The sequence below is a fragment of the Streptosporangium sp. G12 genome (assembly GCF_052983175.1).
Genome location: NZ_JBRIQO010000001.1, coordinates 1 through 57,671, shown reverse-complemented (window position 1 = coordinate 57,671; position 57,671 = coordinate 1). Strand labels below are relative to the sequence as shown.

Below are 57,671 nucleotides of genomic sequence, written 5' to 3'. Positions count from 1 at the left end.
TTCGGCATCGTGCTGACCGAGGCGATGTCGGCCGGCGCGGCGGTCCTGGCGAGCGACATCCCCGCCTTCCGCAAGGTGCTCGACGACGGCCGGGCGGGGGCCCTGTTCGAGACGGGCGACGCCAGGTCGCTCGCCCGCGAGGCCGCCGCGCTGCTCGACGACCCCGGGCGCCGGGCCGGACTGTCGGAGAAGGCACGCCTCGCCGTGCGCAAGTACGACTGGTCGACGGTCGCCCGCGACGTCCTGCGGGTCTACGAGACCGTGGCGAGCACGGCCGGGGTCGAGGAGGACTCCGTGGCGGACTCTGCGGCGGACCCTGCGGCGGACTCCGTGACGGACTCTGCGGCGAGCACGGTGCCGGACGCGGCGGGGGCCGTCGTCGGGACCGGGAGGGACGGGGAGGGCGCGGCCGTGAGGGGCGACAGGCTGTGACGACCACGCTGATCCTGGTGGTGGGCGCGATCGTGGTGCTCCTCGCCGTCTACATCTCCTGGCGGGCGGGGCGGCTCGACCGGATGCACATCCGGCTGGAGCTGGCCCGCGAGTCCCTGGACGCCGCCCTGGTGCGGCGGACCGCCGTCAGCCTGGAGCTGGCGGCCTCCCGGCTGCTGGACCCGGCGACGAGCCTGGTGCTGGCCGCGGCCGCCCACGAGGCCCGTACCGCGGGTCCCGAGGAGCGCGAGCACGCCGAGAGCGACCTGTCGCGCGCCCTGCGCGCCGTCGTGGACCAGGAGCGCTTCCGCGACCGGCTGGCCGACACCCCCGCGGGGGCCGACCTGCTGGAGGAACTGGACGCGGCCGTGGCCAAAGTCCTCTACTCCCGCAGGTTCTACAACAACGCGGTGGGCGTCACCCGGACGGCGCAGCGCCGCTGGCTGGCCCGCACGCTGCGGCTGGCCGGGCACACCGAGTATCCGGGCTTCTTCGAGATCGACGACGCGCCCCCGAAGGCCCTGGCCGCTGAATAAGGATGATTAAGGCGTATATGAACCGGAGTATCTGACAAGTCGGACACCGGTAAGCTCTTGGCGATTCATGACTGAGTGGCCAAACCGAGTGGCCGACTTGAGGAGATGAGCCGTGCGGGTGTCCCGGATGATCGCCGTCACGCTGGCGGGAGTCGCGGTCCTGGCGCCCGCCGCCGCCTGTTCCTCCGACGATCCGGCCCCGGGCAGCCCCGCGGGCGCGGCCGGCGAGCCCAGCACGGCCCCGACGCCCACGCCCGAGCCGACGCATCCCTTCACCGGCCTGCCCGGCGCGGCCCGCAGGGCGGTGCTCGCGGTGAAGATCGAGAACACCTCGGCGGGCAAGCCGCAACTCGGCCTGAAGAGCGCCGACGTCGTCTACGTCGAGCAGGTCGAGGCGGGCCTGACCCGCCTGATGGCGATCTTCTCCTCGAAGATCCCGGCCAAGGTCGGCCCGGTCCGCAGTGCCCGCATCTCCGACCTGCACATCGTCCCGCAGTTCGGCAGGCCCGCCTTCGCCTACTCGGGCGCGCAGACCAAGATGCTCCCCTTCATCGCCGAGGCGCCGCTCTTCGACGTCTCCGACAGCAGGCAGCCGGGCGCGTACTTCCGCCAGCCGGGACGCTTCGCCCCCTACAACCTGTTCGCCAACACCAGGCGGCTGCTGGCCGGGGCGCCCAAGGCGAGCAGGGCCAAGGACATCGGGTTCACCTTCGGCGACGCGCCCGAGGGCGGCGTGCCGCGCAAGACGTACAGCGTGAAGTATCCGGCGGCGAGCTTCACCTTCCGCTGGTCGGAGGCGGCGGGCAAGTGGCTGATCTGGCAGGACGGCAAGAAGGACATGGCGGCCGAGGGCGGCCAGCTCGGCGCGCCCACGATCGTCGTGCAGTACACCAAGACGGAACGCTCGCAGTTCCACGACAAGAACCAGAGCTACACCCCGCTGGTGCACAGCACCGGCAAGGGCAGGGCGATCGTGCTCCGCGACGGCCAGGCGTTCAAGGCCCGCTGGTCGCGGCCCAAGGAGAAGGACGGCACCGTCTTCACCACGGAGGCGGGCGAGGCGATGAACTTCGCCCCGGGACAGGTCTGGGTCGTGCTCGCCTCCGCCAAACCCGTCATTCCCTGACCGCGCGAGTCCTACATCCTGTCCAAGAAGATCGCCCGACAGCGACAAGACGTCATGTGAGGGGGCGGGCCGCCAGCGCCTACGATGGAAGCGTAGTGGCCGTCCCCCGCGGACGGCCCGTGATCCGCAGCCAGCCGTCGTGAGGTAGAGACCGTGTCCAGCAGCACGCCCGAAGTCAGCGAGACCACCGTCACCGGAACCGCCCGGGTCAAGCGCGGCATGGCAGAGATGCTCAAGGGCGGCGTCATCATGGACGTCGTCAACGCCGAGCAGGCCAAGATCGCCGAAGACGCCGGCGCCGTCGCCGTCATGGCGCTCGAGCGGGTGCCCGCCGACATCCGCGCCCAGGGCGGCGTCTCCCGGATGAGCGACCCCGACATGATCGACGGCATCATCGCCGCCGTCTCGATCCCGGTCATGGCCAAGGCCCGCATCGGCCACTTCGTCGAGGCCCAGGTGCTCCAGTCGCTCGGCGTCGACTACATCGACGAGTCCGAGGTGCTCACCCCGGCCGACTACGCCAACCACATCGACAAGTGGCAGTTCACGGTGCCCTTCGTCTGCGGCGCGACCAACCTGGGCGAGGCGCTGCGCCGCCTCACCGAGGGCGCGGCGATGATCCGTTCCAAGGGCGAGGCCGGCACCGGCGACGTCTCCAACGCCACCACCCACATGCGCAAGATCAGGGGCGAGATCAAGCGCCTGGGCTCGCTGCCCGAGGACGAGCTCTACGTCGCGGCCAAGGAGCTCCAGGCGCCGTACGAGCTGGTCGCCGAGGTCGCCAGGACCGGCAAGCTGCCGGTCGTGCTGTTCACCGCCGGCGGCATCGCCACCCCGGCCGACGCGGCGATGATGATGCAGCTCGGCGCCGAGGGCGTGTTCGTCGGTTCGGGCATCTTCAAGTCCGGCAACCCCGCCGAGCGCGCCTCCGCGATCGTCAAGGCCACCACCTTCTACGATGACCCCGACGTCATCGCTAAGGTCTCCCGCGGTCTGGGTGAGGCCATGGTCGGCATCAACGTCGACGACATCCCGGCCCCGCACCGGCTCGCCGAGCGCGGCTGGTAGAGCGGACGGGGGTGCCAGGGGCCCCCTGGGAACTCCGGAAAACCGGGAAAAGGCGATCTCCGTCATGGAGATCGCCTTTTTCCTGACAGGAGGAGTTAACTCCTCAGTCATGGTGCTCCGCGAGGCTGACGGGCGTTCGAGCCCGATCACCCGGGAGGTTTCCCTTGTCGAAGTTCACCCGCCGGTCCTTTCTCGTCACCGGTATCGCGGCCGGTGCGGCGGCGGGCATCCCCGCCGCCGCGCACGCCGATCCCGGACCCGCCCAGGAGAGCGCCGCGTCTCTGGCGTCCCTGGCCTCCCGCGGCCTGCGCTCGGACCCGTTCACGCTCGGCGTCGCCTGCGGGGACCCCGACTCCGGCGGCTTCGTGATCTGGACCCGTCTGGCACCCCAGCCGCTCGCCGAGGACGGCCTGGGCGGCATGCCCGCCCGGCCCTTCGCCGTCGAGTGGCACGTCTACGGCGACGAGAGTGGCCGCCGCCCGCTGCGCCGGGGCGTGGCCACGGCCGCTCCCGAGTGGGGCCACAGCGTCCACGTCGAGCTGAACGGGCTGCCCTCCGACAGGGACTACTGGTACCGCTTCAAGGTCGGCCCGTACGTCTCACCGATCGGCAGGGCCAGGACGGCCCCGCACGTCCTCTCCCACGGCTCGGCCCTGGCGATGGCCTTCGTCTCCTGCGCCCAGTACGAGCACGGCTACTTCACCGCCTACCGGCGCCTGGCGGAGGAGCGGCCCGACCTGATCCTGCACCTGGGCGACTATCAGTACGAGTACCGGCGCGACACCTACACCATCCCCGGCGGCAACATCCGCCACCACGAGGGGCCGGAGACCGAGAGCCTGGCGAACTACCGCCAGCGGCACGCCCAGTACAAGACCGACCCCGACCTGCAGGCCGCGCACGCCGCCGCCCCCTGGCTGGTCGTCTGGGACGACCACGAGCTGGACAACAACTGGGCCGACGAGGTGCCCGAGAAGCCCGAGGTGCCCCAGCCGAACTTCCTCGCCCGGCGCGAGGCGGCCTTCAGGGCGTACTACGAGAACATGCCGCTGCGGCGCGCCTCCATCCCCCGGGGCGTCGACATGCAGCTCTACCGGCGCGTCCGGTGGGGGAGGATGGCCACCTTCCACATGCTCGACACCCGCCAGTACCGCAGCGACCAGGGCTGCGGTGACGGCTACAGCGACTGCCCGGCGGCGGTCGACCCCGCCCGCTCGATCACCGGCGAGGCGCAGGAGCGCTGGCTGCTGGACGGCATGCGGCGCTCCGAGGCGCGCTGGGACGTCATCGGCCAGCAGGTCTTCTTCGCCCAGCGCGACAACAACGCCGGACCCGCCAAGATCACCAGCCAGGACGCCTGGGACGGCTACGTCGCCTCGCGGCAGCGCATCACCCAGGGCTGGGTGGACGCCGAGGTGCGCAACCCGGTGGTGCTCACCGGCGACGTGCACGCCCACTGGGCGAGCGACCTCAAGCTCGACTACGACGACCCCACCACCCGCACGGTCGGCTCCGAGCTGGTCGCCTCGTCCATCACCACGGGCGGCGACGGCCTCGACTCCGACCCGGCGACCCACCCGTACCTGACGATCAACCCGCACCTGAAGTTCTACAACAACCAGCGCGGCTACGTGATGACCCGGATCGAGCGTGACCGGCTCACCGCCGACTTCAAGGTGCTGCCGAAGGTGACGCAGCCGGGCTCGGCGGCGCACACCAAGGCGACCTTCGTGATCGAGGACCGGGTCCCCGGCGTGCAGCGGACCTACCTGCGCCCGGTCGACCCCTCGGCCGCCAGGACCCCCGGGATCGACTGGATCCAGGAGACCGTGGACCTGGAGACCAAGCGTCCCTGACCTCGTCTCGATCGCCGGAGATCACCTGACACCCATGGTCGCGGGTGCCCCGCCGCACGTGCGGCGGGGCACCCGCGACGCGTTCCGGCCGGGGACCCGCGGCTCCCCGGCCCCGGACGGCCCCGGACGGCCCCGGACGGCCCCGGCACGGGAACGGGGATCCGGGCCGTCGTCACGGCGCGGATTCCGCGCCGGGCCGGAGCGTGAACCGGTTTGGGCCGGTACGAGGGGTGGCCATACGCTGAAGGGGCATCTCACCCGGACGGGAAGGACCACCGGTGACCATCGTCCCCACGATCGGCGTCTTCGCGCTGCAAGGAGACGTGCGCGAGCACGTGCGCTCCCTGGAGGCGGTGGGCGCAAGAGCGGTCACCGTACGGCGTCCCCGTGAGCTGGAGGCGGTCGACGGCCTCGTCATCCCGGGCGGCGAGTCCACCACGATGTGGAAGCTCGCCGAGACCTTCGACCTGCTCGAACCACTTCGGATGCGGATCAAGGCGGGCATGCCCGCCTACGGCTCCTGCGCCGGAATGATCATGCTGGCCGACCGGATCGAGGGCGGGATCGAAGGTCAGCAGACCATCGGCGGCATCGACATGGTCGTCCGCCGCAACGCCTTCGGCCGCCAGGTCGACTCCTTCGAGGCCGACGTCGACTTCGCCGGCCGCGGCGGCATGCGGGCCGTCTTCATCCGCGCGCCCTGGGTGGAATCCGTGGGTTCGGGAGTCGAAGTGCTGGCGCTGGCCGAACCTGGGGATAGGATCGTCGCGGTCCGCCAAGGACCGCTGCTCGCCACGTCCTTCCACCCGGAACTTACCGGGGATGTCGGTGTGCATTCATATTTCGCTGAGATGGTGAGGGAGCTCTAGGCGATGTCCGGCCACTCCAAATGGGCGACGACGAAGCACAAGAAGGCCGCGCTCGACTCCAAGCGCGGCAAGCTGTTCGCCAAGCTCATCAAGAACATCGAGGTCGCGGCCCGGACCGGCGGACCCGATCCGGACGGCAACCCGACGCTGTACGACGCCATCACCAAGGCGCGCAAGAGCTCGGTCCCGATCGACAACATCGAGCGTGCCCGTAAGCGCGGCGGCGGACTGGAGGCCGGCGGCGCCGACTGGCAGACCATCATGTACGAGGGTTACGCCCCCGGCGGCGTCGCGGTGCTGATCGAGTGCCTCACCGACAACCGCAACCGCGCCGCCTCCGAGGTCCGCGTCGCGCTGACCCGCAACGGCGGCTCGCTGGCCGACCCCGGCTCGGTGTCCTACATGTTCAACCGCAAGGGCGTCGTGCTCGTCCCCAAGGGTGAGCTGGCCGAGGACGACGTGCTGGTCGCGGTCCTCGACGCGGGCGCCGAGGAGGTCAACGACCTGGGCGACCAGTTCGAGGTCGTCTCCGAGGCCACCGACCTCGTCCCGGTCCGCAAGGCCCTGCAGGAGGCCGGGATCGACTACGACTCGGCCGAGTCCAGTTTCATGCCGACGATGAACGTCCCGCTGGACGAGGACGGCGCCCGCAAGGTCTTCAGGCTGATCGACGCCCTCGAGGACAGCGACGACGTGCAGAACGTCTGGGCCAACTTCGATGTCTCCGACGAGGTCATGGAGAAGCTCGACGCGTAACCCGGACCATTCGGTGTGATCTCGGGTTGTCTGCGAGGTTTGTCCGCGTGGTCAAGGGCATATCACGCGGACAATGGGCAATCCTGACCTGATCTTTGCCGTGGCGGGGGTCGCCGCGCTGCTCGCGGCCACGCTGCCGCGGCTCCTCAACCGCCGTCCCTTCTCGCTCCCGCTGGCCTGCCTGCTGGGCGGCCTCCTCCTCTACGCCCTGCCCCTGGAGCTGCCCGATCCCGATCCGGTGGCTCACCGGGCGCTGGTCGAGCACGCCACCGAGATCTGCGTGCTGATCTCGCTCATGGGCGCCGGGCTGGCCATCAACCGGCCCTTCGGGCGGCACGACTGGTCCTCGACCTGGCGCCTGCTGGGGTGGACGCTCCCGCTGACCGTCCTCGCCGTGGCCGCCGCGGCGTACGGCCTGCTCGGCTGGCCCCTGGCCGCGGCGCTGCTACTGGGCGCGGTGCTCGCGCCGACCGACCCGGTGCTCGCCTCCGACGTGCAGGTCGGCGAGCCCGTCGACTCGGAGAAGGCCGACGACGAGGTCCGCTTCACCCTCACCTCCGAGGCGGGCCTCAACGACGGCCTGGCCTTCCCCCTGGTGTACGCCGCGATCGCGCTGGCCGTCAGCGGGGGTGTCGGCTGGATCGCCGAGTGGACGCTGGTGGACCTGCTCTACCGGTGCGCCGCGGGCGTGGTGTGCGGCCTGCTGATCGGCAAGGGACTGGGGCGGCTCTTCTTCCGCGCCCAGAAGTCCGACCTGCGGCTGGCCGAGCACCGCGACGGCTTCGTGGCGCTGGCCGCGACGTTCCTGGCCTACGGCCTCACCGAGCTGGTGCACGGCTACGGCTTCATCGCGGTGTTCGTGACCGCCTGCACCATCAGGGCGGCCGAGCGCAGCCACGGCTACAACGGGGTGCTGCACGGCTTCATCGAGCAGCTCGAGCGGCTGTTCACCGCCTGGCTGATCATGCTGCTCGGCGGTTTCGTCGCGATGGGCGGCCTGTCCGCGCTCACCTGGCGGGGTGCCGCGGTCGGCCTCCTGCTGCTGCTGGTCATCCGGCCGCTGACCGGCTGGCTCGCCGAGCTGGGCGGCAGGGCGGGGCCGCGCGAGCGCGTCGCGACGGCGTTCTTCGGCATCCGCGGCATCGGCTCGCTGTTCTACCTCGCCTACGCCCTCGGCCAGGCCGACTTCGGCGTGCCCGCCGAGGAGCTCTGGGCCGTGGTCGCCTTCACCGTGCTGGCCTCCCTGGCCATCCACGGGATCTCGGCCTCGCCGGTGATGAACCGCCTGGACCGGCTGCGCGACAAGAAGAGCGACGAGGACGCCGAGGACGCGGAACCCGCCGCCCAGCACCTGTGAGCCCGGGACCCGCTCGCGGCTGCTCCGGCGGGCCGGGGAAGAGCCGTGCGCGGGCCGCTCCCACGCGGTAGAGTCTGCCACCGAACAGGTGTTCGGCGAGCGGAGGCGTGTCGGTGCGGTTGCCCGAGTTGCGGGTGATGGGGGTCGATCCCGGGCTTACCCGATGCGGGCTCGGCGCCGTCGAGGGGAGGCCCGGCGCGCCGCTGAGCCTGGTCAAGGTCGGGGTCGTCCGCACCCCCGCCGACGACGAGATCGGCGCCCGGCTGGTGGCGATCGAGGCGGGCATCGAGCGGTGGCTCGACGAGGTCCGGCCCGACGCGGTGGCCGTGGAGCGGGTCTTCGCCCAGCACAACCTCAGGACCGTGATGGGCACCGCGCAGGCCTCCGCCGTGGCGATCCTGTGCGCGTCCCGCAGGGGCCTGCCGGTCGCGCTGCACACGCCGTCCGAGGTCAAGGCCGCCATCACCGGCAGCGGCACGGCCGACAAGCAGCAGGTCGGCACGATGGTGACCCGGCTGCTGCGGCTGGACGCCATGCCCAAGCCCGCCGACGCCGCCGACGCGCTCGCCCTCGCGATCTGCCACGTGTGGCGGGGCGGGGCCCAGAGCAGGCTGGCCGAGGCCGCCGCGAAGGCGGCGGGCGCCACCACCACCCCCGCCGCCTACTTCCGAGGCCGTGGCAGGGCCGGACACCCGAGAGGAACCGCGAAGTGATCGCCTCGGTGCGAGGGCAGGTGACCGCGATCACCGCTGACGGGGCGGTCGTCGAGGTCGGCGGGGTGGGGGTCCTCGTGCACTGCACGCCGGGCACGCTGGCGACGCTCAGGACGGGCGAGGAGGCCAGGCTCGCCACCTCGCTGGTGGTCCGCGAGGAGTCGCTCACCCTGTTCGGCTTCGTCACCGACGACGAGCGCGGCATCTTCGAGATGCTGCAGACGGCGAGCGGGGTCGGCCCCAAGGTCGCCCTGGCGATGCTGGCCGTGCACACTCCCAACGCGCTCCGGGTGGCGGTGGCCTCCGCCGACGTCAAGGCGCTGACGAGGGTCCCCGGGGTGGGCCCGAAGGGCGCCCAGCGGATCATCGTCGACCTCAAGAACAAGCTCGGCACGCCGGAGGAGGCCGTCAGCGCCGCGCTCGACGGCCGCGCCGCCGCGCCCGCCTGGCGCGCCCAGGTCCACTCCGGGCTGGTCGGTCTGGGCTATTCGGGGAGAGACGCCGACGAGGCGGTCGCCACCGTCGAGCCGCAGGCCGCCGCCGAGCTGGCCGAGGGCCGCACCCCGCAGGTCGCGGCCCTGCTCAAGGCCGCGCTCCGCGCGCTGAGCGTGCGATGAGGGGCGAGCGCGCCGTACGGGACGTGTGCCGGGAGACGGTGGGCGGGGCCGCCACGCGGTGCCCGAAGGGGCTCCGGCGGTTCCGCCGCGCGGCGAGCAGGGGAGGGGCGGCGTGAGTTCCGACCGTGATCTGGTGTCGCCGGACGCCGAGGGCGACGAGAGATACATCGAGGCGGCGCTGCGGCCCAAGCGGCTGGAGGAGTTCATCGGCCAGACGCGGGTGCGCGAGCAGCTGTCGCTGGTGCTGCAGAGCGCGCTGCGGCGCAACCGGCCGCCGGACCACGTGCTGATGAGCGGCGGGCCCGGGCTGGGCAAGACGACCCTCTCCATGATCATCGCGACCGAGCTCTCCGTGCCCCTCAGGATCACCTCGGGGCCCGCGCTGGAGCGGGCCGGCGACCTCGCGGCGATCCTGTCGACCCTCTCCGAGGGCGAGGTCCTGTTCATCGACGAGATCCACCGGATGGCCAGGCCCGCCGAGGAGATGCTCTACCTCGCGATGGAGGACTTCCGCGTCGACATCGTGGTGGGCAAGGGTCCCGGGGCGACCGCGATCCCGCTGGAGATCGCCCCGTTCACCCTGGTCGGCGCCACCACCCGGGCCGGCATGCTTCCCGCGCCGCTGCGCGACCGCTTCGGCTTCGTCGCGCACATGGACTTCTACGGGGTCGCCGAGCTGGAGGAGGTGCTGCACCGCTCCTCACGCCTGCTGGGCGTCACGCTCCCCGGCGACGCCGCCCGCGAGATCGCCGGCCGCTCCCGGGGCACCCCCCGCATCGCCAACCGGCTGCTGCGCCGGGTCCGCGACTTCGCCGAGGTGCGCGCCGAGGGCGTCGTCACCAGGGATGTCGCCTCCGCCGCGCTCAACCTCTACGAGGTCGACGCCGAGGGGCTCGACCGGCTCGACCGGGCGGTGCTCGGGGCGCTGCTGCGCAAGTTCGGCGGCGGGCCGGTGGGGCTGTCGACACTGGCGGTCGCGGTGGGGGAGGAGCCGGAGACGGTGGAGGTGGTCGCCGAGCCGTTCCTGGTGCGGCAGGGACTGCTGGCCCGCACCCCCCGTGGCCGGGTGGCGACCGCGGCGGCCTGGACCCATCTGGGATTGGTGCCCCCGCCGGACGCCTTCGGGGCCTCGTTTCTCATCGATCTTGAGGATGATCCTGGAGCCGTCTAACGTTGGGAGTCGGTAGGGAAGTCGTACAGGATTGATCACAGATCGATGACAACCGTATCGAAATGGGAACTTCCCTGCGCGCCAAAACGTGACTTCGTTGCCGCGCTCTTAACAGCTCGCCTAAACTCCGAGCCTTGGCTGGCTGTGTAGGCTGACGTGCTGAGCGGCGTGGCCGTATGTGACGTCCGGCTTCCGCCGGTCAATCTCAAGAGAGGGAGCGGCCCTGTGGGCGGCAACTATTCGAGCCTGATCATGATCGCTCTCATGGTCGTGGTGTTCTACTTCCTGCTCATCCGGCCGCAGCGCAAGCGGCAGCAGGAGCAGGTCAAGATGCAGAACAGTCTCACGCCGGGCACCGGTGTCATGACCACGACGGGTCTTTTCGCGACCGTGGTGGCCATCGACGCCGACGACGTGATCCTGGAGATCGCCCCCGGCGTGGAGACCCGCTGGGTCAAGGCGGCCATCGGCCGTGTCCTGGTTCCCGTTGACGACGCGGAGGAGGAGAATGTCAAGGCTGTCGACCACGGTGTCGTGGAGACGGCGGAACAGCAAGGTGCAGACCACGACACGACGAGCAAGAAGCCGTGAGTAGCCTCACCTCCAACCCCCTATAACCGAAAGAACTGACGACCAGTGGCCCGACCGACCAGCGGCCAGAGCAGACCGGGGCGCATGCTCCTGGTGCTTCTGGCGATCATTCTCGCCATGGGCGGGGCGATGCTCCTCAACAAGGCGTACACCCCGGAGTATGGCCTCGACCTCGCCGGCGGCACGACCGTGACGCTGCAGCCCGTCACGCCGAACGGGGGCGCTCCCTCGCAGGAGAGCCTCGACCTCGCCGTGAACATCATCCGCGAGCGGGTGAACGGCAGCGGCATCTCCGACGCCGAGGTCGCCAAATCCGGTGACAACATCGTCATCTCCGTTCCCGGAGCTGGCCAGGAGGAAGTCGTCAAGCTGGTCGGCACCACCGCGGAGCTGAGGTTCCGCCAAGTGCTGGCGATCGGGGCCGGGTCGCCTCCGCCCCCGGGCCAGCTCTCCACCCAGGCGCCGACGCCGACTCCCTCGCCCACCGCCTCCGGGCGCAAGGGCAACAAGGAGTCCAAGCCCGCCGAGTCGGGGACCCCGAAGCCCGGCACGACCGCCGCGCCCGACCCGGGAGCCTCCCCGGCCGGCCGCGCCCTGTCGTCGGCGCTGACCAACCCGAGCCCCGGCGCCACTCCCGCGCCCTCCGCCGAGCCGAGCGGCGACAAGGGTGACAAGCCCGCCAAGCCGGGCAAGAGCGCGGCCCCGGACGCCAGTGCCACGCCCGACGCCAGCGCCGCGCCGACGGTCCCGCCGACGGCGCCCGACGACCCCATGGCGGGCGTCGACCCCACCGGGATCGACCCCGCGGCGCTCAAGCGGTTCGAGACGCTCGACTGCGCCAAGGACGCGGGGGTGGGCGCCCAGGACGCGCCGGACAAGCAGTACGTCGGCTGCAGCCAGGACGGCAGCACCAAGTTCGTGCTGGACAAGGCGGCCGTGACCGGCACCTCGATCGACAGCGCGTCCTCCGGCGTCGACCAGACCACCGGTGAGTGGCTCGTCCAGCTCGCCTTCAAGGGCCAGGGTCCCGACCAGTGGTCGAAGGTCACCACCACGGCCTTCAACTCGCAGGCTCCCCGCAACCAGGTCGCCATGGTCCTCGACGGCGTGGTCATCTCCGCGCCCGTCATCCAGGAGCCCATCACCGGCGGCCGGGCGCAGATCTCCGGCAGCTTCACCCAGGTGACGGCCGACGAGCTGGCCAACCAGCTCAAGTACGGCGCGCTGCCGCTGAAGTTCGAGAAGAGCTCCATCGAGGAGGTCTCCTCCACGCTGGGCGCCGACCAGCTGCGCGGCGGTCTCATCGCGGGCGCGATCGGCCTCCTGCTGGTCGTCGTCTACTCGATGCTCTACTACCGGGGTCTGGGCATCGTGTCGGTGCTGAGCCTCGTGGTGGCCACGATCGTGACCTACCAGGCCGTCGTGCTGCTCGGCGCGTTCGCGGGCTTCCGCCTCTCGCTGCCGCACATCATCGGACTGATCGTCTCGATCGGTATCACCGCGGACTCGTTCATCGTCTACTTCGAACGGATCCGCGACGAGATGAAGGAGGGCCGGCGCTCGCTGCGCACGGCCATCGAGGTCGCCTGGGTCCGCGCCCGGCGGACGATCCTCATCGCCGACGCCGTCATGTTCATCGCCGCCGTGGTGCTCTACTTCCTGGCGGTCGGCGGTGTGGCCGGGTTCGCCTTCGCCATGGGCCTGACCACGCTCATCGACATCGCGGTGGTGTTCATGTTCACCAAGCCGTTCGTCGCGATGCTGGCCAGATTGCCGTTCTTCGCCAAGGGGCACAAGCTCTCCGGGCTCGACGCCGAGCGCATGAGTGAGGCTCCCGTCGCTCCCAAGACCGTTCCGCAGGAGGCCTGATGTCCGGCATCGCGCGCCGGCTGTACCGGGGCGAGGTCGACGTCGACTTCGTCGGCCGCAAGAAGCTCTGGTACTCCCTTTCCGCAGTCCTGCTGGTGATCTCCATCGCCGGGCTGGTCTTCAACGGCCTCAACCTGGGCGTGGAGTTCAAGGGCGGGTCCGTCTTCTCCTTCAAGGCCCCGACCGCCAACATCGAGCAGGTGCGCGCCACGTTCACCGACGCCGGCGCGCACCAGGTCATCGCGCAGACGACCCAGAACGGCTGGCGGGTCACCACGGAGAGCCTCCCGGCCGACCAGGTCACCAAGATGCAGAAGGCCGTCTCCACCGAGTTCAAGCTGCCGGTGGACCAGGTCAACCTGCAGGTGATCGGTGCCTCGTGGGGCGGTCAGGTGGCCAACAAGGCCATCATCGGACTGATCGTCTTCATGCTGGCGATCATCCTGTACCTGACGATGGCCTTCGAGTGGAAGATGGCGCTGGCCGCCGTCGTGGCGCTGCTGCACGACCTGGTGATCACCGCCGGCGTCTACGCCTGGTCCGGCTTCGAGGTCACCCCGGCGACTCTGCTGGGCTTCCTGACGATCCTCGGATACTCGCTGTACGACGCCGTCGTCGTCTTCGACATGATCAAGGAGGTCACCGCCAAGATCGGCAGGACCTCCAAGATCACTTACACCGAGGCCGCCAACAACGCGCTGAACCACACGCTGATCCGGTCGCTGAACACCACCCTGGTGGCGATCCTGCCGGTCGCGGCGATCCTCTTCATCGGCACCACGCTGTTCGGCGCGGGAACGCTGAAGGACCTGTCGCTGTCGCTGTTCGTCGGCATGCTCGTCGGCACCTACTCCTCGCTGTGCGTCGCGACGCCGCTGCTGGTCACGCTGAAGGAGCGCGAGACGCTCTACACGGAGATCGCCAACAGGCTCGCCGCGCACGGAGGCGGTTCCGGGATCAAGACGGTGCGTCAGCCGGTCACCGCCGGAGCCTCCAACGGCGCCTCCAACGGCGCCGCCCCGGCCGCCGGCCGGACCTCCCCGGCCGGTGACAAGCGGAGGAAGAAGTAAGCACGAGCACGTCCGCGCCTCCGCTCCCCGCACGGGGAGCGGAGGCGTTTTCCTTACCTGTCGTCGCCTTCCCCGCGCCATCGTTTCCCGGTGTCTCCCGCACCTCCCCGCCCTCTCCGGCGCCACCGGTTCCCCGGTTCCCCGGTTCCCCGCGCCTTTCCCGTCCCTTCCCGCCCTCTCCACCGCCCCCGGCACCACCGGCCCCCCGGTGTTTCCCACCCCGAGATCTCCACAGGAGCGCCGACCATGACCGAGCTGAGCAGCCTGATCCTCGACCGCATCCGCGACGTGCCCGACTACCCGCAGCCCGGAGTGCTGTTCAAGGACATCACCCCCCTGCTCGCCGACCCGGTGGTGTTCACCGCGGTGACCGAGGAACTGGCCGGGCTGTACGAGGTGGACAAGATCGTCGGAATCGAGGCGCGGGGGTTCATCCTGGCCGCCCCGGTCGCCATCCGGGCGGGCGCGGGCTTCGTCCCGGTACGGAAGAAAGGCAAACTGCCCTCTGAGACGCTTGAGGCGTCCTACGATCTGGAGTACGGCTCCGCCACCATCGAGGTTCACCGGGACGCCTTCACCCCCGGGGAGCGCGTCCTCATCGTCGATGACGTGCTCGCCACCGGAGGTACGGCGCGCGCGGCGGTGGAGCTGGTCCGCAGGGCGGGCGCCGACGTCGTCGCGATCGCCGTGCTCATGGAGCTGGCCTTCCTCAAGGGCCGCGAGCGCCTGACCGACGTGGAGTTGCACCCTCTCGTCGTCGTTTGATCGACCCCGCGGACAAATGCACACAACCCCGTCTGGATACACTGAGGGATCTGGACTCGAACGTAAGGAGTCTGAGTGCCCCGTGATGTGGTCGTCCCCGACGCGACCGCCGGCGGTGGCGGTCCCGAGACGGCCGTCCCAGCAGGCGATGCCGGTTCCGCCATGTCCGGAGCCGCCGAGGAGAAGCCGGCGGTAAGGCGAAGGCTCGCACGTTTTGGGGGGCAGTGGGGTGGCGGCATGAATCCGGTCCTGGAGCCGCTGTTCCGGACGGTCCGCGCGACCCACCCGAAGGCGGACCTGCGGCTCATCGAGCGCTCCTACGACGTGGCCGCCTACCACCACCGCGACCAGAAGCGTAAGAGCGGCGACCCGTACATCACCCATCCGCTGGCGGTGGCCACGATCCTGGCCGAGCTCGGCACCGACGACGAGACGCTGTGCGCGGCGCTGCTGCACGACACCGTCGAGGACACCGCCTACGGTCTCGACGAGCTGCGCTCGGACTTCGGCGACAACATCGCGCTGCTGGTCGACGGCGTCACCAAGCTCGACAAGGTCAAGTTCGGCGCCGCGGCCGAGGCCGAGACCGTGCGCAAGATGGTCGTGGCGATGTCCCGCGACATCCGGGTGCTGGTGATCAAGCTCGCCGACCGGCTGCACAACATGCGCACCATGCGCTACCTGCCCGAGCACAAGCGGCACCAGAAGTCGCGGGAGACGCTGGAGATCTTCGCGCCGCTCGCCCACCGGCTGGGCATGAACACCATCAAGTGGGAGCTGGAGGACCTCGCGTTCGCCATGCTCTATCCCAAGCGGTACGACGAGATCGCCCGGATGGTGTCGGAGCGGGCCCCGCGCAGGGACCTGTTCCTGCAGGAGGTCATCGAGAAGGTCTCCGGAGACCTGCGCGACGCCAAGATCCGCGCGGCCGTCAAGGGCCGCCCCAAGCACTACTACTCCGTCTACCAGAAGATGATCGCCAGGGACGTCGCCTTCGACGACATCTACGACCTGGTCGGCATCCGGGTGCTGGTCGACTCGGTCCGCGACTGCTACGCGGCGCTCGGCACGATCCACGCGCGATGGAACCCGGTCCCCGGCCGGTTCAAGGACTACATCGCGATGCCCAAGTTCAACATGTACCAGTCGCTGCACACCACGGTCATCGGCCCCGAGGGCAAGCCGGTGGAGCTGCAGATCCGCACCCACGGCATGCACCACAGGGCCGAGTACGGCGTGGCGGCGCACTGGAAGTACAAGGAGGACATGACCGTCTCCGGTCCTCCCGGGACGAAGCTGAAGCCCGCCAGCGACATGGCGTGGCTGCGCCAGCTCCTCGACTGGCAGAAGGAGACCGCCGACCCGGGCGAGTTCCTGGAGTCGCTCAGGTTCGACCTGTCGGTCTCCGAGGTCTACGTCTTCACCCCCAGAGGCCAGGTCATCGCCCTGCCGGAGAACGCGACGCCCGTCGACTTCGCCTACGCCGTGCACACCGAGGTGGGCCACCGCTGTATCGGGGCCAGGGTCAACGGCCGCCTGGTGCCTCTGGAGTCGCGCCTGGGCAACGGCGACACGGTGGAGATCTTCACCTCCAAGTCGCCCGACGCGGGCCCCTCGCGCGACTGGCTGAAGTTCGTCAAGTCCGGCCGGGCCCGCAACAAGATCCGGCAGTGGTTCTCCAAGGAGCGCCGCGAGACCGCGATCGAGGCGGGCAAGGAGGCGATCGGCCGCGCCATGCGCAAGCAGGGCCTGCCGCTGCAGCGCCTGATGTCCGGAGAGTCCCTCCTGGCCCTCGCCAGGGACCTGCGCTACCCGGACGTCTCCGCGCTCTACGCGGCCGTCGGCGAGGGCCACGTGGCCGCGCAGACGGTCGTGCAGAAGCTCGTGACGTCCATCGGGGGAGTCGAGGGCGCCGAGGACGACATCGCCGAGACCTCCGTGCCGACCAAGCTGCGCGGGCGCCCCCGCGGCAGCGGCGGCGCGGGAGTGGTCGTCGCGGGCGACTCCGACGTCTGGGTACGCCTGTCGCGATGTTGCACCCCCGTGCCCGGCGACGAGATCGTGGGCTTCGTCACCCGCGGGCACGGCGTGTCGGTGCACCGCACCAACTGTCCCAACATGGACCAGCTCCAGTCCGAGCCCGACCGCCTGGTCGAGGTCGCCTGGTCCGCCGCCGACGACTCGGTGTTCCTGGTCGCGCTGCAGGTCGAGGCGCTCGACCGGCCCCGGCTGCTCTCCGACGTGACCCGCACCCTCTCCGACCAGCACGTCAACATCCTGTCGGCGTCGGTGACGACGTCCAGGGACAGGGTGGCGATCAGCAAGTTCACCTTCGAGATGGGCGATCCCAAGCACCTGGGCCACGTCCTGAAGGCCGTCCGCAACATCCAGGGCGTCTACGACGTCTACCGGGTCAGCGGCGCCGGTTCCTGAGGGCTCCCGCCCGCTCCGTCCCGTACGGCCCCTCCGGCGACCCCGCCTGCCTCGCGACCGGCCCGTCCGTGCCCGTCCGTGCCCGGCGGCCCCGCCACAGGCGGCGGGGCCGCGAGGAGCACTCCCGTGGTGGGAGTGTCCCCGCGGCCCCGGGGTCGCGTCGTCAGCCGGTGACGGCGCCGGGCGTCAGGAGAACTCGGCGAGCGTGCGCTCCGCCTCCTCCAGCCAGGAACGGCGGGCGGCCAGGGCCTCCTCGGAGTCCTTGACGTCCTTGTCCTTGCCCGCGTCCCTGGCCTTGGCCAGGCGGCTCTCCAGCTGTGCGATCGACTTGCGCAGCTGGTCGACCGTGTTCTGCGCGCGGGCGCGGGCCTCGGGGTTGGAGCGCTTCCACTCCGTCTCCTCGGCCTTGCGGACCGCCTCGTCGATCTTGCGCAGGCCACCCTCCAGGCGGTCGCGCTGCTCGCGCGGGACCGGGCCCGCGGCCTCCCATCGCTCCAGGAGGTTGCGCAGGGCGCTCCTGGCGGCGCGGGCGTCGGTGACCGGAAGGATCTTCTCCGCCTCGACCAGGAGCTGCTCCTTGATCTCGGCGTTGGCCGCCAGCGAGGCGTCGCGCTCGGCGAAGACGGCCGACCGCGCCTGGAAGAACTGGTCCTGGGCGCCCTTGAAGCGACCCCAGAGCTCGTCCTCGACCTCGCGGGAGGCCCTGCCCGCCGTCTTCCACTCCTGCATCAGCTCGCGGTAGGCCGACGCGGTGGCGCCCCAGTCGGTGGACGAGGCCAGCGTCTCGGCCTCGGCCACGATGCGCTCCTTGGTGGAACGCACGCCCTCACGCTGCTCGTCCAGCCCCGCGAAGTAGGCCTTGCGCCGCTTGGCGAAGGCCGTACGGGCCGCCGAGAGGCGCTTCCACAGCGCGGCCTCGGTCACCCGGTCGATGCGCTCGGCGGCCTTCCACTCCTCGATCAGCTGGCGCAGCCGCTCGCCACCGGTCTTCCAGTGGGTGGTGTCGTCGGCGATGCGCTCGGCCTCGGCGACGATCCGCTCCTTGACGCCCTTGGCCTCGGCCCTGGCCACGTCGCGAGCGGCCTTGACCTCCTCCCGGCGCTGGGCGACCAGCTCCGTGAGGGCGTTGAGGCGGTTCAGCAGCGCGTCGAGATCGCCGACCGCGTGCGCGTCGGTGATCGCCTCGCGAAGCTTGACGATCGTCGCCTCGGCCTGGGCGGGTGGCAGGTCGGTGCCGCGGACCCGCTGTTCCAGCAGGGCGACCTGCCCGGCCAGCTCGTCGAACTTGCGATGGAAGTAGGCAAGCGCCTCCTCCGGTTCGCCGGCCTTCCAGGACCCGACGGCCCGCTCTCCCTCAGCCGTACGTACGTAGACGGTGCCGTCGTCGTCTACCCGGCCCCACGGGTCGGTGCTCACCGTGTCCTCCCGCACTTTCATCAGCCTTTCGGGACTTACCGCCCCTTGTATGTATTACGTCAGCTCTAACTGGACATTGTCACGTCTTTGATTTCGACGGTTTCCTTCGGCGCCCCGGTGCCGCCGTCCCCCGGGGGAAGGAAGCCCGCCTTGTTCACCTTGTCGAGGATCTCCAGGCCCTTGGTGACCGTACCGAACGGCGTGTATTGCGCCGGCAGCTGGGTGTCGCCGTAGACCATGAAGAACTGGCTGCCGTTGGTGTCGGGACCGCTGTTGGCCATGGCCACGACGCCGCGGGTGTACTTGGCGCCCTCCAGGTTCTCGTTCACGAAGCGGTAGCCGGGGCCGCCCTGGCCGTCGGTGGGGTTCTTGCCGTCGGCCTTGGCCAGCGGGTCGCCGCACTGCAGCATCGGGAACTGGTCGGAGCCCAGCCGGTGGCACTTGGAGCCGTTGAAGTACTTCTTCTGCGCCAGGAAGGCGAAGGAGTTGACCGTGCACGGGGTCTTGTCGGCCGACACCTTGATGACGATGTCGCCCAGGTTGGTCTTCAGGGTCATCTTCTTGGGCGTCAGGTCGACCTTCTCCGGGGGCAGGCCCACGTTCTTGGCCGGGCCGCCGCCCGCCTCCGCGACGTAGCCGCAGGTGCCGCTCGCCGGGTCGAAGGCCTTGGGCTGCGGGCCCGCGGCCTCCGAGGCGGCCGGGGAGGCGTTGTCTGACGGGGCCGGGTCGGTGGTCGCGGTCGCCGTCGTGTCGGAGCCCCCGAACATGGTCGTCGCGGCGATCACACCCGCCACCACGACCACACCGGCCGCGGTGCTGCCGATGATCGCGTTGCGCTTGACCTTGGCCTCGCGTTCGACGCGTCGCTGCATCTGCCGCTCGTAGTGCTCGCGCGCCAACTGCTTCTGGCGCTCCTTGCCGCTCACCGCTTCGCCCTCCCGAGTGCCGAGTAGTACTTAATGAGGTGGGCGAATCGTATCGGCCAATGGGTAATGGTTCGCAGCCCGCCGACCCGCACCGGTACCCTTCGGTTACATTCCCATCCGCATTCTTGACGAGATCAGCTGAGGCAGATGCTCATCGCCGGCTTTCCCGCAGGGTCCTTCCAGACCAACTGTTACCTCGTCGCTCCCGCCGCGGGCGAGGAGTGCGTGGTCGTCGATCCCGGTCAGAACGCCGTCGGCGACCTCGACGACCTGCTGCGCGAGCACCGGCTCAAGCCGGTCGCGGTGCTGGTCACCCACGGGCACATCGACCACATGTGGTCGGTCGCCCCGGTCTGCGGCGCGCGTGACGTTCCCGCGTGGATCCACCCGGAGGACCGCGATCTGCTGTCCGATCCGGGCAAGGGGCTGTCGCTGTCGACGAAGCAGCAGATGTTCGGCGGGCTCACCTTCACCGAGCCCGACGACGTGCGCGAGCTCGCCGACGGCGAGGTGCTGCGGCTGGCGGGCCTGGAGCTCACCGTCGACCACACCCCCGGCCATACCAGGGGGTCGGTGACCTTCAGGCTGCCCAGCACCGAGGAGATCCCGGACGTGCTGTTCTCGGGCGACCTGCTGTTCGCCGGCTCCATCGGCCGCACAGACCTTCCGGGCGGCGACTACCCGACCATCCTGCGCAGCCTGGCGGCCAAGTGCCTGCCGCTGCCGGAGGACACGGTGGTCCTGCCCGGCCACGGACCACAGACCACGATCGGTCACGAGCGTGCCACCAACCCGTACCTCGCGGAGGCGAAGGCGGCCGCGGGAGCGGCTCCCGCGGGCCCCGCGGGAGCCGGGCACGACCGCGGCCCCGGCAGGGGACTTTAGAAAATGACTTTGCAGGCGCCCAAGGGCACCTTCGACTGGCTTCCGCCGCGCTCCGAGCGGGCGCTCGCCGTGCGCGAGGCGCTCACCGAGCCCGCCCGCCGCGCGGGCTACGGCTACATCGAGACCCCGGTCTTCGAGGACACCGCGCTGTTCGTCCGCGGTGTCGGCGAGTCGACCGACATCGTCTCCAAGGAGATGTACACCTTCGAGGACAAGGGCGGGCGCTCCATCACGCTGCGCCCCGAGGGCACCGCGTCGGTGGTGCGGGCGGTCCTGCAGCACGGCCTGCACAACGGGCAGCTGCCGGTGAAGCTCTGGTACTCGGGCAGCCAGTTCCGCTACGAGCGGGCCCAGAAGGGCCGCTACCGCCACTTCTGGCAGGTCGGCGCCGAGGCGCTGGGCTCGGAGGACCCGGCGCTCGACGCCGAGCTGATCCTGCTCGCCGTCGACGGCTACGCCGCCCTGGGGCTCACCGGGGTCCGGCTGCTGATCAACACGCTGGGCGACAAGGTGTGCCGTCCCGTCTACCGGGCCGCGCTCCAGGACTTCCTGCGCGGCCTCGACCTCGACGAGCCCACCCGGCAGCGAATCGAGATCAATCCGTTGCGCGTGCTCGACGACAAGCGCCCCGAGGTGCAGGCGCAGCTGGCCGGCGCGCCGCTGGTCGTCGACCACCTGTGCGAGGCGTGCAAGGCCTATCACGAGGAGGTCCGCTCGCTGCTGACCGCCTCCGGCGTGGCCTACACCGACGACCCCCGGCTCGTCCGCGGCCTCGACTACTACACGCGCACCACGTTCGAGTTCGTCCACGACGGGCTCGGCTCGCAGTCCGCGGTGGGCGGCGGTGGCCGCTACGACGGGCTGAGCGAGATGCTCGGCGGGCCCGCCCTGCCCAGCGTCGGCTGGGCGCTGGGCGTCGACCGCACGGTCATGGCCATGGAGGCCGAGGGCCTGTTCGGGGACGAGAGCGCCGAGGCGCGCGTGCAGGTGTACGGTGTGCCGCTGGGCGAGGAGGCGCGCCGCCGGATGTTCCAGCTCGTCACCGAGCTGCGCCGGGCGGGCCTGGCCGCCGACATGTCGTTCGGCGGCAAGGGCGTCAAGGGCGCCATGAAGGGCGCCGACCGCTCGGGTGCCGGCTACGCGGTGATCCTCGGCGAGCGGGACATCGCCGCGGGGACCGCCCAGGTCAAGGACCTGGGCAGCGGAGACCAGAGCGCCGTACCGCTCGCCGAGATCGTCACGATGTTGAAGGAGAGACTGGACAAATGATCCGCACGCACGAAGCGGGATCACTGCGCGAGGAGCACACCGGGCAGCGGGTGACGCTCGCCGGGTGGGTGGCGCGGCGCCGCGACCACGGCGGCGTGGTCTTCATCGACCTGCGTGACGCCTCGGGCTCGGCCCAGGTGGTCTTCCGCGAGGAGGACGACGCCCACGGCCTGCGCGCCGAATACTGCGTCAAGGTCGTCGGAGAGGTGCGGGTCCGCCCCGAGGGCAACGAGAACCCCGAGCTGCCGACCGGCGCGATCGAGGTCGTCGCCTCCGAGGTCGAGGTGCTCAGCGAGTCCGCGCCGCTGCCGTTCCCCATCGAGGGCACCGCGGGCATCTCGGAGGAGGCGCGGCTGAAGTACCGCTACCTCGACATCCGCCGCCAGCAGGTCGCGCACGCGATGCGCATCCGCTCCCGGGCCACGTACCTCGCCCACGAGGTGATGAACGAGCAGGGGTTCACCTACGTCGAGACCCCGACGCTGACCCGCTCCACCCCGGAGGGCGCCCGAGACTTCCTCGTCCCGGTCCGGCTCCAGCCCGGCAGCTGGTACGCCTTGCCCCAGTCGCCCCAGCTGTTCAAGCAGCTTCTCCAGGTCGCCGGTCTCGAGCGTTACTACCAGCTCGCCAAGTGCTACCGCGACGAGGACCTGCGCGCCGACCGGCAGCCGGAGTTCACCCAGATCGACGTCGAGATGTCCTTCGTGGACCAGGACGACGTCATCGCGCTGGGCGAGAGGCTCATCGGCCGCATCTGGAAGGAGACGGTCGGCTACGAGCTGCCGACGCCCCTGCCCCGGATGACCTACCGGGACGCCATGGCGCGCTACGGCTCCGACAAGCCCGACCTGCGCTTCGGCCAGGAGCTCGTCGAGATGACGGACTTCTTCGCCGACACCACCTTCCGGGTGTTCCAGGCGCCGTACGTGGGTGCCGTGGTCATGCCGGGCGGCGCCTCGCAGACCCGCAAGGAGCTGGACGGCTGGCAGGAGTGGGCCAAGTCGCGCGGCGCCAGGGGCCTGGCCTACGTGCTGGTGGGCGAGGACGGCACGCTCGGCGGGCCGGTCGCCAAGAACCTGTCGGAGACCGAGTCGACCGGCCTGGCCGCCAAGGTCGGCGCGGCCCCCGGTGACGCGATCTTCTTCGCGGCCGGTGCCGCCTCCGCCTCCCGCGACCTGCTCGGCGCGGCCCGCCTGGAGATCGGCCGTCGCTGCGGCCTGATCGACGAGTCGGCCTGGAACTTCCTGTGGATCGTCGACGCCCCCATGTTCGAGGAGGACGGCGAGGGCGGCTGGACCGCGGTCCACCACCCCTTCACCGGCCCCAAGCCCGAATGGGCCGACACCTTCCAGGACCACCCCGGCGAGGCCCTGGCCTACGCCTACGACATGGTCTGCAACGGCATGGAGATCGGCGGCGGCTCGATCCGTATCCACCGGGCCGAGATGCAGCAGCGCGTCTTCGACGTTCTGGGCATCTCCAAGGAGGACGCGGAGAGCAAGTTCGGCTTCCTGCTGGAGGCGTTCAAGTACGGCCCCCCGCCGCACGGCGGCATCGCCTACGGCTGGGACCGGATCTGCATGCTCCTGGCGGGCACCGACTCCATCCGCGACGTCATCGCCTTCCCGAAGACGGCCTCCGGGTTCGACCCGCTGACCGGCGCGCCCACCCCGATCACGGTGGAGCAGCGCAAGGAGGCGGGCGTCGACGGCAGGCCCAAGGCCGACGCCTGATCCGGGTCCTCCCCGGATGTGAGCCAGGTGAGCCAGGTGTGAGCCAGATGTGACGAGGGCCCCCGGACGGTGTTCCGGGGGCCCTCGCCGTGTCCGGAGCCCGGAGCCACGGGAAATGAGCCGCGATGACCCCCTGTGCCCCCCTGTGCCCCTCCGTGCGCCTCACGTGCCTCCTGGGCGGCGGCCAGGGGCGTCCGGTCCCCTAAGGGCGGGGAGGCGTCGTGGCCCGCACACGGTCACGCTGAGGTCTGCGGCGGCCGCGTACCGGCCGCGCCGTCCGCACGCCGTCCGGGGCGGGCGAGGCGGGACCTGCCCGGGATGTGCGGAGCCGGGGTCCGGCGTGAGTGGCGCGAGGGCGTGGAGGACGGAGGGGCGCGGGCGTGTCCGGGGCGTGCGGGGCGCGGACGCGAAAACGCCCCGCCGGTCGTCCGACCGGCGGGGCGTCCTGCGGCGGCGGGCCGCCACGGTTCCGGCTAGGAGAGCCGCACGTTCTTGATGATCACCGGGATCTTGGGGGCGGTGGAACCACCGTCACCGGTGATGTCCTCGGGATTGGTGATCCACCCGCCCTTGGCGATCTCGTCAAGGATCTCCATGCCCTTGGAGACGACACCGAAAGGCGTGTAGGCCTTCTCCACCTGCTCGGTCTCGTTCCCGAGCGAGATCCAGAACTGGCTGCCGTTCTGGTTGACGGCGTCGACGGCCTGGGCCACCGCGACCGTGCCCTTGCTGTAAGGGATCCCGCCGAGGTTCTCGCTGTCGTAGACGTAGCCGGAGCTGCCCTGGCCGTCGGTCCGGTTCTTCCCGTCGGCCTTGGCCTGCGGGTCGCCGCACTGCAGCATGCTCAGGCCGGAGTTCTCGGGGGTGGCCAGGCGGTGGCACTTGGTGTTGTCGAAGAAGTTCTTCCTGGCCAGGAAGGCGAAGGAGTTGACCGTGCAGGGGGCCTGCGCGGTCGCCAGGTCGATCACGACGTCACCGTGGTTGGTGGTGATCGTCATGGTCTTCAGCTTCAGGTTGGGCTTGGTCGGCGGCATGCCCACGTTCTTCGCCGGGCTGCCGCTGGTGTCCTTGCGATAGGAGCACTTCGTGCCGGCCGGATCGGCCGTGAAGGTCGGCTCTGGCGTCACGGCCGCGGTCTCCGAGGGAACCGGTGAACTGGTGGCGGCGGCGTTGGTCTTCGCGTCGTCACCGTCGTTTCCAAGGAGGGTGACTCCGGCGAACAGTCCCCCCGCGACGACGACCACCGCGGCGACGGCTCCGATGACGACGTTGCGCTTCGACGCGCTCGTCTGCTCGGCACGCTTCGCCTGCCGCTCTTTGTGCTCCCGAGCCAGCTGGCTCTGGCGGTCCTCGGCGCTCACCGCTATGTCCTCCAAGATTGATGTTCCATGGGTACGGGCTGGCGAAAAGAGTACCGGCCCCAACATGTGCTGTACGTAAGTGGCGGAATTCCTCAGATGGGGACAGAGGGGAAGGGGGGATCTCTTCACGCTCCCCATAACCCGCCCATGGTGGGATCCGTACTTGCTGATGATGAACCACGCACCACCGGAGCGCCCCCATGTTCGACGAGATCCTCGGCCTGCCCCTTCACCCCCTGATCGTTCACGCGGCCGTGGTCCTGACGCCGCTCCTGGCGGTGCTCGCCGCCGCGTACGCGCTGGCGCCGCGCACGCGGCCCGTGCTCACCTGGGCGGTGGTCGGGCTCGCCCCGGTCGTGCCGGTGAGCGTCTTCGTGGCGCGGCAGAGCGGGGAGGCGCTGGAGGAGGGCCGCTTCGCCTCCGTCGAGGGCCGGCTCGGCGAGCGCATCGCCGAGCACGCGGACCTCGGCACCCCTTTGCTGCTCGTCACCCTCGCGCTCGGAGCGGTCTCGCTGGCCCTCGTCCACGTCACCCGCGGTGACAGATTCGGCCGCCCGGCCGGGCTGGCGGTCTCGGCGCTGACCGTGATCCTGGCCGCCGTGGCGCTCTACTACGTGATACGGAGCGGGCACAGCGGGGCCGTCGCGGTCTGGGGAAGCTGAGCCCGTACGGCCCCTGAACGCCACGGTCGTCCGATGCGCCGCCGTCCGGGAGGGCGCCGGGGCCCCGCCGGGCGGCGGTACTGTCTCAGGCGTGGACAGCCTGTTCGATTCGGCGGCGGAGGAGGCCCATCGCGGCCAGGAGCCCCTGGCGGTGCGGATGCGCCCCCGGAACCTGGACGAGGTGATCGGCCAGCGGCACCTGCTGGGTCCCGGCACGCCGCTGCGCCGCCTCGTCGAGGCCGAGGCGCCGATGTCGCTGTTCCTCTGGGGCCCTCCGGGCACGGGTAAGACCACGCTCGCCTACGTGGTGGCGGGTGTCACCAAGCGCCGGTTCGTGGAGGTCTCCGCGGTGTCGGCGGGCGTCAAGGAGGTCCGCGCGGCCATCGAGCAGGCCCGGCGCGAGCTGGGCATGTCCGGCCGCCAGACCGTCCTGTTCGTCGACGAGGTGCACCGCTTCAACAAGGCGCAGCAGGACGCCCTGCTGCCCGCCGTGGAGAACCGCTGGGTCACCTTCATCGGCGCCACCACCGAGAACCCCTTCTTCTCCGTCATCTCGCCCCTGCTGTCGCGCTCGCTGCTGCTGACCCTGGAGTCGCTGTCGGAGGACGACATCCGGGTGGTGCTGGAGCGCGCCGTCACCGACCCGCGCGGCCTGGACGGGAGGGTGAGCCTGGCGCCGGAGGCCGCCGAGCACCTGGTGCGGCTGGCCGGTGGCGACGCCCGCAGGTCGCTCACCTACCTGGAGGCCGCCGCGCTGATCGCCGACGGCGAGGTCACCGTCGAGGTGGTGGAGCGGGCGGTGGACAAGGCGGCCGTGCGCTACGACCGCCAGGGCGACCAGCACTACGACGTGATCAGCGGTTTCATCAAGAGCATGCGGGGCTCCGACGCCGACGCGGCGCTGCACTACCTCGCCCGGATGATCGAGGCGGGGGAGGACCCCCGGTTCATCGCCCGCAGGATCGTCATCTTCGCCTCGGAGGACGTCGGCATGGCCGACCCCACCTGCCTGCAGGTCGCGGTGGCCGCCGCCCAGGCGGTGGAGTTCATCGGCCTTCCCGAGGGGCGGCTCAACCTGGCCCAGGCCGTCATCCACTGCGCGCTGGCCCCGAAGTCCAACGCGGTGATCAACGCCATCGGCGCGGCCGCCGAGGACGTGCGGCGCGGCAACATCGGCCACGTCCCCAACCATCTGCGCGACTCCCACTACGCCGGGGCCAAGCAGCTCGGCCACGGCAGGGGCTACAAGTACCCCCACGAGTTCGAGCACGGCCTGGTACGCCAGGAGTACGCCCCCGAGGAGCTCAGGGACCGGCGCTACTACCAGCCCACCCGGCACGGCGCCGAGGCGGGCCTCGCCGACCGCTGGTCCAGGATCCGCGCGTTCCTGCGCGGGGAGTGACCTCCCGCGAAGGGCACCCGGGGGCGCGCGGTAAGCGGGGATGAGTGGTATCGGGCACGATAGGGTTTTGCAATCCGCCCGACCATGGCCGGGGTCACCTATGAACCTATGAGGGGAGCGGGTCCGCAGATGCTTACCGCAGGAGAGGTCGCGGGGCTGATCGCCGCGATGGCCTGGGCGATCCTGGTCTCCTTCATGGCCGTCGTCATGGTCAGGCTGGCCCGGCTGCTCACCGAGACCGCCAAGATGGTCTCCCAGCTGGGCGACCGCGTCGTGCCGCTGCTGGAGGACGTCTCGGCCGCCGTCGGCGAGACCAACCGGCAGCTGGTCGCGATCGAGGCCATCACCAGGGACGTCAAGCAGGTCAGCGGGCACGTGGCCAAGGTCAGCGACGTCACCCAGAACCTGGTCACCGGGCCGATGATCAAGGTCGCGGCCCTCACCCACGGCGTCCGCAGGGCCCTGGGCTCCCGCAGGCGGGCCAGGCCCGCCGCGGCGGAGCTGGAGAGGCGTCCGCGATGATCCGCAGGCTTTTCTACATGGGGCTGGGCGCGTTCGGCGCGGTGTGGGTGATGCGTAAGCTTCAGGCACTGCACCCGAACCACCTGGCCCGGCGGGCCGCGCACAACGCCGCCGGAGCCCTGGAGCAGGCACGCGACCTCGCCGGGGAGGCCCTGCGGGGCGCCGCCGAGCGGGAAATCGAGTTGCGGTCCAGGTTCGGGCTCGACACCGTGGAAAACCCCTATCACTCCAACGTAAAGGATGGCCGCTGACATGGAGTCGGCAGAGATCGCCCGCCGCTTCCTGCGCTTCTTCGAGGAGCGTGGGCACACCGTTGTGCCCTCGGCCAGCCTCATCGCCGAGGACCCAACGCTGCTTCTGGTCAACGCGGGCATGGTGCCCTTCAAGCCCTACTTCCTGGGCCAGCAGAAGCCGCCCTACAAGCGGGCCGCCAGCGCGCAGAAGGTCGTCCGGACCCTCGACATCGACGAGGTCGGCAAGACGACCAGGCACGCCAGCTTCTTCCAGATGCTCGGCAACTTCTCCTTCGGCGACTACTTCAAGGAGCAGGCGATCCCGTTCGCCTGGGAGCTGCTGACCAGGCCCGAGTCCGAGGGCGGGTTCGGCTTCCCCGAGGACCGCCTGTGGGCCACCGTCTACCTCGACGACGACGAGGCCGCCGACATCTGGCGCAAGGCCGGGGTGCCGCAGGAGCGCATCCAGCGCCGCGACCTGGCCGACAACTACTGGCACATGGGCGTGCCGGGTCCCGGCGGCCCGTGCAGCGAGATCTACTACGACCGCGGCCCCGAGTACGGGCGCGAGGGCGGCCCGGTCGTCGACGAGAACCGCTACCTCGAGGTGTGGAACAACGTCTTCATGCAGTACCAGCTCAGCGCGGTACGCAGCAAGATCGACTTCGACATCGCCGGTGAGCTGCCCGCCAAGAGCGTCGACACGGGCATGGGCCTGGAGCGCATGGCGGCGATCCTGCAGGGCGTCGACAACATCTACGAGATCGACACCACGTACAAGATCCTCGACCGGGCCGCGGACCTCACCAAGACGCGCTACGGCCGCGACGAGCGCGCCGACGTGTCGCTGCGGGTCGTCGCCGACCACGTCAGGACCGGCGTGATGCTCGTCGCCGACGGGGTGCTGCCCTCCAACGAGGGCAGGGGCTACGTGCTCCGCCGCATCCTGCGCCGCGCCATCCGCAACCTGCGCCTGCTCGGCGCGGGCGAGGAGCGCTACATGCACGAGCTCACCGCCGTGACCGTCGACGTGATGGGCGAGCAGTACGCCGAGCTCAGGGCCGACGCCCCGCAGATCCACGGCGTCATCGACGCCGAGGAGGAGTCCTTCCTGCGCACCCTTCGCACCGGCAGTGCGATCTTCGACGTGGCGGCCGAGGAGACCAAGCGCAAGGGGCAGGCGACGCTCGCCGCAGCCCAGGCCTTCCAGCTCCACGACACCTACGGCTTCCCGATCGACCTCACGCTGGAGATGGCCTCCGAGCAGGGGCTGCAGGTCGACGAGGAGGGCTTCCGCCGGCTGATGAAGGAGCAGAAGGACCTGGCCAAGGCCGACGCCGCCTCCAAGAAGACCGGCAACGCCGACATCTCGATCTTCGGCACACTCCTGGAGAAGACCGGCAAGGTCGAGTTCCTCGGCTACGACCACGTGACGGCCGAGGCCGAGGTCATCGGCCTCCTCGTCGACGGCGCCTCCGTCGCCGCCGCGGGCGCGGGCACGTCGGTCGAGGTCGTGCTGGGCCGTACCCCCTTCTACGCCGAGGGCGGCGGCCAGCTCTCCGACCAGGGCGTCATCCGCACCGGCGGGGCCGAGGTGGAGATCGTGGACGTGCAGTCCCCGGTCTCCGGCGTCGTCGTGCACCGGGGCAAGGTCCGCTCCGGGGAGATCAGGGTGGGCGACCAGGCCCAGGCCGAGATCGACGTCGAGCGGCGCCGGGCCATCTCCCGCAGCCACACCGCCACCCACCTGGTGCACCGGGGCTTCCGCAACGCGCTGGGCGAGACCGCGGCGCAGGCCGGTTCGGAGAACTCGCCGGGCCGCTTCCGCTTCGACTTCACCGCCGCGGGCGCCGTACCGCCCAGCGTGCTGCGCGACGTCGAGGACGAGGTCAACGCGGTCCTCATCAACGACCTGCGGGTCAACGCCTTCCACACCTCCCAGGCGGAGGCCCGCGCGATGGGCGCGCTCGCCCTGTTCGGTGAGAAGTACGGCGACACCGTCCGCATCGTCGAGGTCGGCGACTACTCCCGCGAGCTCTGCGGCGGCACCCACGTCGCCAGCTCCGGGCAGCTCGGCCTGGTCAAGGTGCTGGGCGAGGCCTCGATCGGCGCGGGCGTGCGCCGCGTGGAGGCCCTGGTCGGCCTCGACGCGTTCCGCTTCCTGGCCAGGGAGAGCGTGCTCGTCGCCCAGCTGTCGGAGCAGCTCAAGGCCCGCAGGGAGGAGCTGCCCGAGCGCATCGAGGGCATCGTCACCCGGTTGCGCACCGCGGAGAAGGAGCTGGGCGCGCTGCGCTCGGCCCAGGTGCTCGCCGGTGCGGGACAGATGGCGGAAAGCGCCGTCGACCTGCACGGAGTGTCCGTCGTGACGCACCGCGCGCCTGATGGCACCTCCCCCGACGACCTGCGTAAGCTCGCGCTTGACGTGCGCGGCCGGTTCCCGGGCGATCGCGCCGCGGTGGTCGTCGTCGCCGGTGTCCCCGGCGACCGGCCGGTCGTGGTGGCCGCGGTCAACGAGGCGGGACGTGGCCGCGGCCTGAAGGCGGGCCGCCTGGTCGGTGTCGCCGCGAAGGCTCTCGGAGGTGGCGGTGGCGGCAAGGACGACGTCGCTCAGGGAGGCGGGGTGCGTCCCGAGGCGATCGGCGAGGCGCTCGCCGCCGTCGAGCAGGCGATCGCGCAGACCCTCACCTGACGAGCGCAGACGCTCACCTGACGAGGAAGGACGCCCTCGCGCCGCGTCCGGTGCGCGGGCGGAGACGGGAATGATGAGAAACGGCATTCGGCTGGGCGTCGATGTCGGCTCGGTCCGCATCGGCGTGGCCCGCAGCGACCCCTCGGGGTTGCTGGCCACGCCGGTGGAGACCGTCCGGCGCGGTAAGGGCGACCTCGACCGGCTCGCGGAGATCGCGGCCGAGTACGAGGTCGTCGAGGTGGTGGTCGGCCTGCCGACCTCGCTCTCCGGGCGCGAGGGGCAGGCGGCGGAGGCCGCCCGCGACTTCGCGAACCGGATCTCGCTGCGGCTGGCGCCCGTCCCGGTGCGGCTGTTCGACGAGCGGCTGACCACCGTCACCGCCCAGCAGGGACTGCGGGCCAGCGGGGTGAAGGCGAAGAACCAGCGTGGCGTGGTGGACCAGGCGGCCGCCATCGTGCTGCTCCAGGCCGCGCTGGACGCCGAACGCGCCACCGGCAGGCCCCCCGGGGTACCCGCCGGGCCTCCCGCCGGCGGGGGGAGCGCCGAGCGGCCGGGCGGCGGGACCGCTCGGTGAGCCGTCTGCGGCCGGTATGGCTGTGGGCGGCCGGGACGGCCGTGCTCGCCGTCGCCACCGGGACGGCCGGGCTCCTCGTGATCCGCCCCTATCTCATGCCCGCCGACTTCGAGGGGCCGGGTTCGGGCACGGTCGTCGTCGAGATCCCCCGGGGGGCGAGCGCGACCCAGATCGGGCTGGTGCCGGCCGACGCCGGGGTGGTGGCCAGTGCCGGGGCGTTCGTCACGGTGGCGGAGGAGCAGGCCAGGGCGGGCACCCTGCCCCCCGGCCGTTTCAGGCTCCGCAGGGGCATGGACGCCCGGTCGGCGCTCGGCATGCTGGTGACGCCCGAGTCGCGGGTGGTCCGCACGGTCACCATTCCCGAAGGGCTCCGCCTGCCCGAGCTGCTCGACCGGCTCACCGAGGCGACCGGCATGCGCCGGGCCGACCTGGTCAGGGCCGCGGCCGACGGGCGGGCGCTGGGCCTGCCCCGGTACGCCGGGAGCGCCGAGGGCTTCCTGTTCCCCGCCACCTACGAGATCGAGCCGGACACGACCGCTCCGGCCCTGCTCGCCGCCATGGTGGAACGTTACAAGCAGATGGCGACCCAGCTAAACCTCAGGAAACGGGCCGGGAAGAAAGGCCTGTCACCCCGGGAGACCGTCACGGTGGCGAGCATCGTCCAGGCGGAGGGCGGGCGGGACCCGGACTACTCGAAGATCGCTAGAGTGATCTACAACCGGATCAGGGCCCGGACGCCGCTCCAGCTGGACACCACGGTGCTGTACGCACAGGGGCGCAGGACCCTGGAGGTTTCGGAGGGGGACACAGAGGTGAGGTCTCCGTACAACACCTACCTCAAGCCCGGCCTGCCGCCCGGGCCCATCGCGAACCCCGGGGAGAAGGCGTTGATCGCGGCACTCCAGCCAGATCAAGGTGATTGGTTCTGGTTTGTCACTACTGATCCGGAGCATAGAATCACGAAATTCACTGACAAAGAGAGTGAGTTTGTGAGATACCGGGAAGAGCTGAACAGACACCTCGGGAAGCGTTGATGCCCGGCGGAATACTCCCGGTTCCGCCGCAGGCGGCGACCCGCACCCGCGGTTCGGACGACGGCTCCCGGAGCATCGGGACGTCCGGCCGGGTGCCCTCCTTCGGTTCGGCACACCCGCTTGACGCCAGGTCGTCTCTAGCGGGAGATTGGCCAGCGACGCTATGAACGATCTCGATATGGACTTCCTGGTCGGTTCCGACGACGAAGGTCGGTCGCGCCGAGGAGCCAACACGTCCCCAGGCCGTGACTCCGGCCGGCGCGGCCGCCGCAGGAAGCGCCGCCGCAACCGGGGGGGCTTCGTCGCCCCCATGCTCGCGATCATCATCCTGCTCGGCGGCATCGGCGCCGCCGGCTTCTACGGCTACACCTGGGTCCGCGACGTGATGACCCCCGACGACTACACCGGCCAGGGGTCGGGCGAGATCGTCGTGGAGATCAAGGACGGTCAGAGCGCCTCCGAGATCGCGCAGACCCTGCAGGAGCAGGACGTGGTGAAGAGCGTCAAGGCCTTCGTCAACGCCGTCGGCGCGGCGGGCAAGAGCTCCTCCCTGCAGCCGGGCGAGTACACCATGCGCAAGCAGATGGCGGCCGCGGAGGCCGTCAAGCTCCTCGACCCGGACAAGCGGCTGCGGGAGAAGATCACCCTTGAGGAGGGGCTGCGCCTGAGCGTCACCCTCCAGCGGCTCGCCAAGCAGACGGGCAAGCCGCTGAGGGAGTTCCAGCAGGCCGCCAGGAACGTCCGCGAGCTCGGCCTGCCCCCCTACGCCAGGGGCAAGCTGGAGGGGTACGCCTTCCCGGCCACCTACGAGTTCACGCCCAAGATGACGGCCTCGGAGATCCTCACCAAGATGGTCGACCGCTTCAACGAGACCGCCAACAAGGACGACCTCAAGGGCAAGGCGAAGGCCCTCGGGCACACCCCGCACGAGATCATGACGATCGCCAGCATCGTCCAGGCCGAGTCGGGCACCGAAGAGGACATGGGCAAGGTGGCCCGCGTCATCTTCAACCGGCTCGACCGCGATCCGCCGCTCAACCTGGCGATGGACAGCACGGTGATGTACGCGCTGAACAAGGTCGGCATCGAGGCCTCCCACAAGGACCTCGAGAGCACCTCGCCCTACAACACCTACAAGTTCGCGGGCCTGCCCCCCGGGCCGATCGCCAACCCGGGCGACGACGCCATCCAGGCGGCGCTCAACCCCACCAAGGGCGACTGGCTCTGGTTCGTGACCACCTGCCCGGGCAAGCGCGTCACCAAGTTCGCCTCGGTGGAGTCCGACTTCTTCGCGCTCAAGGCCGAGTACGAGCGGAACAAGGTGAACGGGTGCTGAGGGCGGCGGTCCTGGGATCGCCGATCGCGCACTCGCTCTCCCCGTACCTGCACCGCGCCGCCCACGAGGGCATGGGACTGCACGACTGGCGCTACGAGGCGATCGAGTGCGACGAGGCCGGGCTCCCCGGCCTCCTCGCCGGGCTGGACGGCGACTGGGCGGGGCTCTCGCTCACGATGCCGCTCAAGCGGGCGGTGATGCCGCTGCTCGACACCGTCTCCGAGCTCGCGGTCCAGGTGGGCGGGGTCAACACGGTGATCCTGCGCGACGGTGCCCGGCACGGGGACAACACCGACGTGTACGGCATCGTCCAGGCGCTCGCCGAGGCGGGCGTGGCCCCGCCGCGGGCGGCGACCGTCCTCGGCGGCGGCGCGACGGCGGCCTCCGCGCTGGCGGCCCTGCGCGAACTCGGCCTCGACGAGGCGATCCTCGTGGTCCGCGATCCGGCGAGGGCGTGGGAGACCGCGGAGGTCGCCGAGCGGCTGGGCATGGACCTGTCGGTGCGGACCCTCGACAAGCTCGACACCGCGCTGGAGGTCGACCTGGTCGTCTCGACCCTGCCCTCCGGCGCGGCCGACGGCTTCGCCGGGACGCTGGCGGACGTGCCCGCCCTCCTCGACGTGGTCTACGCGCCCTGGCCCACCCGGCCGGCCGCGGCCGTGGCCGAGCGGGGCGGGATCGTCGTCGGCGGCTTCCCGATGCTTCTGCACCAGGCGGTCCGGCAGGTCGAGATGATGACGGGCCGCGCGGACGTGCCGGTGGAGGCGATGCGTGAGGCGGGAAAGGCCGAGATCGTCAGGCGTGCCGCCCCGGCGGGGTGACCGTCGTCGGCGCCGGGATGATTCTGCGTGAACGCGCTGTTGTGGTAGAGTAACGACTCGATCGGTCCGGCGTGCCTGCTGGACGCGCAAGCGGAGGTCGTCCTCCCACCTCGTCGGCCGCAAGGCTGACAGGTCAGGATCACAACCGGGGTAAGTCCCCGGAGAGCTTACGGCGTGAAGCCTTCGAGTTCATGTGGCCCCGCATGCGTGACGTGCGGGGCATCTTGCGTTCGAACGCCCTCAACAGGGTGTGCGTTCTACGACCTCCCGGCACGATCGAGCATGTTGCGGCCTCCTCCCGGATGGCCGCGGATCGCAACCTAGGAGGCCCCATCAGCGCCGAGCCCCGCATCAATGACCGCATTCGCGTGCCCGAGGTCCGCCTCGTCGGCCCGAACGGCGAGCAGGTGGGCATCGTCTCCATCGGCGATGCCTTGAAGCTGGCTCAAGAGTCCGATCTCGACCTGGTCGAGGTCGCGGCAACGGCCCGCCCGCCAGTGTGCAAGCTCATGGACTACGGCAAGTTCAAGTACGAGTCCGCGATGAAGGCACGTGAGGCGCGCCGTAACCAGGCGTACACCATCATCAAGGAGATCAAGCTTCGGCCGAAGATCGACCCGCACGACTACGAGACCAAGAAGGGTCACGTGGTGCGGTTCCTCAAGGCCGGCGACAAGGTCAAGGTCACCATCATGTTCCGCGGTCGGGAGCAGTCCCGTCCCGAGCTGGGCTTCCGGCTCCTGCAGCGGCTGGCGGAGGACGTGACGGAGCTCGGCTTCGTCGAGTCCCAGCCCAAGCAGGACGGTCGAAACATGATCATGGTGATCGGCCCGCACAAGAAGAAGGCCGAGGCCAAGGCCGAGAAGGCGGCGGCCAAGGCGCGGCATGACGAGAACCCTTCGGGTGACGGGTCACCGGCCGCCGGCGAGACGCGCGTCAACGACGAGGTGTCCGTCAGTGGAGCGGTGGCGGCTCCGCAGGAGTAACTCGCATAGCCTGGATCGTCAGGTAGTCGCGAGATCAGTCCGAGACCGGGTCCGGTCTCGTAGTCAGGCACGCCCTTGACTTGGGTTACCGGCCCGGGACATCGGCACGATCGAGGGAGAGACGGCTGAGATGCCGAAGATGAAGACGCACAGCGGTGCGAAGAAGCGGTTCAGGCTCACGGGTTCCGGCAAGCTTGTGCGCCGTCGCGCCAACCGTGCGCACTACAACGAGCACAAGCCGTCCACCTTGACGCGTCGTCTCAAGCCCGAGGTCGTGCTCTCCGACGCCGACTCCAAGAAGATCAAGAAGCTGCTCGCTAAGTAACCGCCCCCGGGGAGATAGATACACATGGCACGCGTGAAGCGGGCGATCAACGCCAAGAAGAAGCGCAAGGTCGTTCTCGAGCGGGCGAAGGGCTACCGGGGTCAGCGATCCAGGCTGTACCGCAAGGCCAAGGAGCAGATGCTCCACTCGATGACGTACGCCTACCGCGACCGCAAGGACCGCAAGGGCACCTTCCGCCGTCTCTGGATTCAGCGCATCAACGCCGCTGCCCGCCAGAACGGCATCACCTACAACAGGCTCATCCAGGGCCTGCGGCTCGCCTCCATCGAGGTCGACCGCAAGATCCTCGCCGACCTCGCGGTCAACGACGCCGCCACGTTCGCGACGCTGGTGGAGGCCGCCAAGAAGGCGCTCCCGGCCGACGTGAACGCGCCGGTCGCCGGCTGAGCGAGGCACTGACGACCATGCGGCCCGCAGCGATCACGCTGCGGGCCGCATTCGCATTCTTGGGGGACGGGCATGGCCGGGTCTGAGCTGACCAACATCAAGTCGCCGCGGGTCAAGGCCGCGCGGAGGCTGACAAAGCGGGCCTTCAGGGACCGCGACCGTTCCTTCCTGGCAGAGGGGCCGCAGGCGGTCCGCGAGGCGCTGGCGCTGGACGGCGTCGTGGTGGAGCTGTTCGCCACGGCCGAGGCCGAGCTGCGTCACTCCGACGTCGTCACCGCCGCCACCGCCGCGGGAGTGCCCGTCCACCGGGCCAGCGGCGAGGTCATGGCCGAGCTGGCCCAGACCGTCACTCCCCAGGGGCTGCTGGCCGTGTGCCGCTTCGTGCACGTGCCCCTGGACGCCTCCGTCGTCTCCGGCTCCACGCTGGTGGCGGTGCTGGCCCACGTCCGCGACCCCGGCAACGCGGGCACCGTGCTGCGTACGGCCGACGCCGCGGGCGCCGACTCCGTCGTCTTCACCGACGCCTCGGTCGACCCCTACAACGGCAAGTGCGTGCGGGCCAGCGCGGGCAGCCTGTTCCACCTCCCGGTCAGCACGGGCGTCCCGGTGGCGCGGGCCGTGGAGCACCTGAAGGGGACCGGGCTCCGGGTGCTCGCCGCCGACGGCGCGGGCAAGCAGACCCTGGACGACGTGGACCTGTCAGGGCCGACGGCCTGGATCTTCGGCAACGAGGCGTGGGGGCTTCCCGAGGAGATCCTGAAGCTGGCCGACGAGGTCGTCAGGGTTCCCATCTACGGACGGGCCGAGAGCCTGAACCTCGCGACCGCCGCCGCGGTCTGTCTGTACGCATCTGCCCGGTCTCAGCGCACCGGTGCCGGCTCCAGGTGAGGCTCCCCGCCCGGCGAGGCTGCCGTACGGTGCGGGAAACCCGCTATTGTCGGCCATGTAGCGTCGAGGAGGCGGGGTCGTGCACGGCGAACACACCGGCGAGCGGAGCACCGATGCCGCTTCTGTGATCGACGTCGACGAGCTTCCCGACGGCCTCGTGGTCACCGACGGTGACGGGCACGTGCTGACCGTCAACCGGGCCGCGGCCCTGCTGACCGGCGTCACCCACGAGCGGGCCACCGGGCGGCACCTGCGCGACGTGTTCTCCTTCCGCGACCACGACGGCCGCGACTGGTGGAAGTGGCTCGACACCTACGGCGGGCTTTCCAGCCGCGCCCGCCATCCCGAGCTGCCGCTGCGCACCCCCGGCGGCCAGGAGCTGCTGGTGGCCGCCCGGCTGGTGCGCGAGCCGCGGCGGGGTGGAGAGGTCGTCCGGGTGGTCATCACGTTGCGTGACGCCGGGGCCCGCGCCCGCCTGGAGCGCAGCCGCGCCGACCTGGTCTCCACCGTCGCCCATGAGCTCCGCTCCCCGCTGACCAGCGTCAAGGGATTCACCGCGACCCTGCTGGCCAAGTGGACCCGCTTCACCGACGACCAGAAGCTCGTCATGCTGGAGACCGTCAACGCCGACGCCGACCGGGTGACCCGGCTGATCACCGAGCTGCTCGACGTCTCGCGCATCGAGTCGGGGCGGCTGGAGATCCACCGCCAGGTGGTCGACGTCCCGGCCAGGATCTCCAGGATCATCGCGGGACGGGTGGCGGCGGGCGAGCCGGAGGACCGCTTCGTGCTCCAGGTTCGCGGCGAGCTGCCCGAGACCTGGCTCGACCAGGACAAGATCGACCAGGTGCTCGCCAACCTGATGGAAAACGCGGTGCGTCACGGGCGCGGTACGGTGACAATAGTCGTCGAGCCGAGCGAATGGGGAGTGACCGTGTCCGTCCGCGACCAGGGGGAGGGCATCCCGCCCGAGCTGGTCACGCGCGTCTTCCGGCAGTTCTGGCGGGGCAACGCCCGCCGCCGTGGCGGCACCGGGCTCGGCCTGTTCATCGTCAAGGGGCTGATCGAGGCGCACGGCGGCACCATCTCCGTGCAGCGCGGGCCCGAGGGCGGCGCCGAGTTTCGATTTATGGTGCCCACCGGCACCCCCGACTTCGTCTGATCGCGAATGTCGGCCCGGTGGGCTCATCCGACTAGACTCATGGCCGCTCAAGCCCTGGATTCGGAGCTCTCTCTTGTCAAACTACGACCCGGTCGAGGTGACCCCGCTGCACGCCGACGAGATGGCGCGCATGCAGGCCGAAGCGCTCGACGCCGTCAAGGCGGCGCGTGACCTCGAAGAACTCAAGCAGGTGCGCCTCGCGCACGCCGGTGACCGCTCGCCGATAGCCCTGGCCAACCGCGAGATCGGGGCTCTGCCTCCGGCGGCCCGCTCCGAGGCGGGCAAGCGCATCGGCGGCGCCCGCAAGGCGGTCGCCGACGCCCTCGCCGAGCGGCAGGCGCAGCTGGAGGCCGAGCGCGACGAGCGGGTCCTCGTCGAGGAGACCGTCGACGTCACGCTGCCCTCCGCCCGAGCCCCCCGCGGCGCCAGGCATCCGCTGACCACCCTTCAGGAGCGCATCGCCGACGCCTTCGTCGCGATGGGCTACGAGGTGGCGGAAGGCCCCGAGCTGGAGGGGGAGTGGTTCAACTTCGACGCGCTGAACATCTCCGCCGACCACCCGGCGCGCTCGGAGCACGACACCTTCTTCGTGGAGTCCGTCGACTCCGGCAAGGTGCTGCGCACCCAGACCTCTCCGGTCCAGATCCGGGCACTGCTCAGCAGGGAGCTCCCGGTCTACGTGATCTCGCCGGGCAAGGTGTTCCGCACCGACGAGCTCGACGCCACCCACACCCCCGTCTTCCACCAGGTCGAGGGGCTGGCGATCGACGAGGGCCTGACCATGGCCCACCTCAAGGGCACCCTCGACCGGTTCGCCGAGGTCATGTTCGGCGAGGGCATCACCACCCGGTTCCGGCCCAACTACTTCCCGTTCACCGAGCCCTCCGCCGAGATGGACCTGAAGTGCTTCGTCTGCCGCGGCGCCTCCGCGGTGCCCGGCAACCCGCCCTGCCGCACCTGCAAGTCGGAGGGCTGGATCGAGTGGGGCGGCTGCGGCATGGTCAACCCGCGGGTGCTCATCGCCTGCGGCGTCGACCCCGCCCGCTACAGCGGCTTCGCCTTCGGCATGGGCGTCGAGCGCACTCTGATGTTCCGCCACAACGCCGAGGACATGCGCGACATGGTCGAGGGAGACGTCCGCTTCACCCTTCCCTTCGGAATGGAGGTCTGATGAAGGTCCCGCTTTCATGGCTGCGGGAGTACGTCGATCTCCCCGCCGTCACGGCGCACGAGATCGCCGAGAAGCTCACCGCCGCCGGGCTCAAGCTCGAGTCCGTCACCTCCTACGGCCACGACATCAAGAACGTCGTCGTGGGCGAGGTGATCTCCATCGAGACGCTGGAGGGGTTCAAGAAGCCCATCCGCCACTGCCAGGTCGAGGTGGGGGAGGCCGCGCCGCGCGAGATCGTCTGCGGCGCGACCAACTTCGAGGCCGGCGACCGTGTCCCGGTCGCGCTGCCCGGCGCCGTGCTGCCCGGCGGGTTCGAGATCGCCTCGCGCAAGACGTACGGGCGGCTGTCCGACGGCATGATCTGCTCGGAGGCGGAGCTCGGCGTGGCCGAGTCGTCGCCCGGCATCCTCGTGCTGCCCGTCGGCACCCCGATCGGTGCGGACGTGGTCGAGCTGCTCGGCCTGCGTGACGACGTGATCGAGCTGGAGATCACCCCGGACATCGGCTACGCCCTCTCCATCCGGGGTGTGGCCCGCGAGGCCGCCACCGCCTTCGACTCGGCGTTCGTCGACCCCGCCGACGTCTCCCCGCCCGCCGCGGCGGGCCCGTCCTACCCGGCCTCGATCGCCGACCCGTCGGCCTGCGACCGCTTCGTGCTCCGCGAGATCCGCGGGTTCGACCCGTCGGCGCCGAGCCCGCTGTGGATGCGCGCGCGGCTCTCCCGCGCCGGCATGCGCCCGGTCTCGCTCGCCGTCGACGTCACCAACTACGTCATGCTGGAGCTCGGCCAGCCGCTGCACGCCTTCGACGCGGCCAAGCTGACCGGCGAGATCGTGGTGCGCAGGGCCGAGCCGGGCGAGACGCTGGAGACGCTGGACCATGTGGTCCGCAAGCTGCACCCGGACGACATCCTGATCACCGACGGGTCGGGCGCGATCTCGATGGCCGGCACCATGGGCGGCCTGCACACCGAGATCTCCGACGCCTCCGCCGACATCGTGATCGAGGCGGCCCACTTCTCCGCCAGCGGCACCGCGCGCATGTCGCGCCGGCACAACCTGGTCAGCGAGGCCTCCAAGCGCTTCGAGCGGGGCGTCGACAGGGAACTGCCGCTGTACGCCTCCTGGCGCGCGGCCCGGTTGCTGGCCGAGCTCGGCGGCGGCACGATCCAGCCGGGCGTCACCCACGCCGAGGTGGAGGTCGAGCCGGTCCGCGTCGCCATCCCGAGCGGCTACCCCGGCAGGGTCGCGGGCACCGCCTACGACCGCGAGACGGTGATCCGCCGCCTGGAGCAGGTCGGCTGCGTGGTCGAGAGCGCCACCGCGACCGGCCCGGTGACGGGTGGCACGGCCGGCGGCACCGTGGCGGGCACCGCGGCCACCGGCGACGTCGCCTCCGCCGGGATCGCCGCGAGGCTCACGGTCACCGGTGACGACATGCTGGCGGTCACCCCGCCCTCGTGGCGGCCCGACCTGACCGACCCGAACGACCTCGCCGAGGAGGTCATCAGGCTGGAGGGCTACGAGAACCTGCCCTCGATCCTGCCGGCCGCCCCCGCGGGCGCCGGTCTCACCGAGAGCCAGCGCCTGCGCCGCCGGGTCGGCCGTGCCCTGGCCGCCGCGGGCTACGTCGAGATCCTCGCCTACCCGTTCAACGGGGAGCGCGACTTCGACAACCTGCAGCTGCCCGCCGACGACGCGCGCCGCCTGGCCGTACGGCTGGCCAACCCGCTCAGCGAGGACGAGCCGCTGATGCGGACGACCCTGCTGCCCGGCCTGCTCAAGACGCTGGTCCGCAACGTGGGCCGGGGCTTCGGCGACGTGGCGCTGTTCGAGGCGGGCCTGGTCTACCGGCCCTCGGCCGACGCGCCCGCCGTCGCCCCCGTGCTGGGCGTCGACCGCAGGCCGAGCCCGGAGGAGCTCGCCTCGATCGAGTCCGCGCTGCCCGCCCAGCCGCTCCGGGTCGGGGCGGTACTGGCCGGGGAGTTCGAGCCGTCCGGCTGGTGGGGCAAGGGGCGGGCGGCCGGCTGGGCAGACGCCGTCGAGGCGGCCCGGATGGTGGCCGCCGAGGCCGGGGTCACCCTCGACGTCCGCGCGGACCGGCACGAGCCCTGGCACCCGGGCCGCTGCGCCGCGCTGTACGCCGGTGACGTGCTCGTCGGTCACGCCGGTGAGCTGCACCCGCGCGTCGTCGAGGCCTACGGCCTGCCCCCGCGCACCTGCGCGATGGAGCTGGAGCTGACCCGGCTGGAGCCGCTGACCGCGGGTCCGCCGCAGGCCCCGGCGATCTCCGCGTACCCCGTCGCGGGTCAGGACGTCGCGCTCATCGTCGACGCGGCGACCCCGGTGGCCACCGTGGAGGCGGCGCTGCGCGAGGGCGCGGGCCCGCTGCTGGAGTCGATCCGGCTGTTCGACGTCTACACCGGCGCCCAGGTCCGCGAGGGCGGGAAGTCCCTCGCCTACTCGCTGCGCTTCCGGGCGCCCGACCGGACGCTCACCGTGGAGGAGACCACCGCGGCCCGCGACGCGGCCGTGGCCCTGGCCGGGGAGCGCACCGGGGCGCGGCTGCGCGGCGTCTGACCGGTTCACGAGGGGCCCGGGGCGTGTCCCGGGCCCCTTTTTCGCCGTACCGGGCCGGGATTGTTCGCGTCCCGGGTGATTCTCCATCAGGAGGCGACGATGACGCACCCGCCGGTCGCTCTGGGCGGATCGCTCGCCCGGAGCGGGGAAGAGCCCTTCCCCGGGAGGGGGCGATGAGGCATCTGCTGGTGTTCGCCGAGCGTGACACCGCCGAGGAGGTCGCCGAGACCGTGGCCGGGGAGTTTCCGGTGATCGGCATGCCCGCGGTGGTCAGGGAGACCCTTGCGGGGGAGGACGACGCCGAGGACGCCCAGTGGCTGGTGGTGGTCGAGGACCCCTCCGGGGCGCTGCCGCCGGAGGGCGTGGCCCGCCTGGAGGCGCTGGCCGAGGAGCATGACGGCTGGCGCGAGAACGGGTGAGGCGTGGCCTCGTCCGGCGGATTCCCGCACGGTGAGGCGAAGCCCGCGGCAGGTGGGAATGTCCGGAGGATGTGGCCGTAGCCCGTCCCGGGCGGCGACGGGCACCGCGTGAGGCCGGACCCTAGAGCCGGTCGATCCCCGTCAGGTCGATGTCGATGTCGAACGGCGCCGAGATCTTGAGCCGGTCGTGGTGGATGCCGGTGAGAACATAGGACCTGGCGACCGGGTCGAGCTCGTAGACGTAGATCGCGGGTTTCCCCGACTGGTTCTCGACCAGCCAGAAGTGCGCGATGCCCGCCTCGGCGTACAGCACCGGCTTACGGTCGCGGTCGCGCGCCCTGGAGTCGGGGGAGATGACCTCCACGGCCAGCACGACGTCCTCGGCCCGGTAGAAGGTCTGCTCATGGCTGTGCTCGGCGGAGGCGTGAATGACGCTGATGTCAGGCTCGGGCCGCTGTCGTTCGCCCAGCATGACGCTCATCTCCCGGCGCACTCGAAGATTTTCCGGAATGGTCCGGTGAAGACCCGCCTCCAGGAGAAACATGGTGCGCGTGTGAAAAGAAGCCTGAGGACTCACGAAGACCAGGCTTCCATCGATTAACTCTGTGTGTGCGGGCAATTGCGGAATGCGATCGAGATCCTCCGCGACGAACCCCTCCGGCGGGGGGAACACCCAGTCGGGCAGCGAGGACTCCGTCATCTCGGGGCTCCGTACGTTGACCGTCATAATCCCACAGTAGCAACGGGATTCCGTTCCGTGAGGACACTTGCCGGTGCCCGTGTCAGGCGCGGGCGGCCTCCTCGCGGCGGGCGCGCTCCCTGATCGCGTGCTCGTCGGTGCGGGCGTCGTAGGTGCGGAACCTCGGCAGCAGCGCGGCCATCGCGGCCACGGCGCCGACGCACAGCAGGCCACCCGCGCCCAGGGAGAAGCGGGTGCCGCCGAGGTCGGCCATCAGGCCCGCTCTGGCGTTGCCGAGCATCGGGCCGCTGGTGTAGGAGAGCAGCTCGATGCCCGCCAGGCGGCCGCGGAACTCGTCGGGGATGGTCTGGTTCCAGATGGTCGAGCGGAAGACGCCGCTGATCATGTCGGCGGCCCCGGCCACGGCGAGGAAGGCGAAGATGCCCCAGACGTTGGGCATCAGCGCCGCCAGCGCCACCGCGACGCCCCACACGGCCGCCGCGATGATCACGCCGAGGCCGTGCCGGTGCACGTGCGCGGTCCAGCCGGAGGTGACGGAGGCGATCAGCGAGCCGATGGCCGAGGCGGAGAAGAAGAGCCCCAGGGCCTCGTGGGCGCCCATCTCGTCGGCGAGGAACGGATACAGCGCGGTGGAGAACGCGAAGATCATCGCAGCGATGTCGACCAGGTAGGTGCCCATCAGGTCGCGGCGGCCCACGGCGTAGCGGACCCCTTCGACCAGGGACCTGATCGAGGCCGAGGGGGTGTCCTCCGAGCGCGGCTGGGCCCGGACCATCCACAGCAGGACCAGGGACGCCAGGAAGGTCACGACGTTGATGCCGTACGCGACGGCGACGCCGAACGAGGCCGCGATCAGGCCGCTGAGGCCCGGGGCGACGATGGCGCCCAGATTCCACCGGAAGGCGCCGAGGGCGGCGGCGGCGGCCAGCTGGTCGTGCCTGACCACGCGCGGCATCAGCGACTCCAGGCTGGGCCGCTGCAGGCTGCCCAGGCCGGCCGAGAGCGCGCCGACCACGTAGAGCACCCAGACCTGCGGCTCCGGCAGCAGCGCGTTGACGGTCAGGATCGTGACCGTGAGGCAGAGGCCCACCTCGGTGAGAAGAATGATCTTGCGCCGGTCGAGGGCGTCGGCGATCGCCCCGCCCCAGAGCCCGCAGACCACCATCGGGACGAACTCGGCCACGCTGACCAGGCCGACCGCCAGGTAGGAGCCGGTGAGCTCCTTCATCTGCAGCGGCACCGCGACCAGCGTCAGGAAGGTGCCGAACATCGTGATGACGCCGGAGCCGAAGAGCAGCCGGAAGTCGCGTGAGTCACGAAGAGGACTGAGGTCCATCGCCAGGCGTCGGAGCAGGGTCTTCTTGATCGGTCGATCGGCGTTTTCCGGCACGAACAGCTAGTTTCGGTGGTGACCTACGCGATGGCAAGTCATTTTCCGGCAGGTCGCGGCCGGGAAGGGCGCGGGAAAGCCGACCCGGCGCCGGGCGCCCGTGGGGGCAGGGCGCCGGCGGGGGGACGGTGACGGGGCGGGGCGGGCGGGGCGACGGCGACGATGATGAAAGGACGACGGGGCGGGGTGTCGTCCGGCGGGCGTCAGGGGCCCAGGACCTCCTGGCGCAGCCGGGTCTTGAGGATCTTGCCGCCGGGGTTGCGGGGGAGTTCCGTCTCGCGTGTCCAGAACCTGACCGGCACCTTGAAGAGGGCGATCCGCTCGCGCAGGAAGGCCTGCAGTTCCTCGTCGGTGACCGGGGACGACAGCCGGAGCACCGCGCCGACCTCCTCGCCCAGCTCGTCGTGGGGGATCCCGATCACCGCGGCGTCCTCGACCGCCGGGTGTTCGAACAGGGCGGCCTCGACCTCGGCGCAGTAGACGTTCTCGCCGCCGCGGATGACCATGTCCTTGGCCCGGTCCACGATGAACACGAATCCCTCCTCGTCCACCCTGGCCAGGTCGCCGGTGTGCAGCCAGCCGCCGACGAAGGTCTCCGCGGTGGCCTCCGGCCGGTTCCAGTAGCCCAGGATGACGTTCGGGCCGCGCAGGCAGAGCTCGCCGACCGTGCCGGCCGGCAGTTCGCCGCCGAGGGGATCGGCGATCTTCACCTCGACCACGGCCATCGGCAGGCCGATGCTGTCGGGCTTGGCCAGGTAGTCGGCTCCGGCGTTGCTGATGGCGAGCGCGGTGGTCTCGGTCATGCCGTACCCGTTGGAGGGGGCGCGGTTGGGCAGCTGTTCGGTGATGCGCTCCAGCAGCTTCGGCGGGGCGGGGGCACCGCCGTACCCGAGGCCGCTGAGGCTGGAGATGTCGTACTTGTCGAGATCGGGATGGGACAGGAGCTGCCACACGTTGGTGGGCACGCCGGTGAGCCCGGTGATCCTCTCGCGCTCGATCAGCTCCAGCGCGCGGCCCGGGTCCCACTTGTACATGAGCACCAGGCCGCCCCCGGTGAACATGGTGGTGGTCATCACCGCGAAGCAGCCGGTGACGTGGAAGAGCGGCACGGTGAGCAGGGTGACCCGCCGCTGCCCGGCCGCCTCGCCCGGGTCCCTGCCCGCCTTGATCACGCTGCGGTACAGGCCGTAGGCGACGGTCATCGGCGACTGCCCGAGGTTGCGGTGGCTGCCGAGCGCGCCCTTGGGGCGGCCTGTCGTGCCGGAGGTGTAGAAGATCGTCGCGGGGTCCTCGGGGGAGAGGTCGACCGGCGGCAGCGTCACGCCCGCCTCCACCTCGCCCATCACGTCGTCGAAGGAGCGGGCGCCCGCGGGCACCGTGCCGCGGGTCACGATCAGCGCCGGGGCCAGGCCGGCGAGCCCGGCCGCCCGCTCGCCGTCGGCGATCAGCACCTTGGCCCCCGAGTCCGACAGGCCGTACTCCAGTTCCTGCGGCGTCCACCACGCGTTGAGCGGCACGGCTATCGCCCCGGCGGCCAGCGCGGCCGAGAAGGCGATCACCCACTCGGGGTAGTTGCGCATGGCGATGGCCACCCGGTCGCCCTTGACCACGCCGTACTCGTCCACCAGGCGCCGCGCGAGCGTGGCGGCCCGCCGGAAGTGCTCCTCGTAGGTGATGTGCTCGTCCTCGTACGTCAGGAAGACCTTGTCGCCGTGGAACCTGCTCGTCTCCAGAAGGGCCCGGAAGTCGCGGGGCGCGTGCTTCCAGGTTTTGACGGTCCCGCCGTGGCTGAGGACCTCTTCCGTCTCGAAAAGCTGTCCGGGGCCGGTGAGCTGGGCCCGGACCTGGTCGTGGGTGACAGTCATGCGTTCGTACTCCCGGAGGTGGAGGGGCCGGAAACGTCACGATACCGACCGGTAGGTACGTGCAACAGTGCCGAAACACGGCCGATGGCTTCGTGCCCGCGTTCACAAGCCGGTAAAGCATGGACTTCGCGGTTTTTCCGGCCCGTGGCATACCTCTGGACGGCCAGGGCCACGTGTTACCGGCTTGCATGGCAATCCTTCAAGATGCATAATCTTTCTAGTAAGTCCATGAGTATCAATGCATAAGCATGCAGACATCGGGGGGACGGATGAGAGCGGCGATCGCGGGTGCCAGCGGCTACGCCGGAGGTGAGCTCCTACGCCTGCTGCTGTCCCACCCCGGCATCGAGATCGGCGCGCTGACCGCGGCCTCGAGCGCGGGCACCGCCCTCGGCGCCCACCAGCCGCACCTGGCCCCGCTGGCCGGCCGGATCCTGCTGGAGACCACGCCCGAGACCCTCGGCGGCCACGACCTCGTCTTCCTCGCCCTGCCGCACGGCCAGTCGGCCGTCGTCGCCGAGCAGCTCGGCGACGGCACCCTCGTGGTCGACTGCGGCGCCGACTTCCGGCTCGCCGACCCCGCCGCGTGGCAGCACTTCTACGGCGGCGTCCACGCGGGCACCTGGCCGTACGGGCTGCCCGAGCTGCCGGGACGGCGCGAGGAGCTGCGCGCCACCCGGAGGATCGCCGTGCCGGGGTGCTACCCGACGGCCGTCACCCTGGCCATGTTCCCCGCCTTCGCCGCCGGTCTCGTCGAGCCCGACGTGGTGGTGGTCGCCGCCAGCGGCACCAGCGGGGCGGGCAGGGCGCCCAAGCCGAACCTCCTGGGCAGCGAGGTGATGGGCTCCGCCAGCGCGTACGGCGTCGGCGGCGTCCACCGGCACACCCCGGAGATGGAGCAGAACCTCTCCCCGCTGGCGGGCGAACCGGTCACCGTCTCCTTCACCCCCGTGCTGGCACCGATGAGCCGGGGCATCCTCGCCACCTGCACCGCCCCCGCCAGGCCCGGCCTCACCCCGGCGGTCCTGCGCGAGGCCTACGAGGTCGCCACCAAGGACGAGCCGTTCCTGCGGCTGCTCCCCGAGGGCCAGTGGCCCGCGACCTCGATGACCCTCGGCGCCAACACCGCCGCCCTCCAGGTCGTCCTGGACGAGCGCGCGGGCCGCGTCGTCGCCGTCGTCGCCATCGACAACCTCACCAAGGGCACGGCCGGCGGCGCGATCCAGAGTGCCAACCTCGCCCTCGGCCTGCCGGAAGAGCTCGGCCTTCCTCTCAACGGAGTCGCCCCATGAGCGTGACCGCCCCTCTCGGCTTCCGTGCGTCGGGTGTCGACGCCGGGATCAAGTCCGGCGTCGACCGCGACCTGGCACTGGTCGTCAACGACGGCCCCTCGCGCGCCGCCGCCGGGGTCTTCACCGCCAACCGGGTGAAGGCCGCGCCCGTCCTGTGGTCCGCGCAGGTGCTGGCCGGGGGCCGGGTCCACGCCGTCGTCCTCAACTCCGGCGGCGCCAACGCCTGCACCGGGCCGCTCGGCTTCCAGGACACCCACGCCACCGCGGAGAAGGTCGCCGCGGCCCTGGGAGACTCGGCCGGGGAGGTCGCGGTCTGCTCCACCGGCCTGATCGGCGAGCGGCTGCCGATGGAGCCGCTGCTGGCCGGGGTCGACCTCGCGGTCTCCCAGCTCGCCAGGGACGGCGGCCTGGCCGCCGCCGACGCCATCCGCACCACCGACACCGTCTCGAAGATCTCCTTCAGGAAGGGCGCGGGCGGCTACATGGTCGGCGGCATGGCCAAGGGCGCGGGCATGCTCGCCCCCGGCCTCGCCACCATGCTCTCGGTGATCACCACCGACGCCGACCTGCCCTCCGAGCAGCTCGACGCGGTGCTCCGCAAGGTGACGCGGGTCACCTTCGACCGGCTCGACGCCGACGGCTGCATGTCCACCAACGACACCGTGCTGCTCCTGGCCAGCGGCGCCTCGGGAGTCGTCCCCGACCTCGCCGAGTTCGAGCAGGTCCTCCTCGCGGTCTGCGCCGACCTTGCCCGCCAGCTGCTGATGGACGCCGAGGGCGCCTCCAAGGCGATCGCCATCGAGGTCGTCGGCGCCGTCTCCGAGGACGACGCGGTCACCGTCGGCCGCGCCGTTTCCCGCTCCAACCTCTTCAAATGCGCCATGTACGGCGAGGACCCCAACTGGGGCCGTGTGCTGTCGGCCGTCGGCACCACCGACGCCGTCTTCGAACCCGACCGGCTCAACGTGGCCATGAACGGCATCTGGATCTGCAGGGGCGGCGCGGCGGGCGACGACCGCTCCAAGGTCGACCTCACCCCGCGCGAGGTGACGATCACCATCGACCTGTCGGCGGGACCGCACTCGGCGACGATCCACACCACCGACCTCACCACGGCGTACGTCCACGAGAACTCGGCGTACTCCACATGAGACGCGCCGAGGCCCTGAAGAAGGCCGCCACGCTGATCGAGGCACTGCCCTGGCTCGCGAGCTTCCACGGCGCGACCGTCGTCATCAAGTACGGCGGCAACGCGATGACCGAGGAGCACCTGCGCGAGAAGTTCGCCGCCGACGTCGTCTTCCTTCGCTACGCCGGGCTCAGGCCGGTGATCGTGCACGGGGGAGGGCCGCAGATCAACGCCCAGCTCGACCTGCTCGGCATCGAGTCCACCTTCACCGCCGGGCTCAGGGTCACCACCCCCGAGGCCATGCAGGTCGTCAGGATGGTCCTCGTCGGCCAGGTCAACCGCGACGTGGTCGGCCTGATCAACCGGCACGGGCCGTTCGCGATCGGCATGTCCGGCGAGGACGCCCACCTGCTCACCGCCGTACGCAAGCACGCCGTCGTCGACGGCGTCGGCGTCGACATCGGCCAGGTCGGCGACATCGTCAACGTCGAGGCCGGCGCCGTGCGGGCACTGCTGGACGACGGCCGGATCCCGGTGATCTCCTCCATCGCGCGCAGTGACGACGGCACCGTCTACAACGTCAACGCCGACACCGCCGCCGCCGCGCTCGCCGTGGCCCTCCAGGCGGCCAAGCTGATCATCCTGACCGACGTCGAGGGCCTGTACCGCGACTGGCGCCCCGACGCCGACGAGAACGAGATCATCGAACAGCTGTCCGCCACCGAGCTGGAGAAACTCCTGCCGGGACTGTCCAGCGGCATGATCCCCAAGATGGGGGCGTGCCTGACCGCCGTCCAGGGCGGCGTGCCACGAGCCCACGTGCTCGACGGCAGGGTGCCCCACTCGGTGCTGCTGGAGATCTTCACCGACGAGGGCATAGGAACCATGGTGCTGCCGGACGCCTCCGAGGCGGCGGCCGTGCCGGAGCCGGTCAGGCGGCGGCCCGCGGCCTCCGCCCAGCTGAAGGGGAACGACCAGTGAGCCCGCAGGAAAGACCCGCAGGAGAGGCGCTCGCCAGGCGCTTCGAGGCCGCCTTCATGCCCAACTACGGCGTGCCCCCGGTGGCGCTGGCCCGAGGCGAGGGCGCGAGGGTCTGGGACGTCGACGGCCACGAGTATCTCGACCTGATCGGCGGCATCGCGGTCAGCTCGCTCGGCCACGCCCACCCCGCGCTGGTCGAGGCCGTCTCCCGGCAGGTCGCCACGCTCGCCCACACCAGCAACCTCTTCCTGCACGAGCCCGAGGTGCTGCTCGCCGAGCGCCTGCTCGGCCTCCTCGGCGCCCCGGCCAAGGTGTTCCTCACCAACTCCGGGACCGAGGCCAACGAGGCGGCGCTGAAGCTCTCCCTCAAGTACGGCAAGGCGAACGGCCGCACCTACTTCGTGGCCGCGGAGAACGCCTTCCATGGCCGTACCCTCGGCGCGCTCGCGCTGACCGGTAAGCGCTCCATCCGCGACCAGTTCGGGCCGTTCCCGATCGACGTCCGCTTCGTCCCGTACGGTGACGCCGACGCGCTCAAGAACGCGGTCACCGCCGAGTGCGCCGCGGTCTTCCTCGAACCCACCCAGGGCGAGGCGGGGGTCGTGCCCCCGCCCGAGGGCTACTTCACGGCCGCCAGGGAGATCTGCGACGCCACCGGCGCGTTGCTGGTCGCCGACGAGATCCAGTCGGCGATCGGCCGCACCGGGCACTGGTTCGCCCACCAGCACGAGGGCGTCCTGCCCGACGTGCTCACCCTGGCCAAGGGCCTCGGCGGCGGCATGCCGATCGGCGCCTGCGTCGGCTTCGGCGAGGCGGCCACCGTCTTCGCCCAGGGCGACCACGGGTCCACCTTCGGCGGGAACCCCGTCTCGGCCGCCGCCGCGCTCGCCGTGCTCGACACCATCGACGGGGACGGCCTGCTGGAGCACGTCCGCACCGTCGGCACCGAACTCGCCGAGGGCGTCGCCGCGATCGACCACCCGCTGCTCGCCGGCGTCCGCGGCCGTGGCCTGTGGCGGGCCGTCGTGCTGACCGCCGGCCGCTCCGCCCAGGTCCAGGCGGCCGCCCAGCGCGCGGGTTTCCTGGTCAACGCACTCCAGCCCGACGCGGTACGGCTCGCGCCCCCGCTGGTGATCACCTCCGCCCAGGTCGCGGCCTTCGTGGCCGCGCTTCCCGCCATTCTCGACGAGGCCGCAGATGCCCAGTAACCTCGCCGGACAGGCGCCCGTCAGGCACTTCCTGAAGGACGACGACCTCTCGCCCGCCGAGCAGGCCCAGGTGCTCGACCTGGCCGAGGCCATGAAGAAGGACCGCTACGGCTACCGTCCCTTCGAGGGACCGCAGACCGTCGCCGTCCTCTTCGACAAGCACTCCACCCGCACCCGCGTCTCCTTCGCGGTCGGCATCGGCGAGCTCGGCGGCCTTCCGCTGATCCTCGACGCCGGATCCTCCCAGATGGGCCGGGGCGAGTCGATCGAGGACACCGCCCGGGTCCTGGAACGCCAGGTGGGCGCCATCGTGTGGCGCACCTCGGGCCAGGAGCGGATCGAGGCCATGGCCTCGGCGTCCTCGGTGCCGGTGGTCAACGCCCTCACCGACGAGTTCCACCCCTGCCAGATCCTCGCCGACCTGCAGACCGTCAGGGAGCACTTCGGCAGGACCGCCGGGATCACGCTGGCCTACTTCGGCGACGGGGCCAACAACATGGCCCACTCCTACCTGCTCGGCGGGGCCGTCGCCGGCATGCACGTGCGGGTCGCGGCCCCCGCCGGATACCTGCCCGACCCGGAGATCCTCCGGCGGGCCGGCGAGGTCGCCGCGCAGACCGGCGGTTCGGTCGCGGTCCTCGCCGACCCGGCCGAGGCCGCCGCGGGCGCGGACGTGCTCGCCACCGACACCTGGGTCTCCATGGGGCAGGAGGGCAAGGAGCAGCGGATCGCCGACCTCATGCCGTACCAGGTCAACGCCGCGCTGGTGAGCTTGGCGGCCCCCGACGCCGTCGTCCTGCACTGCCTGCCCGCCTACCGCGACCTGGAGATCTCCGCCGAGGTCCTCGACGGCCCGCGGAGCCTGGTGTGGGACCAGGCGGAGAACCGGCTGCACGCCCAGAAGGCCCTGCTGTACTGGCTGGTCGCGGTGGCGGGCCAGGCCGGTTCCCCGGGTGACGGCTCCTCGGACGGCGGTTCCGCGGACGGCTCCGCGGGCGGCGACGCGTCCGGAGTCGGGCGATCCACATGACGATCCCGATGACCAAGGTCGCCCGCCAGGCACGGATCACCGACCTCCTGCAGCGGCAGCCGGTCCGGTCCCAGCCCGAGCTAGCCAAACTCCTGCTGGAGAGCGGTGTCGAGGTCACCCAGGCCACCCTCTCCCGCGACCTGGACGAGCTCGGCGCGCTCAAGCTGCGCGCCGAGGACGGCTCCCTGGTCTACGCCCTGCCGGGGGAGGGCGGCGGCCGGATAAGGCTCGCCAGGCTCGGTACCGGCGAGTCCCCGGCCGCCAGGCTCGGCAGGCTCGCGGAGGAGCTCCTCGTCTCCGCCGAGGCCTCCGCCAACCTGGTCATCGTCCGCACGCCGCCGGGCGCCGCGCAGTTCCTCGCCTCCGCCATCGACCACGCCGACTGGGAGTCCATCCTCGGCACGGTCGCGGGAGACGACACGATTCTCGTCATCAGCCGCGACCCGCTGGGCGGGGCGGCGGTCGCAGAGGGACTGCTCCGGCACGCCGACCGACGTATTTAGCCTGCTCAGGCAGGCTATGACCGGCAGCATCCGACACCTGTGACCAATAAAGATCTTGGAGATATCCATCATGACCGATCGGGTCGTACTCGCGTTCTCCGGAGGACTGGACACCTCCGTCGCCATTCCCTTCCTCGCCGAGAAAACCGGCGCCGAGGTCATCGCGGTCGCCGTCGACGTCGGCCAGGGCGGCGAGGACATGGAGGCCATCCGCAAGCGCGCCATCGACTGCGGCGCCGTGGAGTCCGTCGTCGTGGACGCCCGCGAGGAGTTCGCCACCGACTTCTGCGTGCCCGCACTGCAGGCCAACGCCCTCTACATGGACCGCTACCCGCTGGTCTCCGCCCTGTCGCGGCCGCTGATCGTCAAGCACCTGGCCGCGGCGGCCAAGGAGTTCGGCGGCACCCACGTCTCGCACGGCTGCACCGGCAAGGGCAACGACCAGGTCCGGTTCGAGGCCGGTCTGGCCGCCCTCCACCCCGAGCTCAAGGTCATCGCCCCCGCCCGCGACTACGCGTGGACCCGGGACAAGGCGATCGCCTACGCCGAGGAGAAGAGCCTGCCGATCGAGACGACCAAGAAGAACCCGTACTCCATCGACCAGAACATCTGGGGCAGGGCCGTCGAGACCGGCTTCCTCGAGGACATCTGGAACGGCCCGATCGAGGACGTCTACGCCTACACCGCCGACCCGGCGCAGCCGCGCGACGCGGACGAGGTCATCGTCAGCTTCGTCAAGGGCGTGCCCGTCGCGCTGGACGGACGGCACCTCACCCCGTTCCAGATCATCGAGGAGCTCAACCGCCGCGCGGGCGCCCAGGGCGTCGGCCGCCTCGACATGGTCGAGGACCGGCTCGTCGGCATCAAGTCCCGTGAGGTCTACGAGGCGCCCGGCGCCATCGCGCTGATCACCGCCCACATGGAGCTGGAGAACGTCACCGTCGAGCGCGACCTCGCCCGTTTCAAGCGGTCGGTGGACCAGCGCTGGGGCGAGCTCGTCTACGACGGCCTCTGGTTCTCCCCGCTGAAGAAGGCCCTCGACACCTTCATCGCCGAGGCCCAGGAGCACGTCACCGGCGAGATCCGGATGACCCTGCACGGTGGCCGGGCCACCGTCACCGGGCGCCGCTCCGAGGCGTCGCTGTACGACTTCAACCTCGCCACCTACGACACCGGCGACACCTTCGACCAGTCCCTGGCCAAGGGGTTCGTCGAGCTGTGGAGCCTGCCCTCCAAGATTGCCTCCGCTCGGGACGCCCGGCTGGGCTCATTGGGCTAAGGTCGCGGATTGAATGGGGAGGAGAACAACGGTGACTGATGGTGGAAAGCCCATGCGGCTGTGGGGCGGCCGGTTCGAGGGAGGTCCGGCCGACGCGCTGACCAGGCTCTCGGTGAGCGTCCACTTCGACTGGCGGCTGGTGCCGTACGACCTGCTGGCCTCGCGCGCGCACGCCAGGGTGCTGCACCGCGCGAACCTGCTGAGCGACGACGAGCTGGCGCGCATGATCGGCGCCCTGGACGACCTGGAGCGCGCCTGCAAGGCGGGCGAGTTCCGGCCGACCGTCGCCGACGAGGACGTCCACACCGCGCTGGAGCGCGGCCTGCTGGAACGCCTCGGCACGCTCGGCGGCAAGCTCCGAGCCGGTCGCAGCCGCAACGACCAGGTCGCCACCGATCTGCGGCTCTACCTGCGCGACCATGTCAGGCACATCGTGTCCCGGCTGGTGGAGCTGGAGACCGCGCTGATGAGCCAGGCCGAGGAGCACGCCGAGACGGCGGCCCCCGGCATGACCCACCTGCAGCACGCCCAGCCGGTCTCCTTCGGTCACCAGCTCCTGGCGCACGTGCACGCCTTCGCCCGCGACATCGACCGCCTGCGCGACTGGGACAGGCGCGCGGCCGTCTCCCCGCTGGGCGCCGGGGCGCTGGCCGGATCCTCCCTGCCGCTCGACCCGCAGGCCGTGGCGGGGGAGCTCGGCTTCGACTCCGCCGCCCCCAACTCGATGGACGCCGTCGCCGACCGCGACTTCGCCGCCGAGTTCCTGTTCGACGCGGCGATGATCGGCGTGCACCTGTCGAGGCTGGGCGAGGAGATCGTCCTGTGGGCCTCGCAGGAGTTCCGCTGGATCGAGATGGACGACGCCTACTCCACCGGCTCGTCGATCATGCCGCAGAAGAAGAACCCCGACGTGGCCGAGCTCGCCCGGGGCAAGAGCGGCCGTCTCATCGGCAACCTCATGGCGCTGCTGACGACGCTCAAGGGCCTGCCGCTGACCTACAACCGCGACCTGCAGGAGGACAAGGAGCCGGTGTTCGACTCCGTCGACAGCCTGCTGCTCGTCCTTCCCGCCATGGCCGGGCTGGTCGCGACCATGCGCGTCAACACCGCGAAACTGGAGGCCTCGGCCCCCGACGGGTTCGCCCTCGCCACCGACCTGGCCGAGCTGCTGGTCCGCCGGGGTGTCGCCTTCCGCGAGGCCCACGAGGCGGTCGGGCACCTGGTCGTCTGGTGCCAGGTCAACGACAAGGACTTCGGTGAGCTCACCGACGAGGAGCTGGCAAAGGTCTCACCGCACTTCACGCCCGACTCCCGCGAGGTCCTCTCGGTGCCCGGCGCGCTGGCCGCCCGCAAGGCGCACGGCGGCACGGCACCCGACCGGGTCCGTGACCAGCTCATCGCGCTGCGTGAGATCGTCGACGCCCAGGCCGCCTGGGCGAGCGGAAGCTGATGTCCGGCGACGGCCGTCTCGAGGCCGCCGAGGTGCCGGGTGACGCTGGCCGGGTCGTCCCTGACTCGGGCGACTTTCGCCTGGTCGCCGGGGGCCTGGGCGATGGCCGCTGACGAGAACGGCGGGCGACCGCCCGCCGCGTCCACGCCCCTGGCACGCGACTTCTTCGACCGGCCCGCCCACGAGGTCGCCCCCGACCTGCTGGGACGGATGCTCGTGCACGGGCCGGTCATGTTGCGGATCACGGAGGTCGAGGCGTACGGGGTGCCGGGCGAGGACCCCGCGTCGCACACCTACCGGGGCCGGACGCCGCGCAACGCGGTGATGTTCGGCCCGCCGGGCCACCTGTACGTCTACTTCACGTACGGTATGCATTTCTGCGCCAACCTCACCTGCCTTCCCGAGGGCGTCGGCTCCGGGGTGCTGCTGCGGGCCGGAGAGGTGGTCTCCGGTGCCGAGACCGCCCTGGCCCGCCGGAGCGCGGGAAGCGCCCGTCCCGTCAGGGAAGCCGATCTCGCCAGAGGGCCGGCCCGGCTGGCGGTGGCGCTCGGCCTCACCCGCGAGCACAACGGGCTCGACGCCTGCGGCCCCGGATCACTCTCCGTGCTCGAGGGCGAGCCGGCCAAGGTGTCGTCCATCCTGTCGGGGCCGCGCACCGGGGTCTCGTCGGGTAAGGAGACGCCCTGGCGTTTCTGGATCGAGGGTGAGCCCACGGTCTCCCCGCACCGCCCGCACGTCCCGCGCCGCCGGTAGGTCGCGTGCGCTCTCCTCGCCTCCCTCGTCCGTCCTTGCGCGCGAGAAGGGTTTCGAGTGGCGCGACGGTGCCGTGATCGGGCAGGGTGTACGAGAGCGCTAAATGTCCCTTCGAGCATTGGAAAGCAAGGATCGTGACCGACATTCTGGATGACCTCGCCTGGCGCGGCCTGATCGCGCAGTCCACCGACATCGACGCTCTGCGCGCGGCGATGGCCGAGGGTCCGATCACGGTCTATTGCGGCTTCGACCCGACCGCCCCCTCCCTGCACGTCGGCAACCTGGTCCCGTTGCTGACCCTCACCCGCCTCCAGCGGGCGGGTCACCGGGCCATCGGCCTGGTGGGCGGCGCGACGGGTCTGATCGGCGATCCCAGCGGCCGGAGTACCGAGCGCTCGCTCAACTCCTCCGACGTCGTGGCCGAATGGGTGGCGCGGATCCGCGTCCAGGTGGAGAAGTTCCTCGACTTCTCGGACGAGAAGACCGGGATCCTCGTCAGCAACCTCGACTGGACGGAGGGCATGTCCGCGATCGACTTCCTGCGCGACGTCGGCAAGCACTTCCCGGTCAACCGCATGCTCGCCCGCGAGTCGGTCTCGGCCAGGCTGGGCGGCGAGGGGCTCAGCTACACCGAGTTCAGCTACCAGATCCTGCAGGCCAACGACTACCTGGAGCTGAACAGGCGCCACGGTTGCACGCTCCAGATCGGCGGCAGCGACCAGTGGGGCAACATCACCGCGGGAACCGATCTCATCCGCCGGGTGACGGGCGGTCACGTGCACGCCCTCACCGTGCCGCTGATCACCAAGGCCGACGGGACCAAGTTCGGCAAGACGGCCGGCGGCGCGGTCTGGCTCAACCCGGAGATGACCTCCCCGTACGCGTTCTACCAGTTCTGGCTGAACGCGGACGACCGTGACGTGGTGAAGTTCCTCAAGATCTACAGCTTTCGGTCTCGTGAGGAGATCGAGGGGCTGGAGAAGGCGGCCGCCGAGCGGCCCGCCGGGCGCGAGGCGCAGCGGGCGCTCGCCGAGGAGTTCACCACGCTGCTGCACGGCGCCGACGAGTGCGCCGCGGTGATCGCCGCTTCGGCGGCCCTGTTCGGCCAGGGGTCCCTGGAGGAGCTGCCCGCGCGCACGTTGGGAGAGGCCCTCGCCGAGGTGCCGCGTGCGGAGGTGCCCGCTCTGGGGGCGTCCTTCGTCGACCTGCTCGCCGAGAGTGGCCTGGTGAAGTCGAAGTCGGAGGCGCGCCGCGCGGTGAAGGAGGGCGGCGCCTACCTCAACAACGTCAAGGTCACCGACGAGGCGTATGTGCCGGCTGCCGATGATCTGCTTCACGGACGCTTCCTGGTGCTGCGCCGTGGCAAGCGTTCCGTCGGCGGTGTCGAGATCATCGCTCCCTGATCCTTCCCCCGCCTGTTGCTCTGTTCCCGGTGTTTCCTGGTCCCTGGTGGTTCCCGGTGTCGTTCGGGTCTTCCGCGAGGGGCTGTTCTTCCGGTTTTTCCGGCTCTTCCGGCAGGTCAGCTGGATGCTCCCGGGCGGCTGGACGCCCCGGCTCAGGCCGGGGCGTCAACCGTCCCACCACGTAACATTCCGGTAGCGAACGTTCCTGGTTTCCTTAAGGAACTGCTCTGACCTGCGGTTTTGCCAAGCGTGGCTGATTTGACGATGCCCCGAGAGGCGCATAATCTTTCCAATGCCCCGGAGCGAGCCGGACGCCGATCGGCGGACGGGCCCAGGGCCACTCCACCTGAAACGAACCTGAGCGTTCGGACTCCGCGTAGATCACCGGAAAATCGGTTGATTCGCTGTGGCCTGGATGACACGGTAGGTTCAGGGAGCCGCCTCGGAAGCGAGGCGGTGGAAATCCTAGCAAGTTTGCAGGTTTTGTGACAAACGGCTGATGGCTAGCAATTTGACACAATCTTGACAGGCCTGTACGGTTTAAATACGAAATGGAACGCCCCGGAGTTCTGCCGGACCGGTTGGTCGGGTCAGGGTGATGGTGTACGCGTCCGTTTCTTGAGAACTCAACAGTGTGTTAAAAGCCAGTGCATGAAGC

52 protein-coding genes (1 of these 52 running past the window's edge) are annotated in these 57,671 nt (G+C 70.8%); 46 read left to right on the top strand and 6 right to left on the bottom strand.

The features are described 5' to 3' along the window. The 16 genes from ACVCAG_RS00260 to ACVCAG_RS00185 all read left to right on the top strand — a co-directional run. Window positions 1-432: the 3' end of a glycosyltransferase family 4 protein gene (locus tag ACVCAG_RS00260; RefSeq protein ID WP_447189271.1), read on the top strand. 825 nt of this gene lie to the left of the window's left edge; 432 of the gene's 1,257 nt are visible here — the last part of the coding sequence; the start codon falls outside the window, past its left edge; it ends in the stop codon at window positions 430-432. After that, window positions 429-968 carry a hypothetical protein gene (locus ACVCAG_RS00255; protein WP_440086421.1) on the top strand — a complete coding sequence of 180 codons (540 nt, stop codon included), beginning with the start codon at window positions 429-431 and terminating at the stop codon, window positions 966-968. Before ACVCAG_RS00260 ends, ACVCAG_RS00255 begins: the two co-directional genes overlap by 4 nt. Before the next feature lie 112 nt (window positions 969-1,080). Continuing rightward, entirely contained in the window at window positions 1,081-2,094 is a 1,014-nt protein-coding gene (locus ACVCAG_RS00250) for a DUF3048 domain-containing protein (RefSeq protein ID WP_440086422.1), read from the top strand. A gap of 153 nt (window positions 2,095-2,247) precedes the next feature. Next, complete coding sequence (pdxS, locus tag ACVCAG_RS00245; RefSeq protein ID WP_344749964.1) at window positions 2,248-3,162, top strand: pyridoxal 5'-phosphate synthase lyase subunit PdxS; 915 nt, start codon at window positions 2,248-2,250, stop codon at window positions 3,160-3,162. 164 nt (window positions 3,163-3,326) lie between these two features. Next, a complete protein-coding gene (locus ACVCAG_RS00240; protein ID WP_447189270.1) occupies window positions 3,327-5,018 on the top strand; it encodes an alkaline phosphatase D family protein in 1,692 nt (563 codons plus the stop codon). Window positions 5,019-5,296: 278 nt separating this feature from the next. After that, window positions 5,297-5,887, top strand: a complete 591-nt coding sequence (gene pdxT / locus ACVCAG_RS00235) for a pyridoxal 5'-phosphate synthase glutaminase subunit PdxT (protein WP_440069853.1) — start codon at window positions 5,297-5,299, stop codon at window positions 5,885-5,887. A 3-nt stretch (window positions 5,888-5,890) separates the two neighbouring features. Then, a complete protein-coding gene (locus tag ACVCAG_RS00230) occupies window positions 5,891-6,643 on the top strand; it encodes a YebC/PmpR family DNA-binding transcriptional regulator (protein WP_329078906.1) in 753 nt (250 codons plus the stop codon). A gap of 73 nt (window positions 6,644-6,716) precedes the next feature. Next, entirely contained in the window at window positions 6,717-8,000 is a 1,284-nt protein-coding gene (locus tag ACVCAG_RS00225) for a cation:proton antiporter (protein ID WP_447189269.1), read from the top strand. 128 nt (window positions 8,001-8,128) lie between these two features. After that, entirely contained in the window at window positions 8,129-8,713 is a 585-nt protein-coding gene (ruvC, locus tag ACVCAG_RS00220; RefSeq protein ID WP_386161725.1) for a crossover junction endodeoxyribonuclease RuvC, read from the top strand. After that, the gene (gene ruvA / locus ACVCAG_RS00215) at window positions 8,710-9,330 is read left to right on the top strand and encodes a Holliday junction branch migration protein RuvA (RefSeq protein ID WP_440086426.1); all 621 of its coding nucleotides are present in this window, start codon (window positions 8,710-8,712) and stop codon (window positions 9,328-9,330) included. Before ruvC ends, ruvA begins: the two co-directional genes overlap by 4 nt. 112 nt (window positions 9,331-9,442) lie before the next feature. Next, a complete protein-coding gene (ruvB, locus tag ACVCAG_RS00210) occupies window positions 9,443-10,501 on the top strand; it encodes a Holliday junction branch migration DNA helicase RuvB (RefSeq protein WP_440086427.1) in 1,059 nt (352 codons plus the stop codon). A 225-nt stretch (window positions 10,502-10,726) separates the two neighbouring features. After that, window positions 10,727-11,092, top strand: coding sequence for a preprotein translocase subunit YajC (yajC, locus tag ACVCAG_RS00205; protein ID WP_362846673.1), 366 nt, complete (start codon window positions 10,727-10,729; stop codon window positions 11,090-11,092). A gap of 84 nt (window positions 11,093-11,176) precedes the next feature. Beyond that, window positions 11,177-12,961, top strand: a complete 1,785-nt coding sequence (secD, locus tag ACVCAG_RS00200; protein ID WP_440086428.1) for a protein translocase subunit SecD — start codon at window positions 11,177-11,179, stop codon at window positions 12,959-12,961. After that, window positions 12,961-14,031 carry a protein translocase subunit SecF gene (gene secF / locus ACVCAG_RS00195; protein WP_440086429.1) on the top strand — a complete coding sequence of 357 codons (1,071 nt, stop codon included), beginning with the start codon at window positions 12,961-12,963 and terminating at the stop codon, window positions 14,029-14,031. The genes secD and secF overlap by 1 nt, the downstream gene beginning before the upstream one ends. Before the next feature lie 246 nt (window positions 14,032-14,277). After that, window positions 14,278-14,796, top strand: a complete 519-nt coding sequence (locus ACVCAG_RS00190) for an adenine phosphoribosyltransferase (protein WP_440069842.1) — start codon at window positions 14,278-14,280, stop codon at window positions 14,794-14,796. Between the two features lie 237 nt (window positions 14,797-15,033). Next, window positions 15,034-17,229, top strand: coding sequence for a RelA/SpoT family protein (locus tag ACVCAG_RS00185; protein WP_362675580.1), 2,196 nt, complete (start codon window positions 15,034-15,036; stop codon window positions 17,227-17,229). 186 nt (window positions 17,230-17,415) lie between these two features. Here ACVCAG_RS00185 and ACVCAG_RS00180 read toward each other — a convergent pair whose 3' ends face one another. Further along, entirely contained in the window at window positions 17,416-18,645 is a 1,230-nt protein-coding gene (locus ACVCAG_RS00180; protein WP_440086430.1) for a DUF349 domain-containing protein, read from the bottom strand. A 65-nt stretch (window positions 18,646-18,710) separates the two neighbouring features. After that, entirely contained in the window at window positions 18,711-19,571 is an 861-nt protein-coding gene (locus ACVCAG_RS00175) for a peptidylprolyl isomerase (protein ID WP_440086431.1), read from the bottom strand. Between the two features lie 147 nt (window positions 19,572-19,718). Between ACVCAG_RS00175 and ACVCAG_RS00170 the strand changes: the two genes are divergently transcribed. Genes ACVCAG_RS00170 through aspS form a run of 3 tightly spaced genes read left to right on the top strand, consistent with a single transcriptional unit; the run spans window position 19,719 to window position 23,458 of the window. Next, complete coding sequence (locus ACVCAG_RS00170) at window positions 19,719-20,456, top strand: MBL fold metallo-hydrolase (RefSeq protein ID WP_440086432.1); 738 nt, start codon at window positions 19,719-19,721, stop codon at window positions 20,454-20,456. Between the two features lie 3 nt (window positions 20,457-20,459). After that, window positions 20,460-21,725, top strand: a complete 1,266-nt coding sequence (gene hisS / locus ACVCAG_RS00165; RefSeq protein ID WP_440086433.1) for a histidine--tRNA ligase — start codon at window positions 20,460-20,462, stop codon at window positions 21,723-21,725. Further along, window positions 21,722-23,458, top strand: coding sequence for an aspartate--tRNA ligase (gene aspS, locus ACVCAG_RS00160; RefSeq protein ID WP_440086435.1), 1,737 nt, complete (start codon window positions 21,722-21,724; stop codon window positions 23,456-23,458). The genes hisS and aspS overlap by 4 nt, the downstream gene beginning before the upstream one ends. A gap of 473 nt (window positions 23,459-23,931) precedes the next feature. On the opposite strand, the gene ACVCAG_RS00155 is transcribed toward aspS, so the two are convergent. Further along, the gene (locus ACVCAG_RS00155) at window positions 23,932-24,819 is read right to left on the bottom strand and encodes a peptidylprolyl isomerase (protein ID WP_440086437.1); all 888 of its coding nucleotides are present in this window, start codon (window positions 24,817-24,819) and stop codon (window positions 23,932-23,934) included. 200 nt (window positions 24,820-25,019) lie between these two features. On the opposite strand from ACVCAG_RS00155, the gene ACVCAG_RS00150 reads away from it, so the two are divergent. The 17 genes from ACVCAG_RS00150 (at window position 25,020) to ACVCAG_RS00070 (ending at window position 42,030) form a co-directional block, all read left to right on the top strand. Continuing rightward, complete coding sequence (locus ACVCAG_RS00150) at window positions 25,020-25,481, top strand: DUF2231 domain-containing protein (RefSeq protein WP_440086438.1); 462 nt, start codon at window positions 25,020-25,022, stop codon at window positions 25,479-25,481. A 91-nt stretch (window positions 25,482-25,572) separates the two neighbouring features. Then, window positions 25,573-26,883 carry an AAA family ATPase gene (locus ACVCAG_RS00145; protein WP_440086439.1) on the top strand — a complete coding sequence of 437 codons (1,311 nt, stop codon included), beginning with the start codon at window positions 25,573-25,575 and terminating at the stop codon, window positions 26,881-26,883. A gap of 129 nt (window positions 26,884-27,012) precedes the next feature. Then, window positions 27,013-27,405 carry a DUF948 domain-containing protein gene (locus ACVCAG_RS00140; protein WP_440086440.1) on the top strand — a complete coding sequence of 131 codons (393 nt, stop codon included), beginning with the start codon at window positions 27,013-27,015 and terminating at the stop codon, window positions 27,403-27,405. Then, window positions 27,402-27,656 carry a hypothetical protein gene (locus tag ACVCAG_RS00135; RefSeq protein WP_440086441.1) on the top strand — a complete coding sequence of 85 codons (255 nt, stop codon included), beginning with the start codon at window positions 27,402-27,404 and terminating at the stop codon, window positions 27,654-27,656. The genes ACVCAG_RS00140 and ACVCAG_RS00135 overlap by 4 nt, the downstream gene beginning before the upstream one ends. Window position 27,657: 1 nt before the next feature. Further along, window positions 27,658-30,327 carry an alanine--tRNA ligase gene (gene alaS, locus ACVCAG_RS00130; protein ID WP_440086442.1) on the top strand — a complete coding sequence of 890 codons (2,670 nt, stop codon included), beginning with the start codon at window positions 27,658-27,660 and terminating at the stop codon, window positions 30,325-30,327. A 73-nt stretch (window positions 30,328-30,400) separates the two neighbouring features. Continuing rightward, window positions 30,401-30,901 carry a Holliday junction resolvase RuvX gene (gene ruvX / locus ACVCAG_RS00125; protein WP_440086443.1) on the top strand — a complete coding sequence of 167 codons (501 nt, stop codon included), beginning with the start codon at window positions 30,401-30,403 and terminating at the stop codon, window positions 30,899-30,901. Next, entirely contained in the window at window positions 30,898-31,935 is a 1,038-nt protein-coding gene (mltG, locus tag ACVCAG_RS00120; RefSeq protein ID WP_447189268.1) for an endolytic transglycosylase MltG, read from the top strand. Before ruvX ends, mltG (ACVCAG_RS00120) begins: the two co-directional genes overlap by 4 nt. 163 nt (window positions 31,936-32,098) lie before the next feature. Continuing rightward, window positions 32,099-33,271 carry an endolytic transglycosylase MltG gene (mltG, locus tag ACVCAG_RS00115; RefSeq protein ID WP_440086445.1) on the top strand — a complete coding sequence of 391 codons (1,173 nt, stop codon included), beginning with the start codon at window positions 32,099-32,101 and terminating at the stop codon, window positions 33,269-33,271. Beyond that, window positions 33,268-34,092: a shikimate dehydrogenase gene (locus tag ACVCAG_RS00110; RefSeq protein WP_440086464.1), complete on the top strand. Its 825-nt coding sequence runs from the start codon at window positions 33,268-33,270 to the stop codon at window positions 34,090-34,092. The genes mltG (ACVCAG_RS00115) and ACVCAG_RS00110 overlap by 4 nt, the downstream gene beginning before the upstream one ends. A 302-nt stretch (window positions 34,093-34,394) precedes the next feature. After that, window positions 34,395-35,078 carry a translation initiation factor IF-3 gene (gene infC / locus ACVCAG_RS00105; RefSeq protein WP_447189267.1) on the top strand — a complete coding sequence of 228 codons (684 nt, stop codon included), beginning with the start codon at window positions 34,395-34,397 and terminating at the stop codon, window positions 35,076-35,078. 130 nt (window positions 35,079-35,208) lie between these two features. Then, window positions 35,209-35,403, top strand: a complete 195-nt coding sequence (gene rpmI, locus ACVCAG_RS00100; protein ID WP_030920046.1) for a 50S ribosomal protein L35 — start codon at window positions 35,209-35,211, stop codon at window positions 35,401-35,403. 24 nt (window positions 35,404-35,427) lie between these two features. After that, window positions 35,428-35,811, top strand: coding sequence for a 50S ribosomal protein L20 (gene rplT / locus ACVCAG_RS00095; protein WP_012892552.1), 384 nt, complete (start codon window positions 35,428-35,430; stop codon window positions 35,809-35,811). A gap of 72 nt (window positions 35,812-35,883) precedes the next feature. Next, window positions 35,884-36,699 (top strand): TrmH family RNA methyltransferase, encoded by an 816-nt coding sequence (locus ACVCAG_RS00090; RefSeq protein WP_440086447.1) that lies wholly within the window; start codon window positions 35,884-35,886, stop codon window positions 36,697-36,699. Window positions 36,700-36,778: 79 nt separating this feature from the next. Continuing rightward, window positions 36,779-37,861, top strand: a complete 1,083-nt coding sequence (locus ACVCAG_RS00085; RefSeq protein ID WP_440086448.1) for an ATP-binding protein — start codon at window positions 36,779-36,781, stop codon at window positions 37,859-37,861. 121 nt (window positions 37,862-37,982) lie between these two features. Then, on the top strand, window positions 37,983-39,032 hold the full coding sequence (pheS, locus tag ACVCAG_RS00080; RefSeq protein ID WP_440070050.1) for a phenylalanine--tRNA ligase subunit alpha: 1,050 nt from the start codon (window positions 37,983-37,985) through the stop codon (window positions 39,030-39,032). Beyond that, window positions 39,032-41,611: a phenylalanine--tRNA ligase subunit beta gene (locus ACVCAG_RS00075; RefSeq protein ID WP_447189266.1), complete on the top strand. Its 2,580-nt coding sequence runs from the start codon at window positions 39,032-39,034 to the stop codon at window positions 41,609-41,611. The genes pheS and ACVCAG_RS00075 overlap by 1 nt, the downstream gene beginning before the upstream one ends. A gap of 173 nt (window positions 41,612-41,784) precedes the next feature. Then, window positions 41,785-42,030, top strand: a complete 246-nt coding sequence (locus ACVCAG_RS00070; protein ID WP_440086450.1) for a hypothetical protein — start codon at window positions 41,785-41,787, stop codon at window positions 42,028-42,030. 121 nt (window positions 42,031-42,151) lie between these two features. Here the strand turns inward: ACVCAG_RS00070 and ACVCAG_RS00065 are convergent, their stop codons facing one another. From ACVCAG_RS00065 to ACVCAG_RS00055, 3 genes are all read right to left on the bottom strand, one after another. Continuing rightward, a complete protein-coding gene (locus ACVCAG_RS00065) occupies window positions 42,152-42,730 on the bottom strand; it encodes a Uma2 family endonuclease (protein ID WP_447189424.1) in 579 nt (192 codons plus the stop codon). Between the two features lie 82 nt (window positions 42,731-42,812). Continuing rightward, window positions 42,813-44,120, bottom strand: coding sequence for an MFS transporter (locus tag ACVCAG_RS00060; protein ID WP_447189265.1), 1,308 nt, complete (start codon window positions 44,118-44,120; stop codon window positions 42,813-42,815). Window positions 44,121-44,323: 203 nt separating this feature from the next. Further along, window positions 44,324-45,985, bottom strand: a complete 1,662-nt coding sequence (locus ACVCAG_RS00055; RefSeq protein WP_440086453.1) for an AMP-binding protein — start codon at window positions 45,983-45,985, stop codon at window positions 44,324-44,326. A gap of 269 nt (window positions 45,986-46,254) precedes the next feature. Here ACVCAG_RS00055 and argC point away from each other — a divergent pair, with 269 nt between their 5' ends. The 10 genes from argC (at window position 46,255) to tyrS (ending at window position 57,013) form a co-directional block, all read left to right on the top strand. Next, window positions 46,255-47,277 carry an N-acetyl-gamma-glutamyl-phosphate reductase gene (gene argC, locus ACVCAG_RS00050; RefSeq protein WP_447189264.1) on the top strand — a complete coding sequence of 341 codons (1,023 nt, stop codon included), beginning with the start codon at window positions 46,255-46,257 and terminating at the stop codon, window positions 47,275-47,277. Continuing rightward, window positions 47,274-48,428 carry a bifunctional glutamate N-acetyltransferase/amino-acid acetyltransferase ArgJ gene (argJ, locus tag ACVCAG_RS00045; RefSeq protein WP_447189263.1) on the top strand — a complete coding sequence of 385 codons (1,155 nt, stop codon included), beginning with the start codon at window positions 47,274-47,276 and terminating at the stop codon, window positions 48,426-48,428. Before argC ends, argJ begins: the two co-directional genes overlap by 4 nt. Continuing rightward, window positions 48,425-49,387: an acetylglutamate kinase gene (argB, locus tag ACVCAG_RS00040; protein WP_440086456.1), complete on the top strand. Its 963-nt coding sequence runs from the start codon at window positions 48,425-48,427 to the stop codon at window positions 49,385-49,387. The genes argJ and argB overlap by 4 nt, the downstream gene beginning before the upstream one ends. Before the next feature lie 56 nt (window positions 49,388-49,443). Continuing rightward, window positions 49,444-50,595, top strand: coding sequence for an acetylornithine transaminase (locus ACVCAG_RS00035; RefSeq protein ID WP_440086465.1), 1,152 nt, complete (start codon window positions 49,444-49,446; stop codon window positions 50,593-50,595). Then, window positions 50,585-51,625: an ornithine carbamoyltransferase gene (gene argF / locus ACVCAG_RS00030; protein ID WP_447189262.1), complete on the top strand. Its 1,041-nt coding sequence runs from the start codon at window positions 50,585-50,587 to the stop codon at window positions 51,623-51,625. Before ACVCAG_RS00035 ends, argF begins: the two co-directional genes overlap by 11 nt. Then, window positions 51,622-52,128: an arginine repressor gene (locus ACVCAG_RS00025; RefSeq protein ID WP_350967519.1), complete on the top strand. Its 507-nt coding sequence runs from the start codon at window positions 51,622-51,624 to the stop codon at window positions 52,126-52,128. The genes argF and ACVCAG_RS00025 overlap by 4 nt, the downstream gene beginning before the upstream one ends. Window positions 52,129-52,198: 70 nt before the next feature. Beyond that, window positions 52,199-53,407 (top strand): argininosuccinate synthase, encoded by a 1,209-nt coding sequence (locus tag ACVCAG_RS00020; RefSeq protein WP_440086458.1) that lies wholly within the window; start codon window positions 52,199-52,201, stop codon window positions 53,405-53,407. Between the two features lie 13 nt (window positions 53,408-53,420). Next, window positions 53,421-54,857: an argininosuccinate lyase gene (gene argH / locus ACVCAG_RS00015; protein WP_447189261.1), complete on the top strand. Its 1,437-nt coding sequence runs from the start codon at window positions 53,421-53,423 to the stop codon at window positions 54,855-54,857. Window positions 54,858-54,959: 102 nt separating this feature from the next. Continuing rightward, on the top strand, window positions 54,960-55,610 hold the full coding sequence (locus ACVCAG_RS00010) for a DNA-3-methyladenine glycosylase (RefSeq protein WP_447189260.1): 651 nt from the start codon (window positions 54,960-54,962) through the stop codon (window positions 55,608-55,610). A 134-nt stretch (window positions 55,611-55,744) separates the two neighbouring features. Further along, window positions 55,745-57,013 carry a tyrosine--tRNA ligase gene (gene tyrS / locus ACVCAG_RS00005; RefSeq protein ID WP_440086462.1) on the top strand — a complete coding sequence of 423 codons (1,269 nt, stop codon included), beginning with the start codon at window positions 55,745-55,747 and terminating at the stop codon, window positions 57,011-57,013. The last annotated feature ends 658 nt before the right edge of the window (window positions 57,014-57,671 follow it).

Excerpts from the sequence above, each read along its gene's own strand:
- argB (WP_440086456.1), top strand. The coding sequence starts at position 48,425 with ATGAGACGCGCCGAGGCCCTGAAGAAGGCCGCCACGCTGATCGAGGCA.
- ACVCAG_RS00020 (WP_440086458.1), top strand. The coding sequence starts at position 52,199 with ATGACCGATCGGGTCGTACTCGCGTTCTCCGGAGGACTGGACACCTCC.
- ACVCAG_RS00230 (WP_329078906.1), top strand. The coding sequence starts at position 5,891 with ATGTCCGGCCACTCCAAATGGGCGACGACGAAGCACAAGAAGGCCGCG.
- aspS (WP_440086435.1), top strand. The coding sequence starts at position 21,722 with ATGATCCGCACGCACGAAGCGGGATCACTGCGCGAGGAGCACACCGGG.
- ACVCAG_RS00225 (WP_447189269.1), top strand. The coding sequence starts at position 6,717 with ATGGGCAATCCTGACCTGATCTTTGCCGTGGCGGGGGTCGCCGCGCTG.
- secF (WP_440086429.1), top strand. The coding sequence starts at position 12,961 with ATGTCCGGCATCGCGCGCCGGCTGTACCGGGGCGAGGTCGACGTCGAC.
- ACVCAG_RS00055 (WP_440086453.1), bottom strand. The coding sequence starts at position 45,985 with ATGACTGTCACCCACGACCAGGTCCGGGCCCAGCTCACCGGCCCCGGA.
- argJ (WP_447189263.1), top strand. The coding sequence starts at position 47,274 with ATGAGCGTGACCGCCCCTCTCGGCTTCCGTGCGTCGGGTGTCGACGCC.
- ACVCAG_RS00025 (WP_350967519.1), top strand. The coding sequence starts at position 51,622 with ATGACGATCCCGATGACCAAGGTCGCCCGCCAGGCACGGATCACCGAC.
- argF (WP_447189262.1), top strand. The coding sequence starts at position 50,585 with ATGCCCAGTAACCTCGCCGGACAGGCGCCCGTCAGGCACTTCCTGAAG.
- mltG (WP_440086445.1), top strand. The coding sequence starts at position 32,099 with ATGAACGATCTCGATATGGACTTCCTGGTCGGTTCCGACGACGAAGGT.
- ruvX (WP_440086443.1), top strand. The coding sequence starts at position 30,401 with ATGAGAAACGGCATTCGGCTGGGCGTCGATGTCGGCTCGGTCCGCATC.
- pheS (WP_440070050.1), top strand. The coding sequence starts at position 37,983 with ATGGCGCGCATGCAGGCCGAAGCGCTCGACGCCGTCAAGGCGGCGCGT.
- secD (WP_440086428.1), top strand. The coding sequence starts at position 11,177 with ATGCTCCTGGTGCTTCTGGCGATCATTCTCGCCATGGGCGGGGCGATG.
- ACVCAG_RS00090 (WP_440086447.1), top strand. The coding sequence starts at position 35,884 with ATGGCCGGGTCTGAGCTGACCAACATCAAGTCGCCGCGGGTCAAGGCC.
- ACVCAG_RS00140 (WP_440086440.1), top strand. The coding sequence starts at position 27,013 with ATGCTTACCGCAGGAGAGGTCGCGGGGCTGATCGCCGCGATGGCCTGG.
- ACVCAG_RS00010 (WP_447189260.1), top strand. The coding sequence starts at position 54,960 with ATGGCCGCTGACGAGAACGGCGGGCGACCGCCCGCCGCGTCCACGCCC.
- hisS (WP_440086433.1), top strand. The coding sequence starts at position 20,460 with ATGACTTTGCAGGCGCCCAAGGGCACCTTCGACTGGCTTCCGCCGCGC.
- rpmI (WP_030920046.1), top strand. The coding sequence starts at position 35,209 with ATGCCGAAGATGAAGACGCACAGCGGTGCGAAGAAGCGGTTCAGGCTC.
- ACVCAG_RS00035 (WP_440086465.1), top strand. The coding sequence starts at position 49,444 with ATGCCCAACTACGGCGTGCCCCCGGTGGCGCTGGCCCGAGGCGAGGGC.
- ACVCAG_RS00065 (WP_447189424.1), bottom strand. The coding sequence starts at position 42,730 with ATGACGGAGTCCTCGCTGCCCGACTGGGTGTTCCCCCCGCCGGAGGGG.
- ACVCAG_RS00070 (WP_440086450.1), top strand. The coding sequence starts at position 41,785 with ATGAGGCATCTGCTGGTGTTCGCCGAGCGTGACACCGCCGAGGAGGTC.
- argC (WP_447189264.1), top strand. The coding sequence starts at position 46,255 with ATGAGAGCGGCGATCGCGGGTGCCAGCGGCTACGCCGGAGGTGAGCTC.
- ACVCAG_RS00190 (WP_440069842.1), top strand. The coding sequence starts at position 14,278 with ATGACCGAGCTGAGCAGCCTGATCCTCGACCGCATCCGCGACGTGCCC.
- argH (WP_447189261.1), top strand. The coding sequence starts at position 53,421 with ATGGGGAGGAGAACAACGGTGACTGATGGTGGAAAGCCCATGCGGCTG.
- ACVCAG_RS00075 (WP_447189266.1), top strand. The coding sequence starts at position 39,032 with ATGAAGGTCCCGCTTTCATGGCTGCGGGAGTACGTCGATCTCCCCGCC.
- ACVCAG_RS00185 (WP_362675580.1), top strand. The coding sequence starts at position 15,034 with ATGAATCCGGTCCTGGAGCCGCTGTTCCGGACGGTCCGCGCGACCCAC.
- ACVCAG_RS00135 (WP_440086441.1), top strand. The coding sequence starts at position 27,402 with ATGATCCGCAGGCTTTTCTACATGGGGCTGGGCGCGTTCGGCGCGGTG.
- ACVCAG_RS00170 (WP_440086432.1), top strand. The coding sequence starts at position 19,719 with ATGCTCATCGCCGGCTTTCCCGCAGGGTCCTTCCAGACCAACTGTTAC.
- rplT (WP_012892552.1), top strand. The coding sequence starts at position 35,428 with ATGGCACGCGTGAAGCGGGCGATCAACGCCAAGAAGAAGCGCAAGGTC.
- ACVCAG_RS00150 (WP_440086438.1), top strand. The coding sequence starts at position 25,020 with ATGTTCGACGAGATCCTCGGCCTGCCCCTTCACCCCCTGATCGTTCAC.
- infC (WP_447189267.1), top strand. The coding sequence starts at position 34,395 with ATGGCCGCGGATCGCAACCTAGGAGGCCCCATCAGCGCCGAGCCCCGC.
- alaS (WP_440086442.1), top strand. The coding sequence starts at position 27,658 with ATGGAGTCGGCAGAGATCGCCCGCCGCTTCCTGCGCTTCTTCGAGGAG.